Source organism: Shewanella schlegeliana (assembly GCF_016765635.1).
In the GTDB taxonomy this organism is placed as follows: domain Bacteria; phylum Pseudomonadota; class Gammaproteobacteria; order Enterobacterales; family Shewanellaceae; genus Shewanella; species Shewanella schlegeliana.
The window spans coordinates 519,045-576,715 of the sequence record NZ_JAESVD010000002.1 but is presented as its reverse complement, the minus strand read 5'-3'; the positions used below and the strand labels follow the sequence as shown (position 1 = coordinate 576,715).

Genomic DNA, 57,671 nt, shown 5'->3' with positions numbered 1-57,671 from the left:
CCGAAAACCCACTCCTCGATTTCACCAGGAAAGGCATCGGATACGGCGCGAAATAGTAGATCATCTCGGCGCTTTACAACAACCGCTGTATAGAAGTTGATGGCGGCAGGAAGCACGAAGCCATCGTTGTAGTCTGTATGCTCGCCAATAAGGTTGACGCGTCCTGGGGCACAATAAAGCTCATCGGCTTGGGTGCCAAAAGTTTGCACAAACAGCTTGTTTGCTCGTTGACTGGGGTTGGACATAATCTCAAATTTCCGAATGTTAATATTTGCGCTCAGTACAAAGACCTTGCTTAAACTGAGTGGTTATACTAATCAGTATAAGAAGTTGTTCTACTCAGAGTGTTTTTGGCAAACTAATTCAAGGCAATGAATGACATAGCGGTTGTTCCCTTATGAGTTCATTCAAAGCAGAAGTAGGCAGCCAAAAACACTCCTTCCAGGCGAGTTTTAGTGCCCCCGATGCTGCGTTAACAAGCTTAAACATAGAATAACTATGCTTTTCACTCGTTGCAAACCACATGGTCTTGTATGTTCCAGACATACATAAGACATTTCCTCCATCCATGGAGGTCAGATGTGGTGAATGTCATTCATGCAGGAGCATTTAATGACCTTGCCTCAAAAGCACTAAACTCTCGCTGAGCGATCAAATCTTTAAACTGATTAGTATTTGCTGCACTTTGATTCTGGCGACCAATTTCTTAACAGCGGTTTGCATTAAAATTTTTCAAAGATGTTGAACATCTTGATTGAGTGGCAGTCGCCCCCTAGTGGGAACTGCAGTCATTAGTGAACTGTATACTCAATATCCATCTATTGTTTTATATCACGACTCTACAATTTCTGTAACTGAGTTTTTTTATTGCAACCGCACTCTTGGGTAGACAAGAGTGCGGTTGTTGACTCAAAAGAAAATCGAAACGCTAACAAGGTGACTCGGCACTGTAACCTGCCGAGTCAGGTGCTGTTAGTGTTTAACCGCTAACCAGTTGACCGCTCAGGCTCTGGGGGCCAAAAACATATTTACTGAGTGCTAATGTCACTAAGATTGTCGCTGCAAGTGTGATTGCCATCATATGAATGAAGTGCAGAGGACTCCAGACGAAGGTAAATATCGCGTACATCAACACGCCAAACACTAGGCCAATTTTTATCGCTTTCGCATTCACATCCTTAAAGACGAGGGCGCAGATAAAGGCTGCCAGTACAGGCATAGAGTAGAGGCCGTTTAGCTGCTGTAACAGTGAGATGATGCTAGCCGACTGAGCAAACACTGGCACTAAGCATAATGAAATAAGGGTGAAGACAAGTGCAACGCGGGTGCCAATTTTGCGTACATCTGCGTTTGGATTAACATAGTTTTGGTGAATATCGCAGGTGTAAAGCGCCGCCGCGGAGTTGAGACAGGAGTTAAATGAGCTTAACACCGCACCCGCCATTACAGCCGCAAAGGCGCCAGACATCCAACTCGGTAAAATGTCTCCTACTAATTTGCCGTAGGCGACATCGCCCACATCACCATAAAGCTTATAGGCGACAAGCCCGGGGAGCACCACGATAATCGGAATAATCAGCTTCATGACTACCGCTGCATAGAGGCCCTTCTGTGCTTCTTTTACCGATTTTGCCGCCAAGGCTCTTTGGGTGATCACCATATTGGTGCCCCAGTAGAAGATCTGAATAAAGATCATACCGGTTAATAGGGTGTGCCAAGGAATATCTGACTGGCTATCACCGACAAGGGTTAAGCGTTCGATCGGAATACCAGATAGATCCCAGTGCACGGCGTTGAGTGCAAGATAGGAAACCACGATCCCCATAAGCAACAGACCAATACCGTTGAGACTGTCGGAGATAGCGATGGCCCTTAGACCACCGAAAATCGCATAGATAGCACCCACTACCGCAAAGATGGTGGCCAGAAGGGTAACGGAAATGGACAAGCCAAACATCGACTTCATGAATAGAGAGCCGGTATAAAGCACTACGGGTAGCAAGATAAAGGCATAGCCGAGCATGAACAGTACCGACACCATGGCGCGGATCCCTTTGTCTTGGTACTTACGCTCCAGCAGCTCTGTGGTCGTGGTGCAGTTATATTTGTAATAGATAGGAATAAGCCATTTAGCGAGGATGATTAATCCCACCGCCGCCGCTATTTCCCACCAAGCGACCAGCAAGGTTTGAGCACCGTTCATGCCAACAATTTGCTCGGCGCTGATGTTAGTCATCATCAATGAGCCTGCGACCACTACCCAGCTTAGGCCGCCGCCTGCAAGGAAATAGTCTTTGCTGTCGCTACAGTCGCGAGTTACCTTGCGACACTTCAGGTAGGTGATCAAACCTACCATGGCGGTTAAGCCAAAAAATATAACCAGTTGAATAGTCTGTTCCATGTTGATCCTTCACCATTATTTTTAGTTTTAATATCCGTGGTCGTACAAATTTTTTGTGACTATCGTTTAGCCCTAGCCTGCTGCTGAATATCGGCCTCAGCCGGAACAGGCTCTAGGCTGAAGCTAAAGCGCATCGGTTTCGCCTCGATACGATAGGGGGTATGCACAGGGCGTCCCCATGAGGTATCGCCGCCAACGCCCATCTGCTTGTAATCGATATTCCAGGTGACAAAGTCACGGATTGGAATTTCCGCGCCATGGTTGGCGGTCACTGGCACGAGACCTGAGGCTGAGCCCTCGGCATCACCGTCCCTAAAGTCTATATCAGCCTGATCAAATGGCCAAAGGCTGGTCTGCAACATCTCACCATCCATTGTGGATTGCGCCAGTAACCCCGCGCCTTTGCTATTGGTCACGGCCACATAGCGAACATCGGTGCGCTGGCCGGTTTCTTGTGGTCTTGAGTAGCGATGAAAGGTTTGCTCTATCGGCAATGCGTACCAAGCAACAGCATTACCGGTTTTTCTATCGGCATAGCTCTCTTCAGGGCCGCGGCCAAAGTAGTGCATAAAGCGGAACTCGAACGGCAGCTGAGTGGTAAAGCCAAATCTTGGCAGGTCGGCAAGCTCACCATCACCTGGGCTAAAGTCGCTACTCACCAGTAACTTTCCTTGCTCACTTAGCTGATAAGCCGTGGTGAGGCTAAAGCCAAGCTTTGGGTGCTGGTGGACAACTTTAAGTGCAGCATGCTTGCCTTTGTTGTGGCTGATGGATACAAGCTCCAGCTCGAGCGCGGCGTCTTGCCACATGCCTGCCCACTTGGGCATCTGATTACCTAGGTCATTATCGGTAGGGGCGCGCCAGAAGTTAGCCATCAAGGGGGCATCGAGCTGTGAGACTCCTTTGACCTTAATATCTGTTAGCCAGCCGCGAGTTTTGCTGATGAAATATTGGTTGTCGCTATTAGCCAGAATCCAGTTTTCGCTATTTTGCTCGATGGCATCAACCACTTTGCTGGAGGGCTTTTTTGCCGGCTGCAGCTGGAACTGCTCGAAAGCGATGAGGTGATCGCTTGGCAGCATAGGCTGCGGCGTATCGACTCTAACCTCAAGTAATAGCTGATACTCATATTGCGGACTTTGCTGCATCACCTTAAGCACTGAGTCTGGCAGAGCAAGCTGCACAGTCTTGCTGGCACCTGCGTTGATTTGCGGCATAGTGACTAACCCCTGTGTAAATGAGCGGCCATCTTGCTGCACCGTCCACATTAGGTTAAGGCCTTGAGTGCCGATAAAGTCATGTCGGTTGGATAGAGTAAACTCGGCGTTTTGCTGGGCTATATCGAAGTCAGTTAACTTGAATGGTTGGTAGACTTTCTTCACTTCAGACAGGTGCGGATGTGGGTTTCTATCGGGATCAACTAAACCATTATTAAGGAAGTTACCGTCGGTGGGCATATCGGGGTGATAGTCTTTGCCGTAGGCCCAATAACGTTGGCCATTTTCATTGGTGAAGGCGAGTGATTGATCGACCCAGTCCCAGATAAAGCCGCCTTGCAGCTGTGGGTATTGGTCGATGACATCCCAGTAATCTTGTAGGTTACCAACCGAGTTTCCCATGGCGTGGGCGTACTCGATCATGATTAGTGGCCTATCTTTATGTTCCTTAGCATACTTCTCGATACGTTCAATTGAGGGGTACATGGGGGCGACAATATCGGTATAGGCGTGTTGCCCCGCAGGTTCATACTGCACTGGGCGGCTCGGGTCGCGCTGTTTAATCCAATCATAGAGGGCCGCAAAGAGCTTACCTTCACCGGCTTCATTGCCCAGAGACCAGATGATGATAGAGGGATGATTCTTATCACGTTCAACCATGCGCTCGACTCGCGCCTTATGGGCGGGAAGCCAGCTCATCTCGTTACCTAGTTGGGTGTTCTTATCGATGGCCAGCGGGTGTGACTCGATATTGGCTTCGTCAATGACATACAGACCATATTTGTCGGTGAGGCTTAACCAGTAGGGATCGTTCGGGTAGTGGCTAGAGCGCACCGCATTGATATTGTTCTGCTTCATCAGGCGAATATCGGTTTCCATGCTGGCGCGGCTCACCACGTGGCCCGTGTCAGGATCGGTTTCGTGTCTGTCGACGCCGCGAATGGTGATCGCCTTATTATTGACTTGCAGCTGGCCGTTTTTGATCTCGACTCGACGAAAGCCCAGCTGCTGACTACTGGCTTGCAGCAATTTACCTTGGCTATCGCTCAGGCTAACGATAAGTTGATAAAGGTTTGGGGTTTCAGCGCTCCAAAGCTTAGGAGACGTGACGGAGAAGTCGAACTTATGACTTTGCTGTTTTTCAAGCTTAGTGACAGCTTGTTCTCCACTGCTGACCTCAACCCCTTGGGGTGACAGCAGTCGATAGCTGAGGCTGACATCTTTGGCCTTGGTGTGGTTTTCAAGTTTTAGCTTCAGTGCTACCTCGGCCTTATCAAGGTTTGCCGACATCTGGTAGCTGGCATCGATATCGCTCATGCGCTGCTTCTCTGTGGCGTAGAGATAGACATCACGCTCGATACCACTGACTCTGAGCATGTCTTGGCTCTCTAAATAGCTGGCATCGCTCCAGCGAATGATTTGCAAGGCCAGCAGGTTTTCCCCTTGGTTTAAATAGGAGGTGATATCAAATTCTGCTGGTGTCTTGGCGCCTTGGCTGTAACCGACTTCCGTACCATTCACGAAGGCGGTCAGCGCCGAACGTGCGGCGCCAATGTGTAGAAAAACCTGCTTATCTTGCCAAGCTTGCGGCAAGGTGATTTGACGGCGATAACTGCCAGTAGGATTGTGATCTTCAGGTGCATCGGGCCAAGTCGTGGTAAATGGGTAGCGCTCATCTAGGTAGATGGCGTGACCAAAACCTTGGGTCTCCCAGTTTCCTGGTACCTGAATGCTTTGCCAATCAGTTAGATCGGCATTGGCTTGAGCAAAATCCTGAGGCACGCTTGATGGGTTATTAGCGTAATGAAATTGCCAGCGGCCGTTAAGATCGAAAAAGTTACTGCTGACTCGATAATCGTCTTTGAGTGCTTTCTCTTGGCTCGAATAGCCAAAGAAGCTAGCGTGTGCTGGCTGCTTGTTCTGCTCGAAGATTTGGTGATTTTGCCATCTTTGCGGCGTATCAGCGGCATAACTTAACGGGCTGACAAAAAGGGCGAGTAATCCGGCGATAATACGACGAGTGTTTACTGTTTTGCTACTTGATTGTTGGCTATTCATAGGAGGTTAGCTCTTCACTAATTATTATTTTTTATTGTGTTTTATATTTTGGGGGATCAGTTTTTTGCCATTTATTTTCGTTGCCAAACGACAGCCAAGTGTTTGCTGTCAGGGCTAATGGCAATACGTGATGCGCTAAGATAATCAGCACTAGGTGGTGATATTGGACTAATCAATTGCCAGTTCGCATCACTTTTAGAGTCTGCGTGCCAGCCGACTAAAGCGCCGCCATCGATGTTGAATAACCAATTATCTTGGCTCCAGGTATAGTCTTCGCTGGCACTAGCGGGCAATGCAATCAATCTCTGATGACTATTGTCTAGCGGCGAAAAACGCTTAATCACGCGATCACCATCGAGCTGCTTATGTAGGTAGCTAAAGGCGTTATCATTGGGAATGGCGTGAATACTGCGCCCGACATTGGCCACCACAAAGTGGCGCTCATCGGCGGTTTCACCCAGAGGTTCAAAATAGAGGCTGTAGGCATATCTCGCCCAGATAAGCGTGCCTAGCTGCTCATCACTGGCAAAATAACCGGCAGGAATAAGGCTGTTGATCGCTCGCTGGCGTGGGCTATTAGCATTTTGCTGCCAAACGCTTTGGTGAGGCACGCCTTGCTCGACCACATACTTGATTTGTACGCCATCGCTGGCAGTTTTAAAGGCCTGGGGTGAATATTCACTCTGCTTGGGAGTAAAGGTCAGTTGGCTGAGGTTGCCGTCATCGAGTCGATATTGATAGATATCGTTTTGTGCATCGACTCTGTCGGAGGTAAACAGCAGGTTCTGGCTATCGGGGCTAAAGTTAGGTTGATTGTCATAGCCATCGCGATCGGTAATGGCTTTGGCATCACCCAAGTGCCACTGCTGACTAGCCTCGTTGTAATCGAGCGAATAGAGCCAGACATCGAATCCGGCAGCGTGAATGCTGCCGGGAAGTAGGCCTGTTAGGAGTGCATAACCCGCCAGAGTAGAGTTTTTATAATTGTTTGGCATTGTATGTTATTGGTCATTTTATACTCGTGAACAAATAACATACGCTATAATGGGGATAATGTATACAATTAGCCTTTGGGCTCACTCTCCAGTGTATCGACTTCATTTTTTCGATTGATAGCGTCGGGGTTATCCGGCGCCGCACCGCTTGGTGTCAGTAGCTCTTTGACCAAGTGCTCGACAAAACCCGTTCCTGCCGCTTCATAGAGATTATAAACACTGTGTACGCCAGACTCGCTTAGCGACTGGGCATCTTCTTTATATTTGACGATGGCACTTAGCTTGCCTTGATAATCTAAAAGCTGTAACTGCTCGACGGCAAACTGATTACCCACGTGGTGGGGCATGGTTAGCAGCACCAGCTCAAGGTGAGGGGCTCTATCGAGCTTTTCCCAGAAGTCGGTATCGGATGCATCGCCTTGCACGACATTTCGACCTTCAGACATATGGAAGTCGACCAGCTCCTGCTTATGTTCGACACCTAAGATCTCGCCATCATATCGGGCTCTTAGCTCATCATAAGCACCGGAGCCGATACGGCCCATACCTAAGATCAGAAAGCGCGGATTGCCCACTGGAATAGGTCTATCTTCCGGATGCAAAGGATGCTTTTCTAAACGCTTAAGTCTGCCTTGGTATTTTTGGTAAATACGGCTAGTGGCGATGTTAAGCGGCGCTGCAAATAGAAAGCTAAAGCTCAGCGCTACCGCGAGGATCACCATCCACTGTGGTGGTAGCCAGCCTTTTGAGGTGGCAACTGCCGCAACAATTAAGCCGAACTCACTGTAGTTACCTAGGCTAAATGAACTCATCAAGGCGGTACGAGAACGTAGCTTAAAGTGCGTCAGTAAGTACATAAACAGAATGACTTTAATCGGTACCACTAGGACTAAAATCGCGGCTAAACCGATATCGGAGAAGCTCGGTAAACCGTTGAGCCCTACAGTTAAGAAGAAAGCGACTAAGAAGAGCTCCTTGAAGTAAAACAGCGACTTTGCCAGCTCTGATGACTTTGGGTGACCCGCGAGCAAGATGCCAATAATCAATGCGCCAAGATCCGGTTTCAGGCCGACAAGTTCAAACAGCCCTGCGCCCATGACTAGCGCCATCACTAAGCCGAACAACACCAATAGTTCACCGTGACCGACTCTGTCGAACGCCTTGTAAATGAGTGGTTTTGCCAGTGGCAGTAGCAGTAGTGCTAAGGCCCAGTATGAGGGAATATCACCTTTGGATATAGTGAGAAAGGCCACCGCGAAGATATCTTGCATAATCAAGATACCAATAGCAACTCGACCGTAAAGTGACTGCATATCACCTTTATCTTCCAGTATTTTTACCGCAAAAATGGTACTGGAAAAACTCAGTGCGAAGGCGAGTAACGCCAGTTGATCTATTTCTAGGCCTGTGAGCTGCTCAAGCCCTAGCAGTCCCAGCAGTTTTAATAGTGGGATAAAAAACAGCATGGAGCCGAGTAAGTGCAAACTCGAACCCGCCCACACTTCGGCTTTGAACAGGCTGCGCAGATCCAGTTTAAGGCCGATGGCAAATAGCAGCAGGGTAACACCTAGGTTAGCCAACTGCTCTAACATGGGTAAACTGGACTCTTCGATACCAAATAGAAACAGCACAAATCCCGCAACAAGATAGCCAATTAAAGGGGGAAGTCCCACGCGGCTAACTAACATGCCGCAGGCTAAGGTGATAATGAGTATAGCGGGTTCCATGATGCTCCTTTTCTAATGATTTACATCCAAGTGCTTTGGGTATAACGATGCACCATTGTATAAGAAATTTATGAAGTTGAGCTGAAAAATGTGAAGAAATTTGATGTTTGTGAGGCCAGTTATGAGCTGGCTAGAGATAAAGAAAAGCCCCAGTTTATAGAAAATAAACTGGGGCTTGATTATCAGACTTAGTTAATGAATTTGTTATTTAACTCATTCGTTAATTAACTAGGTGGTCTAGATGCTCGGCAAAGGCCTTTGGTCGCATAAAACCAGTCACGCGTAGCTCATCTCGGATATCACCGTTTTCATCGAACATCAGCAGCGTAGGCAGCCCTAGTACGTTGTAATGTTCCAGTAGTTCAATATCGATATCATCGTTTTTAGTCACATCGGCTTGCAGCAATACCATCTTGTTCATGCGCTCTAGCACTTGTGGATCTTTAAAGGTGATGGCCTCGAACTCTTTACAGGCCACACACCAGTCGGCATAGAGATCTAGCATCACCGTCTTGCCTTGAGCACTTGCCGCTGCTATCTCGGTATTCAGGTCTTCTAATGACTTGATACGCTTGAAGCCATGGCCTTGAGCCTCACTCGAGGCATTAACCACTGCATGGTTGCTAAAGCCAAGCTTAGCCATTACCGCTTGCATACCGTAGGAGAAGCTACCTAGTAGCGCCAACATCAATAGTACCGAGCGGGTGGTTTGCTTCCAGTTAAACTCGGTGAGCTTGTTCTGGTGCATTAAGTAACCCACTAAAGCGATACCCCAAATTGACCAGAGTACGTCAGAGATAAAGCCTGGCCAGATGCGGCCTAACATCACAATCGATACGGCGATGAGTAGGAAACCGAAGATAGTCTTGATGACATCCATCCAGCTACCAGCCCTTGGTAAGATCTTACCGCCAGAGGTACCGATAATCAGTAGTGGTAGACCCATACCCATGCTCAGTACATAAAGTGCTAGGAAGCCCTGCATTAGGTCGCCTGTTTGAGCTACATAGATAAGCGCGCCAGAGAGCGGGGCCGTGGTACAAGGTGAGGCGACAAGGCCTGAGATAATCCCCATCACAAATACGCCAATAACATTGCCGCCTTTCTGATTGTTCGATAGCGAGTTCATCTTCTCCTGCCACTTTGAAGGCAGTTTAAGATCGTACAGACCAAACATCGACAAACTCAGCACGAAGAAGAGTATCGCCAGCACAATAAGCACAGCTGGGTGCTGTAACGCGGCTTGGTACTTCATGCCCGCAGAGGCAACAACCAGTCCTACTAGTGAGTAGGTAATCGCCATACCTTGAACATAAACCATAGACAGGCTGAAGGCTTTAGCGGTAGAGAGTTTCTTGCCTTGACCGACAATGATCCCTGACAGGATAGGGTACATAGGGAATACACAAGGGGTGAGCGCAAGGCCAACACCTAAGCCAAAGAAGATGACTAAGGTCCAGATAAGGCTGTCGCCCGAAAGCATCGCGCTTAGCGTGTCTTGTTGGGTGATAGGTGCGTTACTAGTATCGGCAGGCTTTGCAACCTCGCTAGCCGTTCCTAATGCCTTGTCTGCGTCAGCTAAAAGACCATCGTTGGCGGCGGTTTCAGTTAGTTCGGCCGTTTTCTTAGTTGGTGGGAAGCAAAGCTTGCCCTCGGCGCAGCCCATAAAGGTGACGTTGAGCTTACTACCTGCTGCAGCTTCTTTAATTGCTACCGGCATCTCGACGTAGGAGTAGTAAACCTCTTGTTCGCCGAAGTATTCATCGGTGTGAGGCTTGCCTTGCGGTAGTGAAATTTCACCTAGCACGGCACCGTCGGCTGCTTCAAATTTTAGTTTGTCGCGGTACATATAGTAACCGTCGGCGATGACCCAGCTAATTTTGACTTTGTCGCCTTGCTGTTTAAAGTCGAACACGAACGCCTGGTCGACAGGCATCAGCTCTGGTTCACCCTTTAAAAAGTCGAACTTATTACTACTGAAAATGCCCTCTGCATGTGCCAGCGGCGTCAGCAGCAGTAGTGAGGCTAAAAACAGGTTTATGATTCTTTTCATGGCTGTGTGGTTTCTTTTATCCAATCAAAATAGGCTGGCAATCCTTGGGTCACAGGGAGTGCGATTAGCTCGGGTACATCGTAGGGGTGTAGTTTAGAAAGTAGCTGTTCGATAGCAACGTAATTTTGTGCTAGACACTTTATATGTAAAGTAAACTCTTGCTCTTCACACACTTGCCCTTGCCACTCATACACAGAGGTTACGGCTTGTGAGATCTGTACACAAGCCGCCAGTTTGGCTTTAACCAGCTCATGGGCAAGGGTTTTAGCCTGCTCTTGACTCGGACTGGTGGTGATCACTAACAAAAATTCGTTTTGCATTACGTTATTTTATTATCCAACAGATTAAAATTGTATTAAGCCAACGATTGTATTATTCCGTTCAAGGTACAATGGCAATCAGTAAAGCGAACAGCTTTCAAAAAGCTAATCGGTACTTTACGTCTTTTAACTTAGGCTTGCATTAAGGTATGGCTAAAATAGTGATGCCAGTAGTTTTTGCTTACAATTAGTCACCTAATTGCTGCAACAGCTAGAATTTATACAGTTAAATTGCAGCCTCAAATCAGCAACGACTTGAAAGTAGACCGGGTTGCCCCAATTTAGTTTTCATCACCAGCAAAAAATGTGAGGTCAGTGTGTTTTTTATTTTGTTATTAATATTTGTGTTAGTTCCAGTGATGGAGCTATCTGTACTGATCCGCGTTGGTGAGGTGTTAGGCAGTTGGACGACCGTTGCGCTAGTGATATTTACCGCCGTTGTCGGTGTCTCTTTGGTACGTAGCCAAGGCATAAGCACCTTGATGCAGGTGCAGCAGAAGCTTGCTCGTGGTGAGGCTCCAGGGCAAGAGATTGTTGAAGGCATGATGTTAGCGATTGCTGGACTATTACTGCTGATCCCAGGCTTTGTCACCGATTTTATCGGCCTCGTATTACTGACCCCATTTACTCGCATTCCCGTGGCGAAGTACGTCTATAAGCGCATGCAGGTTAAAGTACAGGCAAACGGTGGTTTTCAATCTGGCTTCGGTCCAGGATTTGGCCCAGGAATGGGCCCTCATGGACAGAACCCATTCGAACAAAACGGTAATTCACCTTTCGATCAAGGAAATACCTTCGATGGTGATTTTGAGCGCAAGCCCGATCCAAGCGATAAGCGACCCGAGAGTCATCAGGTGAATGATTCTTCTAAGCCTGCTCAGGATGATAAAGAGCCAAAAACCTAACCCTGTTTAGGATTTCTGGGGTAGAAGTAGTCTGCCTTACGCTCGATATGGTTAAATTTGCGGGTGTTCTTATAGGGCAGTTTCATAAAGCCCGACACTCCCTTGCCTTGGATTTTATCCACATGGGCTAAGATCCTATCTAGGCTGGCCCTAAATGCTGCTTGCTTTCTTGGGTTGAGTAAACGCAAGTAGCTATGGATCTTCATATGGTTGGGCAGCACCTCAAAGATAATGCAGCCAGTATGGTGGATTTGGTTTATCCAACCAAGTTCGGTCATGATCTCCTTCGGTAGCTCTAGGTTCTCCTCCGGGTCGCGACCATCTTCAAAATAGGAGTGCAGTCGTGACTTATCTTCCAGAGAAGGCACATTGCCCACCTCAAATGGCAACTGTTGATCGTGAGCTGTGAAAAAAGGCTTTGAGCTGTCTTCACGTTCAATATGCAGGGTGTCACGAGCATTGAAGAAGCAGGCTTTAAATACCCCTATTCGGCGGATCCCTCGCGCTAGGGTTACCATATTATTAACTGCAACAGTGATCGCTTGTTTCTGCTCAGGCTTATAGATAGCAAGGTTTGAATCGATAAACACCCCGGTTTCACGCCAGTGAATAGCCAGTCCGCCGACAATGGCATATTGACTGAGGCGACCTACAGCAGCGATAAAGCCCTTCTCGGTATCACCCATGCCGGCCATAAAGTTGCGGTAATACTTTTCTAACTGTAGATCGTCCATTTTGGCTATGGGATCGTCACCATTGTGCTCTTTTAAGAACGCCTTACGCGAGCTGTAGCTCACGGTCTCTACTTCTTTATCTCTCGGTAAGATCCACACTGGAATCTCGGCATTTAGCGCTGCAGAGTTAATCTCTGGAAGGTGCATACGATGGCTGTGAGACATACTCTTTAAAAAGTAGTCGCCAGCTTGTTTACGCCGTATGGGATCGTCGCTCAGCATACCATCTAAGGTGCGAGCCAACTCGATAGGTAGGCCGATGCTGGTGGGGGGGATAACCTTACTACCAAAGCGACTCGCCTGGCCTGAGGCGAGGGCGTACAGCGTTGCAGCAACACCTTGCTCATCAAACCTAGGGCTAGATAGCGCACCATTGAGCTGCTCTTCACCAATAAAATAAACGTCGCCCATCCGCGCGTTAGTCTGTTGTTGATCGTTAGACATCAAGTCCATCACGTTGCCGTTAACCGGATTACCTTCGGTGTCTCGCTGGGCGAAAACTGCTGAGCCCCAGTCGATAAGGGACAGGTGTTGCGTCTTGACGTCATAAACAAGGTTTGAGGGTTTGATATCGCCATGAATGAGCGGTCGACCATTATGTAGGTACTGCAAAATGGCCGCTAGTTGGCGAGCGATATTCATCACCATAGCGACAGGTAATGCCCCGACTCTAAGGCAGAGTTGCTCAAGATCTTCTCCTGGAGCTCTGGCCATCACTAAGATCCCCTGTTTGCCCACATGCTCGAACTTAATCACTGGCGGCACATTAGGGTGGATGACTTGAGATAGCATAAAGGCTTCCTCTTCAAGCCTGTCTTGAATATGTTGCGGCAAGGTGAGGCGGGAGAACTTAAACACGTGAGCCTGACCTAACTTATTAATGCCCGCAAACACGAACCCATAGGCGCCTTTACCCACTAACTCCAACTCTTGGTATCCAAGCTTACCGAGTTGCTGCTTACACAAGCGGATCCAGGCTCTATGTTTACGAGCATCTTGAGCGCCCAGTAGATAGATGGATTGCTCTTCTGAGATATAAAAATGCTGAAGTTCAGGTGTTTGCAATTGAGGTCCCTCTGTTGTTAACCCATTAAATCAACAAGCTGTAATAAAGTCCAAGCTGATTCAATTTAAAGCAGGAGCAGCAGCTTGTAAAAAACCAGTCTAGGTCACACCTAACCAATATTTTCGGATTAGATATTGATGCATATCAAATCTAAGATAATAAGAGAAAGGTAATCTTTAATCAGTACGACTATAAATGATATAAGCCAGATAAAACGCTTTAATATCAACACCGAGGTAGCTATGTCAGGATTGGACAAATCACAGTTAATTGAACTACTTGAATACCCTAGGCGTCGAATCCTTCAGTCTATGGAACTGAATTATTGTCCCCATGCCGGTTTTTTTAATCATACCGATATGGAGTGCATTAATTGCCATCAAGGTATGGAATGTACTTGGATGAACCATAACGATGAAACAGTTGCGGTTGAGCAAAAGTCAGTCGAAGAGTTGAAACAGCAGCTTTTGGTGGCTGTCGATTTTATTGATTCGAGTCTAACGCCGCACCACCTGTCACGTCGTCAATGTGAATGCGAAAACTGTGTATGGCTAAAGCGAGTTCAGCAAGTGCTTAAGGCGTAAATGCCGCTATTTTGACTTGGTATTTCTAGCTAGATGACGCTTATTATTTTTGCTTCCGTTTCACACTCTCTATAGAGTAAAGGCCATAGCGGTATACCAAGTCTTGAATCATCACTATTCTTGTGAGATTTATTTCGCTCCTCCTCAGATATTCGAGTGCTCGGTCATACCTTGGTTTTCTTTGATATGGATCTTGAATATGCAGCCAAGTTTTTGGCATGAAAAATGGGATGCCCAGCAGATAGGCTTTCATTTGAATGCAGTTAACCCCCTCCTAGTGAAGTTCTGGCAACAACTAGCCCTTGATGGTAACGCACAGGTATTTGTTCCACTTTGTGGTAAATCGTTAGATATGTGCTTTTTGGCCGAGCAGGGGCATCACGTTGTGGGATGCGAGCTTAATGAATTGGCTGTACAGCAGTTTTATCGAGAAAACTCACTCCCTTTTGAAGTCAGTCGCATTGCCGAACATCAACGCTTCCATACCGAACAAGTCACCATTTATCAGGGCGATATTTTTACCCTTGATGCCCCTGAGCTAACTGCTACGACTGCTTTTTACGATCGCGCTGCGCTAATTGCCTGGCCTGAAGAGATGCGTTTATCTTATGCCCGTCAACTGGCTAAGTTAATTCCTGCTAACAGTGTTGGTCTATTAATTACCCTCGACTACCCTCAAGCTGAACTGAATGGTCCGCCTTTTGCTGTATCTGATGATTGGCTGCAGGCAAACTTAGCTGAAGATTTTGAGATAGAGCGTTTAGACAGTGAAGATGTGCTGAGTGACAACCCACGCTTCGTGAAAAAGCAGGTCTCTTGGTTAACCGAGTCGGTTTATAAGTTGACGCGAAAAAGCTGAAAAGCAGGTTCTAGGAACTAGGAAAGGCAAAGATGGTAAAGGCCGAAAAAGAAGGTTCTAGGAAGAGCAGGTTTTAGGTCCTAGGGAAAGCAGAACGGCCTGCGGCCTAGCGAACGCTTCGCTGACGGATAACGGAACGCTTCGCTTACGGAAAAGCGACAATCTTGACGAAGTCCGCTCTAACAGTGAGCATGCGAACGTCCTAGTAGCCCGAAGGGCGTCCTCGAATCTTCTCTCATCATTTAGCTAGATCAAAAAAGCGACCCTAAGGTCGCTTTTTTTATGACTTGAAATCGTTATAGAGTCTTATGACTCAATCGATTAGAAGTTGTAACGTAGACCAACAGTGAATACATTGTCATCTTTTAGGTCAATCTTGTTACCAGCAACTTTATGGTCGCCTTCGTACATAGCGTAGTGGCCATATACCATAGTTGATTTAGAGATCTTGTAGTCAGCACCAACAGTGATTGACTGAACGTTGATATCTGTACCAATTACTTTGCTGCCATCAACTTTTGGTACAGAGTTTTGGTAGTACTTACCGAAACCTGCTTCGTCCATGCCGTATTCAGCTTTTAGGTTTACGCCGTTTAGGTTGTAAGCCACGTTTACGAAGTAAGAGTTACCTTCTTGATCAGTTGTTTGGCTTTCAGTGTTCTGGAATAGACCACCCACTTTGAAGTCGCCTAACTTAACTTGAGCCACACCACGGTATGCATCGATACCTTTGATAGTGTTGTAAGCAGCAGCTACATAGTAGTTTTGTGCCTTAAGCTTCTTGTCACCGATAGTTGCACTTAGTGCATACTGTGCGTCATAAGAGGCAACTGCATCTTTATCATCAGCATCGATGTAGTTGTCTTCCATTAGGTAAGTCGCGTTCAAAGTCACTAGACCAGCGATCTTTGGTGAGTAGTACCAGATACCATCTGCAACACGATCTTGACCAGCTACTAGACGGTCGATATCGGCGTTAGTATTACCAAAGATATCAACGCCACCTTCTGATTGCTTGAATACGTGGTCGTTACGACCTACAAGTACAGTACCTGCTTGAGACTTAAGGCCTAGGAAAGTGTTACGTGCCTTGAAAGTTTCACCAGAATTAGTAGTGTTTTCTACTTGAAATTCCATCTGGTAGATAACGTCGATGTTGTTAGTTAGGCTTTCGCTGCCTTTAACACCTACGTGAGAGAAGTTGTTCTCGAAAACAGTACCAGATTTACCGTTTTGAGTGGTAGCACCTGTGTCAGAGTTTGTCACAGCTAAGTCTAAACGGCCGTAAAAGCTAGGACCATCGGCTAGCGCGCCGAAAGAAGCTAGGGTTAAAACTGATGCCACTGATGCCGAGATTAGCGTCTTTTTCATTTCATTTGCTCCCAGAACCTAAGTTCCTATTCGTTTCTTATGGTTTATTGCATAAACTTTTGTTTTTGTTATGCGCATCCTAGCCCATAACAATTGTGGGGCTAAATATTACAGTTTTATGGATTTGAAATTGTGGACTAGATCATGTTTTCAAGGGTCAAGCATATGATTGCTACTTTTTTGTGACGTTTGGGGAGGTTTGGTTGTTTATTTGGTAACTTCTATGGAAATAAATACTTAAATGTATCCCTATAGGAGTATTCATCAAGGCTGACTTTAAATTATTTGTAGCTTTTTTAGCGTTAATTGAAGTCAGAAAGCGCTGTTTTTTCGTAATATTTTGTGTTTGAAAATTAACCAGTGGTGGGGTTGAGGTAAAAAAACACTAGAAACGCTCAAATGTTATATTTATGTTATTGGAAGCCTTGTGGTTAAAGCTATTAAATTACAGATTGAAATAAAAGTCCTATAAATAGAAAAGGCAGCTTAAGCTGCCTTTTTAGGGATCTAAACTTCTCTCTTATTTGCCTCAGTTGACTAAGTCTGTCGAGTCAGTCTGTCGAGTAATTAAGAGGAGTAGGTTAGATTAGAAGTCGAAACGCATACCAAGAGTGAAGATATCATCACCTAGATCTTGTGTCGCACCAGCTAGTTTGATGTCACCGTCGTACTTAGTGTAGTGACCGTATACTAATGTGTTTTTGCTTAGACGGTAGTCAGCACCCACGCTGAACTGCTGTAGATCAACATCGCTTACAGTTTCTAGAGTGCCACTGTCAACGCTACCTACATAGCGGCTAACATACTTACCAAGACCTGAATCGTCGCTACCGTACATGGCTTTAAGCTTTAGGTTACCCATAACGTATGCAGCGTTTACGAAGTAAGTGTTACCTTCAAGGTTGGCGTACTTGCTGTCTACGTGCTCACTGTTCTGGTAGAAACCACCTAAGATAACTTGGCCTAGTTTAACTTGAGCCACACCACGGTAAGCTTTAACATTTTCGATACCATCGTTATAGGCTGCAGAAACATAGTAGTTCTGTGCTTTTAAGCCCTTGTCACCAACAGTTGCGCTTAGTGCATACATGTTGTCTGCTGCGCTAGCTTGATCGTAGTTATCATCCATTAAATAGGTTGCATTTAATGTCACTAGATCGGCGATCTTTGGCGAGTAGTAAGTGAAACCATCTGCGCTACGAGCTTGGCCTGCAGCTAATAGATCGATATCTGAGTTAGTGTTACCGAAAAGATCGAAACCACCTTCAGAAGCTTTAAATACAGTGTCGTTACGACCCACTAGGATAGTACCAGCAGTCGCAGACTTAAGACCTAGGAAGGTGTTACGTGCAGAGAAAGTGTTGCCTGAGTTGTCGAAGTTGCTAACACCAAACTCCATCTGATAAACAACTTCAAGATCGCTGTTGATCGCTTCAGTACCTTTCACACCCAACCAAGAGAAGTTGTTTTCAATGACTGTACCTGATTTTTGGTTTTGAGTAGCAATACCCAAGTCAGAGTTAGTGATGGCTAGATCAGCACGACCATAGAAATTTGGGCCATCAGCAAGAGCTGTAAAAGAGGTGGCGGCTAGTGCTGAAATGATGGTGGCGGACAGAACAGTTTTTTTCATTTTTATCTTCCTGTAGCGAATTGCTATTTTAGTTTGCAGGCTATCAATATTCGTCAGCCCTACGTTACGGACTAACAAGAGTGAAGCTGTATTTGTCGGCCGAGATTCTTGCACGGAATGGGAACTTTCGATTGTGACGCGTGTCACGTTTAGTGTAAATTCCGTGATAATGATCATGTGTATTTACTATTGCGAAACATTGATTCTGACTATGCTTAACAGCTGGTACAATTCAGGTGTCTAGTTATTGGTTTTATTGGTTTTTGTTTACAAATGTTACTGCGGTGGTGTTTATTTTTTTAGAGTTTTCTTCGCTTTTAAGATAAAATCTAGATTCGTTTTCGCTTTCTATATTTTTAGACTTTTTACATTGAGCATCATTTTGAATAATCACACCTTGTCAGACGCTTACTTGAATCGCTTCGCAGGTATAGGCCGTTTATATGGTCAACATGCTTTAAGCTTTTTTGCACAGGCCCATGTGGTCGTTGTAGGGATCGGTGGCGTTGGTACATGGGTTGCTGAGTCTTTGGCAAGAAGTGGTATCGGACAGATCACCCTTATCGATCTGGACGATATCTGTGTGACCAACACCAATAGACAGGCTCATGCGTTAAAAGACACCATAGGTGAGTCTAAGGTCGAGGTGATGGCAAAGCGACTTAGAATGATAAACCCTGAGTGTATTGTCAATGAGGTCGAAGACTTCATTACGCCAGAAAACTTATCTGAATATTTTCAGGGTAAAAAGCAGGGCGGAAACATAGATTATGTGGTCGACTGTATTGATGCAGTTAAGGCCAAGACGGCTTTAATTGCTTGGTGTAAGCGTCAAAAGCTGCCCATTGTTACCGTGGGCGGTGCAGGCGGTCAGATGGATCCGACTCAAGTACAGGTTGCGGACTTGGCTAAGACTTACCAAGATCCATTACTGGCTAAGGTGCGTAACCAGTTAAGACGGGAATATAACTTTTCTAAGAATGTAGCCCGCCGCTTCTCAATCGAGGCAGTATTCTCTACTGAGCAACTGGTTTACCCACAAGCCGATGGCACAGTATGCAGTACTAAGGCAACGGCTGAAGGCAGTATGAGAATGGATTGCGCTTCCGGATTTGGAGCTGTCACAGTGGTAACCGGCACCTTTGGTTTTGTTGCGACGAGTCGAGTATTGACCAAGCTTGCTGCTAAGGCGAATGCTAAATAAAGCCTTTAACAGACTTAAGTTGGAAATAATAACAACTGCTCAGTGCTGTAGAGGCGTCCATAGGACGCCTTTTTTATTATCTATTTATTTTATATCACCTTTAACTTAGTAAATTAACTAACTATTAGTGTAAATACTGGCACTATTATTGCTTTTAAATATACCAGGAACAGAATTCTGACACTGGGTACGGCTATGCAAAAAGTGGGTTTCAATACAGCTTCTTTTAAAATGATTTCTCCTAAAAAGTTGGTTTTTACAACCATGCTATGGCTTACGCTCGCATCGGCGGCACTGCTATTTGCTCCACAACCGCTGCTAGCTTCGTTGAGTCTGGCTGAATTGTCACAAAATCATGCTCACTTTATTGGCTTAGGCTTGATCATTGGTGCTGCTTATTTATTGACACTACTGCTGAACTATTTTCTCGATGAGGCGATTAGTTACTTCAGTGATAAACGTTCTGTTGAGGTGATCGAGGAGAAGGTTAAGTTGCTCGATCCAATGGAGCGCGCCTTGCTACGAGAGTTTTTCCTGCAGGGGCAAACAATATTGACACTGCCGGAGCAAGAGACGGCTGTGAAGAGTTTGCTGCAGGCAGGAATTTTAGAGCATTTAGGTAATCAGAAGCATTATGCGATTCAAGGTTCTACCGCAGACTTTAAGATTTCAATGCGTGCCCGAGTCCACCTAAATCGTCAGGTATTACGCTTTCCTGTTGGCGATCCTAGCCCTGAAGATATGAAAAACCTGATCAAGGCGCGTCCGCACTTTGTTAGTAATCTTGTCGCCCCGAGAAAACATGCCGCCTAATTTGGCGGCTGGCAAAGAAATTAGGCAAAAAAAGGGGGGCGAATAGCCCCCTGCATTAGAAAGATTGTCGAAAACTAATTTTCGGGATCCGCAGACTTGGTATAGAACATCCACATCAGATAGGAGATGATGCCAATTGTACTAAAGATAACGATCATCGAGAGCAATCCTATCGGGTTGCCAAACATCAAATCTAACCAGAATGCCATTTGCGAAATCCTCTTTCTTTTTCTTAGTTCCCGTTAACCATACGCCGCCCTCACAGTTTACTTTTTGATCTCAGTCAAAAATTCATCCTGTTATTAATAAAATGGGTGTTTGATGTTAATCAATATGCTGTAGATCATCTTTTACTAATTTTTGTTGGATGGAGTCGTACGGGCCCTTGCCTAGAGAGTGAGCGTATAAACAGTGTTGAGACTGAAAATTGCTCACTTGATAAAAACCTTGCCTCAAAGTACTTGCCATTCATCTGCTGGTAGGTATAATTCCGTTCACTCACTGAGGTCGAGAAGATTTCTTTGAGTATTATTGATAATGCCTGAGTGGTGGAATTGGTAGACACGTCGGATTCAAAATCCGATTTCGAAAGAAGTGACGGTTCAAGTCCGTCCTCAGGTACCATTATCAACAAAGCAACCTGCCATCGAGCAGGTTTTTTTATGCCTGAAATTTGCCTCCTATATTTGATATCTATATTTGATACCTTTCTTAAGCCTGATTATTGCGGTCAAAATTTCGTAAATAAAAGCATTCTCTTAAGCTAGGTTTTAAGTGATAAGAAAAAACCGACATAACGTCGGTTTTTTATTCGGAACTTGCTGGTTAGCTCTTTAGGATCTCTAACGGTAGCGCTAGCATTTCATCGCCACTGCCAGCAAAGTACCAGATGATACCGATAAGGGCGCCAACGGTTAAGAAGTACCAGACCGCAGAGAAAATCTGGCCATATCTATCCAGTGGTAGCAGGTGGCTCTGATGACGGGTTTTCCACTCAAACACAATCTCCGCACTGCCGATAAGCAGTAAGAAGCCAAGTAGGGCTAAACCGAGAGAGTAGCTGATGTAAACACCGACCGCAGCGCCAAGAATACAGGCGACTAATCCCATCATGCTGTTCATTGAAAAGCTGATGCTCTTAAGAATATGCCCGCCATCAAGCGGCAGGATTGGCAGCAGGTTAAATAGGTTAAGCAGCGCATTAAAGGTCGCTAAACCGGCAAAGAAAATATTGCCAGTGATCCAGTAGGCGACAAGTGAAACTAGCGACATTAATAGACCAAAAGTCGGTCCCATAATGGAGATCACCACATCTTGCCAGCGGGTATTTATCTTCTCATCACTTAAAGCGAGGCCGCCCATAAACGGAATTAGGTAGATGCCTTTGGTTTTCATTCCAAAGTATTTCATTGCACGAATATGGCCATACTCATGGAAGACAAGACAGGCAATCAGTGCCAATGCAAACTGGAATGAAAATAACCAAGAGTATGCAGCAACACTGGCGCCAGCGAGAAGCACCTTAATCACCTTGGCGCTTTTCAGTAACTTAAAGCCTAGTGATGCGAGACCGACGACACTAAACTGTCTTTTTTCCGGGATTGGCGTAGTCGGTGTTTGACGTTCAATATCTTTAGTCGTGCGCTGACCCGTTGTTACCACCTCATCGTCTTTTAGTAGGCGATAATCAATGATAAAGGGTTGCCACTGTAGGTCGGTTTCAAGGGTTATTTTGATTGTCTGCAACGGCACAGACTCGCCATCGGTGGCAAGCGCTGGATCTTGAGCCGACAATTCAAAATTATGGCTCTTAAGTCCTTCATTATCTGGGCTAGCTTGAATAACAGAGACTAGGCTATCGCCCCAAAATAGCTGCTGCCATCCCGCAAGGGAGCCCTCTAGGCGTAGCGGTTTTCCAAGGCAGTCGATCTTCAATAATTCCACATCATGTCTCAAAGGAGAAAAGTGGTCTAATTATGCCGTGGATTTACAGCTTAAGGAAAGTCGAAAGCGGCCGAACTTTCCTGAGTAGGTAATAATTAACCGCTAATGACTGTAATCGAAGCTTATTTCTTGGTTTTTGTTCCTAATATGGCAGGGACCATGTTCTCTTTGGGTGCGTTGAAACGCGGTTCCTATATGGATCTCAACATTAGAGAAGACGTGTTTGAGAGCATCGATGCAATAGTGTTTGTAGTAACCATCAATTTCTAGCTTTAATGCCTCGTACTCAAGCTCCTCTTGGGTTCTGACTGTGCTAGTGCGGCGTTTTTCGTCAAGCATGACTCTTACTTGTTCGACCATCATGGCGTCACCTTGCCACTGCTCTTTAGGGGGCAGCTTTCTAAGCTGAGCCTCGATATTTAGACCTGCAACAACCATAGATTTAATGCTGTGATCCAGTTGCTTGAGTTGTTGCTTTAACTCTGTAAGCTCCATGGCGCAGAACAGCTCTGTTTTGGTATCGGCGGTAGCGCCGATGGCAACGGCCTTAATTCCTTTGCAAGCCTCAGCCCTGCCGCCAACGAGATCGCCACGGCGGGCGCTAGCATCACTTACGAGCAATTGTTGTTGAGTTTGCGTATGACTGTGCAGAAGTTGCTTGGTGACTAAGATATTGCCTGTTGCTTTAAGCTCGGAATATTGCACGAATTGAGCGCTGATCTGACCTTGAGCGGTTAACTTAGTCGACAAACTTAAGTCTTTGAGTTGGCGGCCAATGACCCCTTTACTGACGGTGATATCGCCTTTGGCTTCTAAGGTCGCTGAATCGACAAAGCCCATCACGGTTATATCACCAAGGCTTTTAACCACCATACCTTCGCCCACATCGCCAGTGATCAACACACTACCTTTAAAATCGACATGGCCATAGCCTACATCGACGTTCTTTATCTGCAATACATCATCGACCTGCATTCCCGATGGCGTTTCAACGGGTTGACCTGCCACGGTAGCGATAAGTTGGTTAGGGTCATGTGGGCTAAACTCGGTACCGTTGCCAGCGGTGAACTTAACATCTTTACCTGGCTTGGCAATAAGCTTTTCGCCATAGACGTTGTAGCCATCAACACCTAAGGTTGCAGGGTGCTTTACAATGAGCAGGTTACCGGGCTTGACCATGATAACAGCTCCGAGATTACGCATATCGACGGTGCCATCACTATTTGCTTGAGGTTGTAATAAGCGCTCTCTGGCGAGGGAAACTTTTCGCTCTAGTTTTGCCGGTGCACCATTCACAGCGGCTCGACCATTAGCGATGACGCAGTGACACTTTGCACCGGGTGAAAGGGTAGCAAACTCGGCTAACAAGGCTTCAATTTTTGCCTTGCTAAGCCCCATACTAATGCGTTGTAGCTTTAGGTTTTGCAGCACATCTCTAAGGCCTAGGTCTTTACCTCCGAAGGCCGCAGTCAATGTCATGCTGGCCTGCATTTTATCGCTGGAGACATCGAAACTTATTTCGGCGTCACGCCTCTCGCCTATTTCAAAAAATAGCTCAGTTTTGCCTTCATCTTTTGGGTGCAACTGATTAACTTGAATGACAGCTTGGGTGATGACAGCATTTAATGGCCGCAGACAAGAGAAGTCTGGCAGCGCCAAAAGCTGTAGGAGAGCATCCTCTGTGATCGGCCCATTGAGATTGGGGACGATTCTTAATTCGGCTTTTTGGTTATCTTGACTAAACTCAATGAGCTCTGGGCGTAACATAATAAACCCCATCGTTTTTTTATTATTTTTATTTGCTCATCGAGTATAACCATATAAAAGCCTGGTTAAAAAGTGTCAGTGATAAAATGTGTGAATCTAGGGCGTGAGGTAAGAGCTCTATGGCATGATTGAGATCATGCCATAGAGCTAATTTTTACGGGAATTATTTTACGTTGGAATAAATCTTGTACTTATTGTTTTCTGCAGCGACAGTCACCGAACCGAAGTTGTCGGCAATGGTGTCGGAATAGGGCAGGTGACGATTAGCCACTATATGGAATATACCGCCCGATTTAAGATTCGCGGCGCTATCTTTGACGAAATTGGTGGCAATGTTAGTAGTGCTAGCAAGGCCATCATGAAACGGTGGGTTAGAGATAATACCGTCATAGCGTTGAGAGGTTTGTGCTAGACCATCTGATGCAAAAATATTGGCCTTAAACCCGTTTGCTTCTAAAGTTAACTCGCAAGAGGCTAGTGCCATGGCATTGATATCGACACAATCAAACTTTAGTTCCGGCTGAGCCTTAAGTAGAGCGGCTGTGATTACGCCAGCCCCACAGCCAAAGTCGAGTACATTGCCACGCATCTTGGGTAGGTTTGCCAGCAATAGCTCTGTGCCTTCATCGAGCTTTTTCTCACTAAACACACCCACTAAATTACAGATAGTCACCTGTCCCTGAGGGGTATCGAGCTGATAGCGATTTATCCAGTCAGTTAGTTTTAATATCGGAGCCGGAGCGTTGAGCTCGCTAGTAAATACGATGCAGTGACGAGCATTATCGACTTTAAATGCTTTATCAAAATAGCCAGGGAGCTGCTTAGGTAGGGATTTAATTCCGCCCTTATTTTCTCCTACAACGATAAGTTGACCTTGAGGTTTAAGGTGCTTAGCAGCGAGATTAAACAGATAAGGTGCTAGCGCTTTTGCTTTTGGAAAGTAGACGATGACACTATCAAAACACTCGTCAGTTGGCAGCTGATGACCAAAGTACAGAGTTAAATCAGCACAGGCATAGGGCTGCATCATCAAATGGTGATGATAGTCTAATGCTAATCCACAGACATTGCTGGCGGTATCTAACAACGCTTTTGGCAGGTGATCACTTTCATAATTGAGTACCAATACCGATTGGTCTTTGACTAAATCAGAGTTTCTAAGGAGGACTTGCGAAGCGTTGGTTAGCATGTGTATTCAAGGTCGGCTTTTAATTGACTGCAATTATACCGTAACCGCTTGGGAATGCGAGTTTGATGCTAGTTATCTATGACGACTATGTTTGATGCTCGTTATGTACGCCAAGTCGGCATAAAAAAGGCCGCGCTGAACTTTTCATGGCGGCCTTTATGTCGGGGCGTTAGACTAATTCGCCCTAGGTAGTAGGCTTATCATCTTCTCTGCGATATCGGTATTGTCTTGGTTACCTTTAAACAGATCCGCCGCTGGACCTGCGGCAAAAACTTGTACATCACCACCTGTGTGGCCACTGGTGGTCCAGCCAGTAAAGCTGCGGTTATCGATAAGTTGTTTCAGTCCTGTTTCCAAAGCTGTTTTCCCCTGCATGCGTGCATTGCTAAGACGCTGCAATTCATCAGCTTTTGGCTCGAAACCTAGTTGTTGAATAAGAAGTGGCTGCCAATCATCAACAGCGATAGCTTGCTCGGCGATACTCGCTGGGCTTGCTTGGATCCCCTTGAGCAGGGCCGTATCCCAAGCGTATTCACCATTGGCTCCAATAGATAAGCCGCCAGTATTATGGTCCGCGGTCACCACCATTAAGGTGTCAGGGTTGGCGCGCACGTATTGCTCTACCACTTCGATGGCATTGGCAAAGCCGTGCATCTCTGCCATGGCTGTGGCGACATCGTTATTGTGACCAGCCCAATCGATAAGGCTGCCCTCAACCAATAACACAAAACCATTTGGATTTTGTGACAGGAGCTCTAGGGCTTTTTGAGTTAACAGGCTTAATTGAGTCGAGTCTTGTAGATCGATAACCCAAGGCAATTGCACCTCGGCGAACAGACCTAAGGCTTTACCTTGAGTCAAGCTATCAAGCTGCTCTAGCTGATTAATATGCTGGTAGCCTTTGGCTGTAAACTGCTTAAGCAGACCCTCTGGAAAGTACTTCTGCCCACCGCCAAGGATCACGTCGGCACCAGAGCTTAAATAGCTCTGAGCTATCTCATCGTAGTTGCGACGGCTTTCGTTATGAGCCAAGAAAGCGGCTGGAGTGGCATGATTGACTTGAGCGGTGACTGCTACGCCTGTCGCCATGCCACGCTCTTGAGCTATCTGCATGATGGTGGGCAGTGGACGCTTGTCCACATCGACCGAGATGGCACCGTTATAACTTTTGACACCCGTTGCTAGCGCCGTTGCTGATGCAGCTGAGTCGGTCACATAGCCACTCTGCCTAGCTGGATAAGTTGATGCCATGCCGACTAGCAGACGGTCAAATACCGTTTGTTCAATCTCTTCGGTATCGGGGTTATCTTGGTAGTAACGATAAGCACTGGTGTAAGCTGGGCCCATACCGTCACCGATCATGATAATTATATTCTTAGGGCGCGAGGGCGCGTCATGAATATCGACATTGGCCAATACCGTTTGGGGTAACAACACAAGGGCACAAAGTGCCCAAGTTAATGTTCTCTTTAAGTTCATGCCGGATCCTTTGGCTAAGCTGACTTGTTGATACGCTTTTCGATGGCATCCATGAGCATGCCCGTGATATCCACGTCGAAGGCTGCTTCAATCTCTTTGATACAGGTTGGGCTGGTAACGTTAATCTCAGTAAGTTTGTCACCAATCACATCTAGGCCGACAAAGATAAGTCCGCGCTTTTTAAGCTCTGGGCCAATAGTGCGAGCGATGTGCCAATCTGACTCAGATAACGGCTGTGCCACACCTCTCCCTCCGGCGGCGAGGTTACCACGGGTTTCGCCCTTTTGTGGAATACGCGCCAAAGAGTAGGGCACAGGTTCACCGTCGACCACTAAGATGCGCTTGTCACCGGCGGTGATATCGGGAATAAAGGCTTGTGCCATCGCATAGCGTTGTCCGTACTCGGTTAAGGTTTCGATAATCACGCCTGTATTGGGATCGCCAGCCTTCATTCTGAAAATCAGTGTGCCGCCCATACCATCGAGTGGCTTAAGAATGATATCGCCCTTAGCTTGATGAAAGGCTCGAATGCGTTGCTCATCGCGGGTGACGATGGTTTCAGGGGTAAATTCAGCGAACCAAGCGGTGAACAGCTTTTCGTTAGCATCGCGCAGGCTCTGAGGTTTGTTGACGATAAGCACGCCTTGCTCTTCTGCACGCTCAAGCATATAGGTCGCGTAGATAAACTCAGTATCGAACGGCGGATCCTTGCGCATTAAGATCACGTCCAAGTCGGCAAGAGGAGTATCGATAGCTTCTTCAAGTTGATACCACTGCTGTGGGTCGTTCTTTACCGTTAGGGCGCGCATGGTCGCCATCGCTTGGCCGTTGACCAAGGCTAGATCGCTCATCTCCATGTAGAAAAGCTGGTAACCACGGGACTGAGCAGCCATTAACATAGCAAAGCTAGAATCTTTCTTGATGTTGATGCCGCTGATGGGGTCCATCACGATGCCGAGTTTAATCATGGAGCGTTTTCCTTGTCTTAATATTCGTTTCTAGGGTAAACATGGGGGCGAGTAGGGCCGATTTCTAGTTTATAAGAGATAAACCTTAACTCGGCCTTATTCTTAAATGTTTATCCACATTTAACCAATGTCGCCAAACTTGAGTTGCAGTGCGCTGATGGTCGTGAGTGCGGCAGTTTCTGTGCGCAGCACTCGTGGTCCAAGTAGCACGTCGGTAAATTGGTGTTCTTCTGTCATGGCGATTTCAGGTGCAGATAATCCGCCTTCTGGGCCGATCACTAATCTTACTCTGTTATTAGGCAGGGTTAGGCCATTGACGCCATGAGAAGCTCTTGGGTGCAGGTTGAGTTTAACTGCATCAGATGCTTCGGCGCACCAATCGGCGAGCTGCATCGCTGGGCGGACAACGGGTACCACGCTACGGCCAGATTGTTCGCAGGCGCTGATAACAATCTTCTGCCATTGCTGAATCTTCTTCTCTAAACGCTCACCGCTTAGCTTAACGCCGCAGCGCTCAGAAAACAGCGGTGTAATGGTATTGACCCCAAGTTCGACCGATTTTTGAATGGTAAAATCCATTCTATCGCCGCGAGAGATCACCTGACCTAGGTGTAAGTTCAGCGGTGACTCGCTATTATTGGCCTCGCAAGTCAGCACTTTAACTTCGACATTCTTCTTGCTGGCGCTCACTATCTCGGCTAAGTAATCATTACCATCGCCATTGAACAGGCTCACCTGTTCGCCGACAGACATTCTAAGGACACGTCCAACATGGCCTGCAGCTTCATCATCTAAAGCAACGGATTGGCCGATAGTTAGTGATGATTCTTGATAAATTCTTGGCACTCTCATGATGTTACAAGCCTTATTCTGCGTATGTTTTCGAGTCATTCAAGCGCTCACACTGAGCAAGTACAAACTCATTATGGTTGCCTTGAACTTTGGCAATCTCTCGATCGCGTCGACACTCAATAGTATCAACTGGGTACATTTTATCCCATGCCTTAAATAACTTTAATTGGCCCTTGGCTATTTTCAATCCATAGGTCTTCTGCATATAAAAATAGGTGCGAGCAATTTGGCCACGGGTATGGGCTGGAGGCTGAACCTTGCGACCCTTAAAGTCGACGCTCACTTGGCATTGACCGTATTGCGTGGGTTTGGCGTTCCACTGGCTAAAGCGATAGTTGCTGCGATCGCCATTAACCTCACCAATTGCAGGCACTAAGTTGTGAAGATCAGATTCCATTTTCTTAAATGTGCGGTCTTTACGGCCACAATTTTTGCGTCCACCTTCTTGCCAACATAATAGCTGGTGGCCAAACTCCCATGCTGGTACCACATGTTCCCACTCTATCCGCGATGCGCGTACTTTTTGCTTACGTATTTCATAGCCGCAGGTATCAAGTTCTGGGATCCACTTTTTACCTTTAACTGTGATATCACAGCCACAGTAAAAGCTGGTTTGAGGAAGGTGGCTGAGATAGATCTTACGGACATTTTTTTTCGCTTGGTTAAAGCTTTTTGCATGGCCTGTTGAAGCATAAGTTATTTGGGGTAATAGCCACAAAAGGCCGAGCGCTACAGTGAGCACTTTTATAAATGACATCTAGAAAATCCCTAAAAAATATCGAAGTAACGAAAGATTTTTTTATTTGGGCGCGATTGTAAGTGAGCCGCTGTTTTGTCGCAATGCAAGATTTACCGCAATGCTAGCGATGACAAGCTGTAGAGTAGAAAAGCACTTCAACAGCCGTGGCACTACCTAGGTGGGATGCGAGGCTCAGCGCGGAGTTGTTGCCCACATCTGCGACAACGGTATTGGGTTTCACCTCGTATCACCTTGTTATGACGGCGGATGCTGAGCTTAATCGGCCCACATTGACAGCGATATTCGAAGGTCTTTCCCTCGACAGCGCGGGTGTCGAAACTATGAGTCGTACGTGGCACTCGCCCATACAGAGATTGCATTAACGATTGCCACTCTCGGCCATGGGGTTTTACTCGGCCATAGAGTTGAAAGGCCAGTAGATGACAGATCTCATGGGGGATAACATCGTCTAAGAAGGCTTGCTGGTTATCATTTAGCAGTTTGGGATTAAAGCGCAGTTTATTTAATTGCAGATGTGCTGTGCCTGCGCTTTTGCCCCGCAGCATAAAGCCTATCTCCGGCCTCGGAAAGCATCTGCCGAGTTTCGATTCTGCAATTTGGTAGCAATGTTCGACCTGCAGCGCCATTTGCTGATGCAATGGGTCTTGGAAGGTGACAACTGGGTGAGCCTTTAGCATCGATTGTGGTGACGGTGCATTTTGTAAGGCTCTGAAAGGATTAAGCGATTTGAACATTGACTCTCACTACTCACTCGCACTACGGGGATTGAAATCATCGGGCTCAACAGTATTGAGCGCTGCCATTTTAACCGAGAGCGCCGATACAGGCCAGTGTTACGCTTATTCAGCACAACATCTGACATCTTGTAGTGTGAGTGTTATAACTCGAGTTCTAGTGCCCGTTAATGCTACTCACTCGCTTAGATAACAATGACGCTAAGCGGGTGAGATCAGCCTTGTCACGATTAAAGTGTGCCTGCGGCCGCGACCACCATGTCTCGCACTTGAGTAACGATTTTACTCTCTGTTTTGGCATCATAGGCGGCGATACGCGGAGTGTGGATATGCCCTACAGGAATGCTGCTATTAAATTGCTGCTGTAGCAAGATGGCGCGATAGGAGATCTCGTTCGACAGGTAACCGCCGCCGGAGCCCTCTACCGATGTAGCGCTCTGTAGTTGTGCCAGCGAGCTGGCTTGAAACTCACCGCGCTCTAGCGTCGAAACTGTGTGGTTATCATTAACTTTCCACGGACCCGTTACCGTTTGCATTGCCGTTATTGGTAGCGAGAACTCAACAAATTCAGGGCCATTTAAATTGCCGCCATTGAATTTAGGCGCAATCGGTGTCTGTTTGCTTGCGCCCGTTAGTACATTGAGGTTATCGGGAGCGGCGGCGCTGCGGTTACGGCTTGGAAAGCGTTCGATGTCAAAATCATCACGGCCCATACTGACGGTAAAGATCATGTCTACGCCATTGTCACGATAGATTGGTGTGAGTAGAGATTCAATCATGCCCTCATCAAAATCAGCAAAGCGCACCGGGATCATTACGGTTTCAATCTGTGCTTGTTTACCATCGACCTTAAAACGGTAGCCATCAAGCGCCAGTGCTGCCAGCCCCGATGGATTACTCTGATCGATATTGCGGTCGAGAAAGAAAGGGTCGAAACCAGTGAGTAGGATTTTTATCTGAGCGTCATTTTTAAAGTCGAGGTCGCTAAAACCTCGTGATGACTTCTCAACGGCTTTAATCAAGATATCTTGCTGCCAAGAAGCGATATTGAAGTCTGGTTTCTGGATCTTGAGCAATGCTCGCATCGCCAAGCGGTTCCAATACAGAGAGCGATCATCCAAATGACCCGACTGCACATCTCTCACCGCCTGTTGCCATAATCTAAGCCCTTGATGAGCCACCATCTGGGTGACCTTTAACTCGTCTGAGTGCTGGTTATATTTTTCGCCTAAGCTACTTACAAAGGCTTGATAGCGCGAGACCACTTGCGGCATGGCTTGAGTTGCCGTTGCTAAGCGAGCTTCCTCTACGTCGAGTGTTGCGAAGGCACTCAAGGGCAGGGTGAGCGCAGCTAAGGCGCCAAGAAGTCGTGCTGAGCGGTGTTTATTCATTGCCAGTTCCTTTCTTATTATTGTTACAGCGCAAGCTTGTCCGTTTGTGGCTTTACTCTTGAGTCGTTAGTGCGATTAGGCTGCTATTTTATCTTGCTGCTCAAGGTATGCGCGCCCCAGTATGCACCACAATAAATATCATTAAAAGATATGCGAGCGGGACTCTGCTGACTTACAGGGGCGACATCTCTAGATGCTTGAATTATGTGGCTGTAGCTTGGCTAAGCTATATCTAGGCCAGCCATAATACTGAATTGGTATTATGGCTGTAATCGAGTCGATAGCGGCTGTGGCAGAGATGCGTGTCTAATTAAAGGTGAAAGGGCGTCATAGCTTAGAGGTCAAAGCTTACCTATTAGAGTCCGCTTAGATGGAGACTCTGATAATGGGTTACATCATCAATGACTGTAGCGACTCTTGGTTAGTGAAACGCTTGTGGAAGAAGTCCAAGAAGGCGCTGATATTGGTGGCAAGCTGCCTGCGGCTTGAGTACACCCCATATACCTTAAAGGCTTCCATTGGCCACTCCTGTAAGATAGGGACCAGTGAGCCGCTAGCCAGCTCATTCTTACAGACTGAGTTTGACAACATAGCAATACCAAAATCATCCATAGCGAGCTGCTTGACCATCACGGCACTATTAACTCGTACCTTACGCTGAAAGTTAACCATGGTTTTTCTGGTGCCTTTCCCTAAGGGCCAAATAGGCGCCGAGCGCGAGGTACCTAACAAGATGCCACTGTGATCGGCCAAGTCTTGCGGTGTGGCAGGTGTTCCGTGAATTTTTAAGTAACCAGGGCTGGCGACTAAAATCGGCTGGCGCTCAAACAGTAACCTAGCGACCAAATCAGACGATTGCAGGGGACCGTACTTAATGGCGATATCGTAACCTTCACCAACAAGGCCAACATCGCTATCGGTAAATTGCACGTCCAGTTCAACATTGGGGTAGAGGCGTAGAAAGCCGCTACATAGTGTCGCGATTAACTCTTGGCTGAAAGAGACGGGAATAGCGATACGCAGCTGGCCTGAAACGTCATTATGGGTATTTTCCACCGTGGCTTTGGCAGCCTCGATTTCATCGCTTATACTGGAGCAGTGTTGAAAAAATAGCGCGCCTACCTGAGTCAGGCTCAGATTACGGGTATCTCGCTGCAATAGTCGCACGCCAAGCTGTTCTTCTAGCTGGGCAACCTTGCGGCTAATCGTTGATTTTGGCATGCCTATTTCACGGGCAGCTTGAGAGAAACCTTTGGCTCTAACTACCGCCGCAAAGAGCATCATACCGTTTAAATCAGGCATGTTATCTCCACTGTCTCAAATATGGAACAAAGCGTCTAATGCAGTTTAATAGCAATTGACGGTATAACAAAGTTATATTTACGGGCTAAAAATTTCAGAGGCTAAAAGCAGAGGATCTTTCGATGACCAGCAAAAATCAGCCCGCTAACATGACTCAAGTGCAAACTGCCGATCCGCTTTTTCTAAAAGCAGAGCAGTTAGCCAAAGACTTTTCATTGTTTCCTGAGCACAGTAAGCAAACGCTTTCAGAAGAGATTAAAGGTCTTTTAGACGATGATGCGATTCAAGCTAATCTTAAAGACTTGGCGCAGTTAGACGTTGATGGTTATGTCACTAAGGTGATTCAACCGACCCAAGATAAAAATCGTCCAGGTGCGAAGCGCATCATTGCCGATCTTAAAGGCAAGCTTATTACCGAAACCCATATCGGCCCTTTTTATAGTGCAGAGATCGAACTGAATTTTGGATCACGTACTCGCCGTATCGGTTTTGTAGCGCAAGAGCGCACAACGGCAAATGGCGCGTGGATGCCTGAGCATCACATTGCTTGCTGTAAAGCGATTCGCCACTTCGCTGAACTGTCTATGCCGATTGTTTACCTTATCGACACCCCAGGTGCCGATGCGGGTGAAATCGCCAACAGCCAGAACCAAGCACACTCAATTTCAAAAGCGATTGCCGAGAGCGCGAACGTTGACGTACCAACTGTTGGTATCGTTATCGGTGCGGGCTATTCAGGCGGCGCGATTCCACTTGCTGCTGCAAACATCCTGTTGTCGCTACGTGATGGTATTTTTAACACCATTCAGCCACAGGGTTTACAGAGCATTGCGCGTAAGTACAACTTGTCTTGGCAAGAATGTGCGAAATCTGTAGGTGTATCGCCAGAAGAGCTTTATACCTCTGGTTGCATCGACGGTATCATCGATTTCTCTCCATCGGACAGAGATGAGCGTCAACATAACCTGCGCCGTGCAATCATCAGCAGCATCGAAGCAGTAGAGAAAGCAGCGGTCAACTTTGTTAGTGAGTCAGAAGACTTACGTGAGCATTACGATCGCAGTCTAGCGCGTTTCCTAAACCCATCTAAGAGTCTAGAAGCGTTAGAGCTTAATGCAGAATTGGCGGTTGCTAACAACCCAACCATGCATTTAAATCTATTTGGTAGTGCTTACCGCTATTTGCGTTACTTAACGCTGCGTAGTCGTATTCACTCTATCTCATTAGAACAGTATGGTCGCCTATCTAAGGTGAGCGTACCAGAAGGTGACTTACTCGCACGTATTCAGCAAGAGCAAGACCGTGTATTCCAATCTTGGTTATCAAGCCCTGATAAACTGGTTTATGACGAAGAGCTGAACAAGCTTTGGGGTAACTTCATTGCTAAGCGTGATGATGTATCTACTGAGCGCAACATGCTAACACGTTTGATTTTGGGTGAACCAAAAGAGAACTACAAGAAGGCCCGTAAGGCGCTGATCTTCAACATTAGTTGGTCGCTATACCATCGCTGGAAAGGCAACGCAGAGAACAACTTCAAAGGCCTTATCCATTACCTTGAGACACTGCCATCTGAAGTGACTCAGGCTGATTGGCCTGAGCTGAATAAGCTAACTGTGTTAGATGTGATTGTTCATGATGAACTTCGTGAAGACTTCATCTGGCAATGCCATAACATCTTGGTATTCAACGCTCTTTACGACAACGTAGTGGGTAATCTTGCATCAATCGCTAAAGAAGCCATGATGTCTAAGAGCTTGTCACGCAACTCAGTCGACAACTTGCTACATGATTCGATTGACCGTGCGCTGTCGACACAAAACGTTGCCAATGATAAGAACAAGTTCTACAAGTGGCTTAAGTACTTTATGTCACAGTCAAATCGCGCCGAGCTACTGACTCGTACTGAGCAGTGGAAGAGTGTTGGTTTCCCACAGTTGAACGACAGTTTATTCGTTATCTTGACCTACTTCTTCGAACGTTTGCTACCTGAGTATTTCGATAGCGAAGAAGAGAGCGGTGAATACACAGGTGCAATTAACCCTGTGCGTATCGGTCGTCGTAAAGACTTCTGGAACCGTTTGACCATGGGCTATCAAGACTTGCTGATCCAGAAAGTGCTTCGCGATGAAAAGCGTGCAGGCAAAATGGGTTGGGAAGCGATTATCGCTAAGTTCTTCACCGATTTTGAAGAGATTGATGGTGACAAGATTTCGGCTAACTTGCTGAACTTCCCTGGCTTCCGTTTATCTATCGAAGATGCATTGGACAAGGGCATTCGCCCATGTGGTTTAATCACAGGTCTTGCAGATTTTGAGCAAAACGGCCAGCCAATGCGCGTGGGTGTTGCGGTATCAAATACGGCATTCCAAGCCGGTGCATTCGATATGGCGGCTGCTGAGAAATTCAGTGCGCTATTGATTGAGTGTGCTAAGCGTAAGCTACCGGTGATCTGTTTTATCAGCTCTGGTGGTATGCAGACTAAAGAAGGTGCCGCGGCGCTATTCTCAATGGCTGTGGTAAACGACCGTATTACTCGCTTTATTCGTGATAACGAACTGCCAGTATTGATGTTCGGTTACGGCGACTGTACCGGTGGTGCACAGGCAAGTTTTGTGACTCACCCACTTGTGCAAACTTATTACCTATCAGGTACTAATATGCCGTTTGCGGGTCAGATGGTTGTTCCTGCATACCTGCCATCGACTTCGACTCTGTCTAACTATCTATCGAAAGTACCAGGTGCGATGAACGCCTTGGTTACCAACCCATTTAGTGAGACGATTGACGATCAACTACAGAGCATCGATCCATTGATGCCAAAGCCAACGGCTAAGATTGTTGATGTGATTTCGAGTGCGGTATCGACACTGGTACCAGAGCGTTTAATCGCTGAAGAAGAGATTGTTCAAGACGACCCGCGTCAGTTGATGAAACCAATTGAGAAGGTACTGGTTCACGCTCGTGGTTGTACTGCGGTTAAGCTTATCCGTAAGGCTCATGACAATAATATCAAGGTGGTATTGGTTGCATCAGACCCAGATATGACCTCTGTACCTGCAGATATGCTAAAAGACAACGACAAGCTAGTTTGTATCGGTGGTAACACTTCAGATGAAAGTTACCTAAATGCCTACTCGGTACTAAAAGTTGCTGAGTACGAAAATGTCGACGCATTGCACCCTGGTATCGGTTTCCTATCGGAAAGCCCACAGTTTGCGGCACTTTGTGTCAACAACGGCGTTAACTTCGTCGGCCCAAGTGTACACAGCATGACGACCATGGGTAACAAGTCGAACGCGATTAAGACGTCACAATCTCAAAACGTTCCAGTTGTACCAGGTAGTCACGGTATTTTGACCAACGCAGAGCAAGCGGTAAATGTTGCTAGCGAAATCGGCTACCCAGTGCTGCTTAAAGCGGTACAAGGTGGTGGCGGTAAAGGTATTCAGGTTGTAGAGCGTCCTGGCGACATGATCTCCTTGTTCCAGAAGACCTCTACTGAAGCGGCTGCAGCATTTGGTAACGGTGACCTATACCTAGAGAAGTATGTGACTTCACTACGTCATATCGAAGTTCAGTTACTTCGTGACCAGTTTGGTAACACTAAGGTTCTGGGTCTTCGTGACTGTTCTGTACAGCGTAACAACCAGAAAGTGGTTGAGGAATCTGGCTCAACCATGCTGCCAGATGAGCTTAAGCAGAAGGTGATGGAATACACCCGTGCATTGGGTGATGCCACAGATTATATGGGCGCGGGTACCGTTGAATTTATCTATAACTTAGACGCTAACGAAGTCTACTTTATGGAGATGAACACCCGTCTACAGGTTGAGCATCCAGTAACAGAAGCCACTTCAGGCATCGATATCGTAAGCGCAGGTTTTGATATCGCAGCGGGTCGTTCAATTGCAGAGCTTGAGCCGCAAGAGATTGGTTATGCGATGGAAGTGCGTGTGACGGCAGAGAAAGCTGCACTTGATAGCAACGGTGTTCTACAGTTGCTACCGCATCCAGGTTTAATCACTGAATACCAGATGCCTGAGCGTGATGATATCGAGATCATCTCAATTGCAGGTGAAGGTAAAGAGGTTTCTCCTTACTATGATAGCTTGATTGCACAGATTATCTGTCGTGGTGAGAGCCGTGAAGATGTGATCACTAAGCTACATGACTACCTAGCAAATCAAGTCGTGATTAAGGGCATCGCGACTAACATTCCATTGTTAACGCGTATCCTTAAAGATGGCACCTTCAACGAAGGCGTATACGACACCAACTATCTGCCACGCTTTATGGCAGAGTTAGATGTGCCAGAGCTGATTGCTGAGATGGAAGCTGCGGCTGAAACCGTAGGTGTCGATACTGCATCACTTCGTGTTGGTGAGAGTAACGAGCTTAAGGTTATGGCACAGGGTGCTGGTATCTTCTATACCTCTCCAGCTCCTGGTGAAGCAGACTTCGTTAAGGAAGGTGACATTGTTACTGTAGATCAGACTTTGGCGCTTACCGAAGCGATGAAGATGTTCTCACAGGTAACACTAGCTGGCTTTAACCGTAAGAATGCAGTGCTCTACCCTGAAGATCAGCAGTATCGTATCGAGCGTATTCTTAACGGTAATGGACAGCAGGTTTCTCAAGGTGAATTACTCTTCGTTGTATCACCCGTTGCCTAATGGCTTAGACGCTCCGTTATCGGCTTACTCTTAACGATAGCGAGAGTTTACAGGCCTAAAATACCCACCTTGTGTGGGTATTTTTTTGTACATGGAGGTACTTATCCCTGAACGCAGGGGTTGCGTAGGAAGGGGGTTGTCTGGAATTCACTGTTTATCCACCCCGTGATAGCGAATTAAAAAGGCCAATAACAGTGGCGTTATAATGCTGGTGGCTATTGCCATGATCACAATCGCGGAAAAGAGTCCTGAAATAATAGGTGGTGTGGGATCGGGATGATTAAACAGTCCGGCTTGTAAGGCGACACCGGCCAATACGATCTCCACTGCTCCTCGCCCACTCATAGCGACTCCGATCCGCAAGGATTCTTGACTGCTGTGGCCCGTAGCGCGTGCGCACAGTCCGGCGCCAATTAGCTTGCTGAGCAGAGCGACAGTGATGAGTAGCGCGACAAACCCGGGTATTGAGACGAGCGCGGTTAAGTTTAGATGGAAGCCTATGGACACGAAAAAGATCGGTGCAAGAAAGCCGGAGCTGATACCGGAGGTCTGCCGCTCTACTCGGTCATATATTTTTTGTTCCACCACGGCGGGGTGGAAAAACATGCCTGCGACGAAGGCGCCGATAATGAAATGTAGTCCCAATAACTCAGCCAGCACCGCGTATGCCAAAGAAGCGATCAACAGCATACTAAAATCGATATCGGGAATCTTGACGAACTTAAGGTAGCGGCCAACTAGAGGAAACAGGTAGTAGCCGACAGGGATGGTAATGGCGAAAAATAGTAGCACCTTGGCTAATAGCGGGCCCCATAAGTCTAAGCTAAGGGAGAGGGTGCCGCCATTGGAGATGGTCGCTAACAACAGGGCGAGAATGAATAAACTTAACAGGTCATCCCAAAGCGCCGCGGCGACTATGGTTTTGCCCTCTTCGGTATCTAAGCGGTTAAACTCCATCAACATTCGAATCGTTACTGGCACGGCAGTGACCGCAAGAGCGGTGCCTAAGAACCAACTCTGGACTGTCTTGAAGGGGGACTCTGGGAATAACAACAGTCCTATCGCTGTGCCCGCTATAATGGGCACTAACATCCCGCCGACCGCCACCGCGGGGGCAGAGCTTGATGTCTTCTTAAAATCCAGCGGGCTCATGCGAACCCCTGCCAATAGCATCAGGAAAAACATCCCAAGATCCGCCAACGCCTCAAACGCTTCACCTTGAGTGACTTCCCATAGTAGGGGGAATGAACCTTGAAAACGGTGGAGAAACAGCCCTAATGCAATACCTGACACCAGCTCACCCACGATTGGCGGTAAATTTAACCGTTTGGCTAGCACCGCAAATATTCGGGTAACTGTTAGCAATACAAGAACTAAATATAGAAAGCGCATCAGTATTTCCAACCCTCTGGTTGACTAATATGAGAATAGTTGTGAGCTCGTCTTAAGTCTAATATTTGACCTGAACAAGGCGACTCCGCCACACAAGCCGTGACTATTCTCGCGGATGTTCAGCTATCGCGACTACAGACTTGGGATGATGCTTAGTGTGCCAATACTTTTTATGTGCTTCGTCGACAATGAAGAGCACTGACGCTGTGGCGAGCAGGACAAGCCACTGATTCAGGCTAATAGGGCTGAGTTGCAGTGCATCACTAAGCCCGGGGGTATACATGGCACCAATATGGATCCCTTGGGCCACAAAAATACCGATAAGCAATATTGGGTTACTAAACAGAGGCATCCTTAATAAAGATCTGTGTTCAGAGCGACTATTGAGTGCGTGAACATTTTCAAATAAAACCATCAACATTAATGTTAGATTTCGTGCTTCAACTTCATCAATGCCCATATGTAGTGAACTTGCAAATAGGGCAAATGCCACCAGGCCCATGGTGAGGGCACTGCTGCAGACTCGCTCAAGCATTAATCGATCGAAAATAGGTTCCTTGGGTGAGCGCGGCGCTTGAGACAACTCCTTGCCTTCAGCTGGCTCGAAGGCAAGCGCAACATCTTGTACGCCATTAGTAACGATATTGAGCCAGAGGATCTGTAGCGGGAAGAGCGGAATTGGCAGTGCAAACAATACGCTAAGGATAAACAGAAAGATCTCTGCGGCTCCAGTGCTGATAAGCAGGTAGATCACCTTACGGATATTGTTATAGACGATGCGCCCCTCGATGATCCCCTTTACTATCGAGCTAAATTTATCATCGGTGAGTACCAAGGATGCACTTTCTCTGGCGACATCGGTCCCCCTAAGCCCCATGGCTATGCCAACGTGGGCGTGCTTTAGCGCTGGGGCATCATTGACGCCGTCACCAGTCATGGCGACGAACTCGCCTTGTCTGATAAGCGACTCAGTGATCTCCATCTTCTGTTTGGGCTTTACTCTCGCAAACACTCTATGATTGGCAACTAGGCGATCAAAAGTATTGATATCCCCAAGCCTTGCTTGTTCCAGTTGCTGACCCGTTATTGCGCTATCGGTTTCATCGGCAATTTTGAGTTGTTGTGATAAGGCGAGTGCGGTCGCGGGATGGTCGCCCGTGATCATCGCCACCTTGATTTTGGCTTGGCGGCAGGCTGCCACCGCATCGATAGCATCGGGTCTTAAGGGATCGCTCATGGCGACCAAGCCAAGAAACGTTAGTCCGCTGAAGTGATCATCGAGTGGTGTGCCTAAGCCATGAGCCAAGGCGAGGACGCGATAACCACGTTTAGCCATGGCGTGGGTTTGGCTAAGAATGGTTTGCCGCATCTCTTTGCTCACAGAGCACATGGGGAGGATCTTCTCTACCGCCCCTTTTACCGATAGCTGGGGCCCCATTTCAGTTGTATCGACACTGGCACCGAAGCCCTTTTCCGACTCATAGGGGAACAGAGTCAGTCGTTTACACTTAGGCTCTGAAAGAGTTTTAAGCTTGTACCCTAAGGTGAGAAATGCCAGATCGACCCCATCACCATCGGCATGAACCTTATCCTCCTCAAAAGCCAAGTGCGCCTCATTGGCAAGGACTCCAGTGGTGACTAACTGTTTTAGTGCAGTTTCATGTTGTAAATCGACCGGGTTATCGTGTCCGTGACGATATACCATGCCCGTAGGGCTCAGTCCTTCTCCCGTCACATCATATAGCCGATCGTTTGCTAGCCAGATTTGACCTATGGTCATCTCGTTGACCGTCAAGGTGCCGGTCTTATCCGAGGCGATAAAGGTACAAGATCCAAGCGCCTCAACGGCAACCAGTTTACGCACGATGACGTTAGCCTTTGCCATGCGTTTCATACCGATGGCAAGCGCTACGGTAATCGCTGCGGGGAGACCTTCAGGAATGGCCGATACGGCTAATGCGACGCCGAGTAGAAATACTTCTGAGAGTGCGGCACCACGTAGAAGAGTGAGGCCAAATATGAAGGCAATGATGATGAGAATCGCGATTGCGATCCGCAAGGTAAACTGATCGATTCTCTGCATCAGTGGCGGTTTGGTAGGCTCACCTTGATGGACAAGTTTGGCTATCTGACCAATTTGAGTCTTACTCCCTGTTGCCATGACTTCGCCTTCGGCTCGGCCATGGGTGACTAAGGTTCCTGCAAATGCTTGTTGCTTATTGCTGACTGAAATTGACTCTCCGGTTAGGGCTGACTCATCGACCTGAAATTGGGCGGATTGTTTAAGTGCTATGTCGGCACCGATACGATCGCCGCTATTAAGCATGACCCAATCTCCGGGAACTAACTCCTCACTGGGAAGGTGTATCGGGTGGCCATCGCGCAAGACCCGGCTCAGTTGTGGCACCATATGAGCCAATGAATCGGCGGCCTGCTGCGCTGAGTACTCTTGAATGGTACCAATAAGGGCATTGATCAGTAATACCGCTGAGATAAAGAAGGCATTGATAAGCTGTCCCAGCAGTAAACAGACAATAACGGCCACCAGTAGTACATAGATAAATGCGCTACGAAACTGGAGCATAAATAACATTAAGAAGTTATTTCTTGAGGGTTTTGGCAAACAGTTCTTACCGTACTGTTGCAACCGCTCCTGTGCCTGAACGGTCGTCAATCCTTGCGTCGCCCTAGCCACATCATCCCCCCGCTAGTCAGATCCATTTATTCCTTGTTCTATAGTCAATAATTATAGGTAAAGAATTAAAATCTGGTACTAAATTGACCCTAAACAAGGCTTGGTGGTAACGAGGACTAAAGGGGCTAAGGAGTCAAAATTATCTACATAGAAGGGCTATCAGGGCTTAGCTCGCGGCTTAAGTTGATGAAGCCTTCTGCTGCGGGCGTTAGTGGTAAGTTTTTACGCCAAATCAGCGCCAGATCCCATGTTAAGTTCGGCGACAATGGGCGATAGACTAGCTTGTCTGAGTTCACCTTGTCGCAGATAGGTTTTGGCAAGATGGCGACTCCCATCTGGGCCTCTACCATAGCGGCAATAAAATCCCATTGGCCGCTTTGGGCCGCAATATTGAGTTCTACATTGGCCTTGTGGCTCAATCTATGGATAAGTTTTGTAAGAGAGAAATCATCGTTATAGAGAATAAAGGGGTGAGGCTCAATAGCGGCCCATGTAATAGCCTCTGACTTTTCAAGTTTATGGCCGTTGGGTATGCATGCTAATAGAGGGTAACCCTTAAGGTTATGGCTATAAAACTCCTGCGAGTGCGTAGTAGGAAGCGCGGTAAAGGTGAGATCTAAGGTGTCATTGAGTAGTGCTTGCTCTGCACCGAAGCCGCCTAATTCGACGATGCTGACCTCAATTTTTGGGAAGCGTTTTCGGTATTCAGAGAGTAGGTCAATAATCATCTCACCCATCATGGGGCAGACACCCAATCGTAACTGTCCTGTTTGCAGGCCATTCAAGCTATTTAACTCTTCTTGTAATCGATGCCACTGCCCAACTATTTGTTGAGCGCTATTGGCAAGCATTCGTCCGGCTTCAGTTGCAATGACTTTCTGGTTATTACGGATCAGCAGTGGTTGCTCCAAGTTATCTTCTAAACGCTGGATCATCTTACTCAAGGTTGGCTGAGTAAGATGTAACTTTTCAGCTGCTCTGGTGTAGTTACCGACCTCAAGCAGAGTGACAAAACAGTATAAACTTTTAATCTGAACGTTCATGCTTAAATGGAATCTATTGGATGGATATTATTCATTTTACTAATAATAGGATAAGGATTACCTTGACCACAACCACATAATTTCGACTATTTTTATAGCAACTAACAGGAAAGAAGATGAAGTCATATCAAGGTTTATTTGCTCAAGCACTGTATTTGGCCGCTAAACCATTGGATAAAGCCGAAAAGCAAAAGCTAGAGAATGCCTCTCGCCAGCAGCAATCTTTAGCCCAAGGGCAGACAAAGCCAAGTAAGCTGGCTTCATAATATTGTTGCTTAGTGTTTTAGCTTGATAAAGGTTTGCGTTAAACCTTGCATCTTTAGTTGCACTTGCTCGCGTCGAAATCCCTTAAACTTGGCGTGAGTATTTTGCTTAATATAAAAGATGACTTTGTCATATTCCCTGCATCAGGCCTTACCTAATAGGCTTAAGCCACTACTTTTTTGAGGGAAGACCTCGATGAGTAATACCTGCCACTTAGCGTAGCAGGTGGATTAATAGTAACAAGTAATGATCAGTTAAGCAGTTCATGCTCTGGTGGCAGTTGGCGACTGATCCACAACACCAATTTATGCTTCATATTGGGGCCATCTTCTTTATCTTTTGATAGCGCTTGAATAAGGTTATCTTGCACCAGTAACCGGTAGATACATTCGACCTTATCTTTGGGAGAGATCCCTTGACCAAAGTCGGCAAAGCCTCTCTTCTTGGCGTAGCCTACACCAATTTCCATCGCGAGCTTGAGTAGTTGTGCATCGTGCTTGCCTGGCTTCATAGTAACGCTCTTCTTTCTATTGATGTTGCTCTAACGTTACCTGAAAATTGGACTATAGCAAGTGACATTGCGCTGATAAAAGTAGTTTAATCTATTGAAATCTTGAGTTTGTTATCATTTGGCAAAGATTATTTTGAGCCGTTTCGCTGCCGATATTGTAGCGGTGATACACCATACCAACGTTTAAATGCTCGGGTAAAGTTACTGGGATCTTTAAAGCCTAATCGAAACGAGATCTCTAGCATTGAGAGTTGCGGACACGACAGGTACTTCTGTGCCAAATCTTTTCTGAACAGTTCGACTTGCTCGCTAAAGGATGTGCCTTCCTCCCGCAGCTTACGTTGTAAGTTACGGCTACTCATATGAAATGTTTTGGCGATGGTATCTCGGTCTGGATTACCTAATGTCATAGCAATGGCAATCTCTTCGGAAACTTTCTTGCTAAACGCAGGTTGAGATAAAGTCTGGAAGTAGCTTTGAATTGCTTCATCGTTTTTTAGGGCAAGCTCTTTATTAGCCGATGGGAAAGGCAGCTGTAAATCTTGGTTGGAATAATAGATTTTGTTGCCATTGGCTGCGTAGTTGATTGGACAGTTAAATAGCTGCTCAAAAGGTTTAGGGTTAAAAGGTTGTCGGCGCTCTAGCACTAATCTCGTAGGCTTAATCTGACCATTACTAACCTGTAGTGGCATTAAATAGCTCGTCGCCATAAAGGCATCTATGGCTTCATCTGCATAGTGTTTCCCTGGGAGTTTATTAAAGCATAATGCAGACTCTTGTGGCCCGTGTTCAACATCCATCTCGAGTACGTTACTAATAATGCTGTGATAACGCTTTACCCGACTCCAGGCATCGGCCAAAGATTCGCTGACAAGCAGTGAAAAGCTTAAGGCGTTGAAGCTGGTGGGCTGTACAAAGTTAGCCACTTTTAAGCCGATGGCTTCGTCTGCGGTAATCGTTACCGCACGCCGCCATAGCTGCGTCATTTGCTGTGTGGGTAATCTAGCATTCGGATCCTGCAATATAGATTTGTCTATACCGATCTCATCGAGTATTTTTTGGCTATCGATGCCAGCCGCATCGATTGTGCGGCATACGGCTAAAGCCCAAGAGGCAATCGTCGTAGTCTCATCGGTTAACTTGTTACTGTCCGTTAAAGTCATAAAGCTGTCTCTCGCCGACCATTAATCCGCCACATCTTGGTTTAGGTTACAAATAACGCCCAATAAGCTCAATCTTTATCCTACATAGAAAATGAGTCTTCGTAATCATGTGAATAGGGTTGAGGATATAAGGCATTTTGTCGGGTATATAAGAAAAGGAATAATAATGAATTATTACTCGTTGACCTCTCGAAGCGATTTTGAAAAATCCCTGCTTACGTTGGCATCTTGCTTGTCGATAACAGCTCTTATGGGGTGTAACTCCGATTCAGTGCAAGAGCCTTTGGGTAAGCAAATTGAGCCCAGCGCCTGTTTCTGGGTCGGTCCCTATAACATTGACCACCCTGAACGTAACTTTGCCTACCCCGATACGGGCGCTAATTACTGGCACGCGGGTTATATCCTGCCAGAAGGTGCCAGTTTAACCCTGCATGGCGAATACCCTTATGCGCGCTATATATCACTCAATAGCTACCGAGCAGACACCTCACCAGCAACGGCGATAACTGATAAAGATATTGTTGCAGATGACGGGTCGTTTAATCCCTATATTCAAGGTGCGGAGCGCCAGAAGCTGCTAAGAGAGTTTACTCTTGCAGTTGCTCAAGGGCAGCCAGCAGGCGAACTGCCAAGTAACACCTTGTTTGATTACGCCGAGCAGGGCAACAAGGCGGTACTGATTTATCGAATTTACGTTAACGATGAAGGCCAAGATGAGCAAGGCGGTGTTGAACTGCCAGCAGTAGAGCTGACTCTATCATCTGGTGAGCAACTGTATGGCCAGCAAGCTTGTGATGCTCTGCAAGTTGATAGTGATAACCTCGCTATTCCACTCGTCCCCAAAGAAACCTACGGCAAGATCCGTCTAAACCCTGCATTCGACCCAGCTAAAAATCCAGCGGTTTGGCGGGCTGCTTATAATGGCGCATTCGGTATTCAGTGTAACTTCTTAGGTAATTGTGATGGCGAGCCTGAGCGGAAGGTGAATTACTATGCCAATGCCGATAATCAATATGTGAGTACCTTCTTAAACAGTGACTTTGGCGAAGTGGCTGTCACCCGAGGTAAGTTGCCTAAAGTGCCTAAAACACTGGCAGGCGAGGGGGTGTTTGATGAGTCAGAATCTCAACTGCGCTACTGGTCTATTTGCCAGAATGAGTATTACTCACAACGGGTGACGGCATGTTTATTTGATGAGGAGCTTGTTGTCGATGAGGATGGTTACTACACGGTTGTGACCAGCCCTGATGTAACTAAGCCGAGTAATGCCAATGCCGAGTGTGGCTATAACTACTTACCGTGGACCGAGCAGGGAGATGGTTTCGGTCGAGTTGAGGGTGGGGAGAATAAACTTAATGAAGCATTGCTCATTGTGCGTAATATGCTTCCGAAAGCGGACTTTGCCGAGGCGATTCAAAACACTTCGGTACCTGGAGATGAATATGCCATCATGGGCGAGTATTTGCCCACTACTGAGTATATGAGTCAGGCTGACTTTGAGGCGTTAGGTTGTGAGATTTAATTTAGTCTAATGATTACACTCGTAAAAAAGCCATCGTTTGATGGCTTTTTTGTTATCTATACAGTCTTGATCCGGATCATTAATCCTGTCGGTTTAACTGCACTTAAGGCCAAACTTGTCTAAGCTAGGATTAGGGTATAGTAAGCGGAGACCGTGATGGACAAAGTATTCATTATTTCCCAGAGAGAAGAGGCCCATGTCGATGCAATATCGGCAGGGGTGGAGCTTGCCAGAATGTTAGGTAAGCGCGCCGAAGTATTTGCTTATAGTTTTGAATACTTTGGTAATGCCGAATATTACAACCCCAAGTTTGTTGCTGTTGCGCAAAAGCATGTCATGAAGCAACGCATGGCTAAGATTGAACGAGAGTTAGAGAGTATTGATGCCGCCGATACACCAATCCACAGTGTATGGAGCAAAGATCTTTATGAGCATGCTTGTCATCATTCAGGTCGCCATGGCTTCGATCTTATTGTGAAAGCAGTGCATCATGCCGACCATTACCTACCTGTAGACTGGAACCTAATCCGTCATACCCGAGTACCATTAATGCTGCTAACCGATCATCCGGTAAAGAAGAATAATGCTGTAATGATGGCATTAGATCTTGATAGTACTAAAACTATAAAGCAGCAATTAAATCATGCCGTTATTCGCCAAGCTGTTGCATTGGCTGATGCAGCGGGATGCGAGCTACACCTTGCATTTGTTATCCGATTGCCTCAGGTGATCCATGATATGGAGATCGTCGATACCCACGCCATGGTGAGAGAGGCGAGAGCCAAGCATCAAGCCTTGTTTGATAAACTTAATATCGACCCTAAGTGTATTCATATTACTGTAGGCGAACCCGATCTGTGTATCTATCAATTAGCTTGTAAGCATAGGGTGCGCTACTTAGTGCTGGGTGCTGTGCAGCGTCAAGGAGTCTACGCTTTTGTGGTCGGCAATATGGCAGAATCGATACTCAGCCGTATTCGCAGTAATGTATTAGTAGTGCCTGCACGCGAGGGGGTATTGCAGCCTCTAGGAGATAGTTGATAGGAGATAGTTTACACCTATGCAATGGTTAGAAAGTCTCGGGAAAAGTATCAAGCGCTGTCTGATGAGCTCAATATCGATCCTAAGTACCTGCACGTGAAGGGCTGTTAGAGCCTTTGGAATAATTATCTCTGAGTGAATAAAATAAAAACCACCTCAATAGAGGTGGTTTTTAATGATTTAAAGCTAGCTAAAGCTTACTGAACAGAGAAGTCGTTTTCGACTAACTGCTGCTTGTTTTCCGCTTGTGGCGTATGGCACTGAGTACAGTTGTAGTACTCGTTGTTTAGCTTGCCATTGGCTAACATATGAGAAGGATCAATTGCAGTCGCTTTCATACGCTTAGCTTTAGCAGGGCTATGACAGCTAATACAGCCGTTTTTCTTTAGCGTGATTGGATACTCCGCTTTGTGCGGGATCATCGGTGGCTGGTGTACGAAGGTACGCTCGATAGACTTACCGCGCTTTGGATAAAGCGGTGCAGGATCGGCTGCACGAATATCGGTGATCTCAGACTTACCGAGTGAACTGATGTTTACTGGTTCGGCTTGAGTGTTTGCTTGCTGACCAGAGCAAGCACTAAGCGCCATCACTAGCGCAGCTAAGGTGAGTACTTTTTTCATTGGTTGTTCTCCGCCTTTAGGGCAATTCGATTTTGATACTGGAAAACGCGTTGGGCGCAAACGTCGATACAACGGCCGCATTGAGTACAGTCACTGTCGGTTATCATAGGTTGCTTGCCTTTGAGTGCAGGTTTTAATACCTGTCTTTCAGGGCAAACCACAAAACAATCCATACAGTTGTCGCAATCTTTTGCGTTTACGGCTGATACTTTTACTGGACTCACTTTGCCGATAAGGCCAAAGAGTGCACCCGTTGGGCACAGGTGTCCGCACCATGCTCTCTCACTGATAAACAAGTCAAGTAAGAAGATAGCGGCCAAGATCCATAAACCACTGCCAGCGCCAAACAGTACGGCACGGTACAATATAGGAACGGGGTTAAGCCATTCCCAGACTGTCATGCCTGTTAGCACAGGGAGTATGAGCACAAGTGCTAGTAGGTAGTAACGTAAGTTCCTTGGCATCTCGGCAGTGCGAGGCAAGTTCATTTTACGTCGTAACCAGCTAGCAAGATCTGTCACCATATTCACGGGACAGACCCAACTGCAAAATACTCGGCCGCCAAGTACTGCATATAGCAGCACAATAATAACGGCGCCGAGAATCAAGCTCAGCTCGGGTAGATGGCCTGTCATCAACACTTGCAAGGTCGCAAGTGGATCTGACAATGGCACAACGCCGAAGAGTTCACTGGCAGAGAGGTTGCCTTTAAGCAGCCAGACGCCAGCCCAGCTTGCGATGAAAGGGCTAATGGCAAACAATGCAAAGACACAGACTTGGCTTAGGCGACGAAGAAATAGGAATTTGTGGGCACGCCACCATCCAAGCTCTTTAATTGCCGCTTTAGCAAAGCCATGTGTTGTCGGTTTTTGCTTTAGTGTCTGGCTCATAACTCAAGCCCCTTGTTTAACATCTCAAGCGTGGTCTCTTCGGTGTTGATATAGGTATCGTGTGAAGCCGTTTTACCTAAAGCAATATGAGTTGGTAACACCTTGATCGCAGGCTCTTCTAATACACACACGTGTTCACATTTCCCGCAGCCAGTGCAGCTGTCGCTGTTAACTGTCGGCAGGAACATCGCGTGGTGACCGCTACGTTCATTGTGCTGCATCTCTAGGGTGATAGCATCGTCGATTAGCGGGCAGACCCGGTAACAAACATCACATCTCAACCCTTTAAAGTTGAGGCAGTTTTTCTCATCGATCAGTACCGCAATACCCATTTTAGAGTCTTCAATATCCGTTAATTCATGATCCAGCGAACCCGATGGGCAGGCTTTTACACAGGGGATATCTTCACACATCTCGCAAGGTATTTTGCGTGCGGTAAAGTAGGGCGTGCCCGTTGGCGCCCCGTCAAACCAGCGAGCCAGTTTAAGGGTGTCGTATGGGCAGGCTTCTACGCATAAACCGCAGCGTACACAGGCCGAGAGAAAATCTGCTTCACTTAACGCACCTGGCGGTCTTATCGCGAGCGGGTCTAACTGACTAGATTGCTTAGCAACCGCAGTTAATCCCATCCCTAGCAAGCCCATTGCACAGCCCGCTTTAGCCGATGTGGCTAAAAACTGACGGCGATTAACGCCTTTGGCTGCGAACTTACTTTGATTGACCGTACTCATTTGCTTTAGTTTTCTCCGCTTTTGCTTAAGCGATTAAAGTTAAGTTTGTTAGTGAAAAGCTTATGCTTTCATCACTTTAACTGGACACTTCTTAAAGTCTGTCTCTTTTGACAGAGGATCTGTCGCATCAAGTATTAACTTGTTGACCAGTTGGCGCGCATCGAAGAATGGCATAAATGCCACGCCTCTTGGCGGTTTGTTCCGGCCTTTAGTTTCGACACGGGTCTTCACTTCACCGCGAGGTGAGGCAACGATCACTTCATCGCCACGCTTAAGACCACGGGCTTTAGCGTCTTCTGGATGCATAAAGATCTGTGCATCTGGATAGGCGCGATATAGCTCAGGAACGCGAGCTGTCATCGAACCTGTATGCCAATGCTCAAGTACACGGCCAGTTGATAACCATAGATCGTATTCTTCGTTTGGCTCTTCTGCTGCTGGCTCAAATGGCAGGGCAAAAATTACTGCCTTACCGTCTGGCTTACCGTAGAAATCAAACTCTTTATCGCCCTTCACATAAGGGTCACCCTTAGAGAAACGACGTAGGGTTTCTTTACCATCAACTACAGGCCAGCGAAGGCCGCGGGTCTCATGGTAAGTATCGAAGTCCGCTAAATCGTGGGCATGGCCGCGACCAAACTGAGCGTACTCTTCGAATAGTCCCTTTTGAACGTAGAAACCAAATGCATCGGCTTCATCGTTGTATTGGCCTTTACACTCAGACGCAGGGAACTTGTCGACAACACCGTTAGCATAAAGCACGTCAAACAATGTCTTATCAGCAAGTTCAGGTTGCTTAGCAATAAGCTCGGCAGGCCATACTTCTGAAACTTTAAAGCGCTTAGAGAACTCCATTAGCTGCCACAAGTCAGACTTAGCGCCTTCTGGTGCTTTAACTTGCTGGTGCCACATGTGAGTACGACGCTCAGCGTTACCATAAGCACCTTCTTTTTCTACCCACATCGCCGTTGGTAGAATCAAGTCAGCAGCCATAGCCGTTACTGTTGGGTATGGATCCGATACCACGATGAAGTTTTCTGGGTTACGGAAACCTGGATACATTTCATCGTTGATGTTTGGACCGGCTTGCATGTTATTGGTACACATAGTCCAGTAACAGTTCAGCTTGCCATCTTTAAGCATGCGGCTCTGCAGTACCGCGTGGAAACCAGGCTTTGGCGGAATCGTGCCTGCAGGAACTTGCCATAGCTTCTCGGTGATCTCACGGTGCTTAGGATTCGCAACAACCATGTCAGCAGGTAGACGGTGTGCGAACGTACCGACTTCACGTGCCGTACCACAAGCTGATGGCTGACCCGTTAGTGAGAACGGGCTGTTGCCTGGAGTCGCAATTTTGCCGGTTAACAAGTGAATGTTGTAAAGCATGTTGTTGGCCCAAACACCACGAGTGTGCTGGTTGATGCCCATGGTCCACAAGCTCATCATCTTCACGTTTGGATCGGCATAGGCTTTAGCCATAAGCTCTAGCTTTTCTGGTTCAACGCCACTCATCTCAGCGGCATATTCTAGCGTGTAAGAGCTAACGAACTTAGCGTACTCGTCGAAGCTGATTGGCTTAGACTTACCGTTGCCAGGGTTCTTCGCTTTAATCTCTAGTGGATGATCTGGACGTAGACCGTAACCGATATCGGTAGTACCCAGTGCAAACTTAGTGTGCTTGTTAACAAAGTCTTTGTTCACTGCATCGTTTTGAATGATGTAGTTAGCAATGTAGTTAAGAATAACTAGGTCAGACTGTGGACGGAATACCATCGCGTTGTCGGCTAAGTCGAAGCTACGGTTTTCAAAGGTCGACAGTACGTGTACGCGACTCGTTGGGCTGCTTAGGCGGCGATCTGATAGACGAGCCCAAAGAATTGGGTGCATCTCTGCCATGTTGGCGCCCCAAAGTACGAACTGGTCGGCAGCCTCTAAGTCATCGTAACAACCCATTGGTTCATCGATACCGAAGGTACGCATAAAGCCTGCAACAGCCGATGCCATGCAGTGACGTGCGTTAGGATCGATGTTGTTAGTTAGGAAGCCTGCCTTGTGTAGTTTAGATGCGGCGTAGCCTTCCCAAACTGTCCACTGGCCTGAACCAAACATACCAACCGCAGTTGGGCCTTTAGTCTTAAGAGTGTCTTTCCACTTGTCAGCCATGATATCGAATGCGCTATCCCAGCTGATTGGGGTAAATTCGCCTTCTTTATCATATTGGCCATCTTTCATACGCAAAAGCGGCGTAGTTAGACGATCCTTACCGTACATGATTTTAGAAAGGAAGTAGCCTTTAATACAGTTAAGGCCTTTGTTCACAGGGCTTTCTGGGTCACCTTTAGTGGCGACAACTTTGCCATTATCTGTGCCCACGAGAACACTACAACCTACGCCACAAAAACGGCAAGGTGCTTTGTCCCACTTGATGTTATCTTTTTGCTCTGCAGCTTCAACTATCTTAACTGGCAGAGTCGCACCTACGGCTGTTGCAGCTGCAACGGCGGCGTTGGCTTTTAGAAACTCGCGACGGCTAATGCTCATGGTGTTCCTCACTCTTTTCTTCTACTGGATCGACTTGATGATAAATTAGACTGCTATTTAATACGCCTTCTAAGGCGTTAATCGCTTCTACGCTATTGAGAATGGCACCCTGTGTGTCACCTTCGATGGTGACGACAAATTTGCCTTCATCGGTAACGGCATGGATTTCTGTGCCTTCAAGAGCTGATATTTTATTCTTAATTTCAGTCACAGCACCCGGTGCGGCATGCACGACTAGGCTGGTAATATGAAATTCTTGGCTCATCTTTCTACCTTTTAATGATTTGGCTAACTCACCTAAATGGGTTATGCCGATGTTCTCTACCAAGGTTTATCTCGAGTCTAGACCTCACAGAAACTGTGGGTATACCTCGCAAGGGGTATTGGTAGTTTTTGTAGAGCAAGATCAACTTTTTCACGGTGATCTGATTCACATATTTATCAATAAACAGTGGGGGTGTTGTTTGAATTTCACCCATTCGAAATGTTAGCTTGCGCTACATTAAAAAGGTTGGATATTCAGGAGTTTAGTTATTGATAATAATTTTTATTTGCACTTGTTTTGCAGGTGTAACAAGTTTGAGAATATAACAATAAATTGGTGAATGCATTATTAAGTTTTGTTTAATAACCAGTGAGTTCCATATAACCTAAACCATTATGACTACCATTAATTTTAATAGGTCCCTCCCAATAGGGGATAGACAGCGGCATGCTTGAATCAACATTGAGAGCCTGAGTCGTGAGTTGGATGTTTTCGGAGGGGATGGCAATCTGCCAGCTTACCGGGTAGCGTCCCGATGGGGTCTGCTGCCAGGCCGTGGGGGTCATAGAGATCTCTTTACTTGCAATATTATATCCGCGACCATCACGGTACATGCGTCTGCCGCTATAGAAATGTTGCTTATTACTCTGGTTCTGTCTTAGCTGAAAAAGCATCAGTGTCGAACCGTCATCGAGTCTTAAGGCGAACCAATCCCAGCCCTGCTGAGTTTTGGCCAGAAACTGCGAACTCCACTCTCTATCAAGCCAACCCTCACCGCTGACTCTAATACTCTTTCCATCGAGCTCGATTGTGCCGTTGACCTTGATAAAAGGCTGACTGTAGTAATAACTGGCCACAGTACCGCTGGCATTTTTCTGGCTATAGCCGTTATCTCCCTGTAGTTGAAAGGGCGCCTGACTATCGAGTTTGAGCTGGTAGCTAAAACTGTTGCTGGTAACGAATAGAGTCGCAGGAAATAGTTGGTTATCATCACTACGCCACTGCCAGCTATCTTGCTTAATGGTGAGTGGGCTTATTTGAGTACCGGCAAAGTGGGGATGGCCTCGGGACCACTTCTCCGTGGCAAGGTGCTGATTCTTAGTGGTGACAGCCGTATGGGACATATAAAGCTGCTCAGTTTTCCAAGCCGACTCTTGAGCATTATCTGGGTCTAATTCCAGTTCTAGTTCCAGCGCTGATTTTTGCTCTGTAGCTGTTGTCGGCGGAGCCAGTGCGATACGAAACTGGGTCCACTGCAGGCCGAGTTGCTCTCCTGTTTCAGTTTCTAGATTGGCTGTGAGATACCACCACTCCTGCCGAAAGTCGTCGTGGGCTTGGTGGTCTGCAGGAAATGACAGTTGTTTTCCGGGGACGACCGCTGCGTACCCCTGAGTATTGCCATCGAGCAGTTGCCCCATTCCTTGCTTTGTGTCCGAACTGGAGTCATCAAAAAAGCAGCCTCCGAGCGAAAGGGTCAAAACGAGCCCCCAGATTAACGGCCTCATAGGACCTCCTTCTGCAAACTGCTGATTAAAGGGCGGCGTGTCTGCCACAGCAGTGGCAAGATCACCGCTACGGCGCTGACAAGCATCGCGACCATCAGTACTCTGAAATAAGCCTGCCAGTCCCAAACCATAGCGATACTCCAGCCAAAGGCTTGCAAGGTAACCTTATTTATCAGTAGATAACCCAGTAAGGCGCCAGTAGGTAGGGCAAGTAGGCAGGTAAAGAGAACTATCAACAGCATCTGTCCCGAAACTAGAGCTCGTAGTTGGCTGCGACTCACTCCTAGTGCATAGAGTCTGGCAAGAGGAGCTTGCCTTGCTTGGGTGAGCATCAAACAGCCGCTAAACAAGCCTATTGCGGCAACCAGTAAGGTTAAGCTATTGAGCACCAAAGTGATGGAGAAGGTGCGTTTGAAGATCTGCATCGCACGTTGTTTGATTTTACTTTGGTTATACAACTGTGCCGCAGACAGTGAGACTTGTGTCTGCAATATCGATTCGAGTTCGCTTATCTCACCAATGTAATCTGCCGCAATGCTGGTAGGTTGTATGGGTAAATTTAGCTGTTCCCATGTTTTTTGGCTGACGATGATCTGTCCGGTAGGATTACCGTAATCATAGAAAATCGCCCCAATAGTCATAGGTGGCAGAGAGACTTTTTCAAATTCGGCAAGAGTGAGGCTATCGCCAACATTGAGTTGGTACTTGATCGCCATCGGCTCACTGATCATCAACACCTCCCCATTGAAGAGCGCTTGCCAGTGGTTGTCTGATTGTGCCTTTATCTGGTTGCTGTTACGTAGGGAGTGATCATCACGGGTCATTAAACTCACGGTCGCGTTTTGATAATGGCTCGTGTGTAGCCACTGACCATAAATAGCACTGACATTGGGCAAGCTTGCCAGTAAGAGTTGAGTCTCGAGCATTTTGTCATTGGGGGGACGGATATACAGATCGGCATAGAGTCTGTCATCGAGCCACTGCTTTAAGGTAATTTCAAAACTACCGACGAGGGTATTCATTGATATGTTGGCTGTCAGAGCCAATAGCATAGCCATCATGGCAAGAGAAAGCGGGGCAATAAGCTCTTTGCTCTCGGCGACACCATATCGCCATAAGCCTGGCGGAGTCACTCTCTCAACGAGTGATAAACCCGTTTGTAACACTAAGGGCAGTAGTAAAGGGATGGCGAGGGTGACTAGGCTTAACAGGGCTAAGCTGTGTTGATAATCTTGTGTCAGGGGAAACAGTACTGCCGCAAAAGCGAGCAGTATTAGCGCGATGATAAAGAGTTTTCGTTGCTGTTTTCGTCCATGGCTCTGCTGTTCGAATCGACTGGCACTACGTGCTAAAGCTTGTTTGGCGAGATGATTAAATAATGGATAACAGGCGAGTAGGGCTGCCAAAAAAGTGAGGCCAATGGCCTGATATAGCCAGCTCCATTGCCAGAGCCCTGGCATAAGTCTCGCGCCGTACAGTTGCTCTAAGGTGAGTGCAATCATAGGCTGTAGCCAATGACTCAGCTGTAACCCGAGAATAAAGCCGAGTAGGGAGCCGATAAGCACTAGAGTAAATAGCTCTAATAGTAGTGCTAGCAGCAGTGCTTGCTGTGGGACTCCCTGCTGCTGAAGCTGTACTAACAGCTTTTGGCGTTTGAGTAGACTGTAACGCACGCCGTTATAAGCGATAAATAGCCCAACAACAAATGCCAGTAGACTCATGGCGCTAAGGTTTAGGTGAAAGCTGCGAGTGAGGCTTGTCAGGCCTTCACCATCATCTTGAGGGGTAAAATTAAAATACTGAGTGCTTTGCTCATTAAAGGCCTGATTAACCGCTTTAGTTAGCGTCTCTGCTTGACCAAATAATGCGATATAGCTGAGCTCTCCCGTGCGGTTTAACAAGCGTTGTCCGAGTGAAATATCCATTAAGATGGCATTACCTAGCCCAAGCTCATCCTCTAAGCTAATAACATCTAACTGAGTGCCATTAAGCGTCATAGTGCCTTGAGGGGCGACTTGTGCACTAAAGCTTTCACTCATCAATATAAAGGGGGCCCCCGATAGTAACTTTGCGAGGGGGATGTTGGCCGACAGTAGCGACAACTTCTCTTGCTCTACGCTGCCCTGACCTTGACTTTGGTGTTGGCTCTGTATCGACAGCGCTGCTACCAGATCGCTAGCTTGAATGTCCCAGCGTTGACCTGTGTCATCGGTGACAGTGTCCGTTAACACCGCTAAGGCCCGATCGATTCCAGCCTGCCTTAGGGTAAAATAAACCGATTCATCGAGGGACTTACTGCCGCTTAGTGGAGTGAGTAGTAACTGTGCTCTTTGGCTTAGTAGCTCGGTTGCTTCGGAGTAACTGCGCACGGCGTTTTCATTGGTGGCTCTCACGCCGATTAATAGGGTGACCGCGAGTATGATGCCAACGAGAATCCCACCTGCTTGCAGAGGTGACTTCAAATAGTGACGTGCAAAAACGCTCAGGCTTAAGCGCATCGTAAGCCACAGCTGCTGTACCGCTAGGCTACTCAAGGATCTTACCATGCTCAAGGTGCCAGCGCCTTTTCATAAAGTCGGCGCAGTCACTGCTGTGGGTAACCATTAGAATGGCCGTGTTAGATTCTTTAGCGAGCAGACTAAGCAGAGTCATCACCTGTTGCCCCGACTTTTCATCTAAGTTGCCAGTGGGTTCATCGGCCAATAATAGCCTCGGCTTATGCGCAAGGGCACGGGCGATAGCCACGCGTTGCTGCTGACCGCCAGAGAGGGTTTCAACGCTTCTATTTTTTACTTCAGCTAGGCCAAGCTGCTCAATCAGGTAGTCACACCAAGGACTCCATTTTTGTTGGTTTAAGCGTAGAGAAAAGGCGATGTTGTCTTTTACATTGAGGGGAGTTAACAGGTTGAATTGCTGAAACACCATGCCTAAATGCTGGCGTCTAAATAGGCTCCACTGTTTATCTTGCCAGTTCGAGGTGCTCTGCGAGTTAATAAATAGCTGACCCTGTTTGATAAACTCGAAGCCAGCAATGATATTGAGGAGAGTACTTTTTCCACAGCCGCTAGGGCCGGTTAATGCAATGGTGTCGGCTGTATCCAGACGAAGGCTAATATCATCTAAAACCTGATGATATTTGTCACCATCGTTAAAGCCTTTCGAGACTCGACTCAGCCTGACAATCTCACTCGCCATTATCACTCCTGTCGCTGCATTATTATCCTTTAATTCAAATAGTAATCTAACATGCTTTACTGATGTTGTAGCTTATTAAATAAACGTTTTTATATTGAATACTGCTGTTTAAGGTGATTTAATAAACATGTTATTTCAACTTCATCATAGAGTTAGCACTTTTAAAAGTGAATGGATCACTTTTAAAAGTGTTTAATCACAGTTTACTGTCTTTAATTGGTAAAGGCTGTGACAGGCTTTTTTATGTTCGATAATAAAGCCAGCTCCTTGCTGTAACGCTATTAAACCTAAGCACTTCAACCAAAGCACTGTGGATTATGGATATGAGCAGACTTCGTACCTTTCGTAGCCGAATTTTGTCGCAAATGGCCCTGCCTCTGATTGCCATTATGGCGGTCGTTTTCGGTGTGAATGCGTGGATTAATTATCAAGACGAAGAGCAGGATATATATCAGTATCTCGGTCAAAAAGCCGAGAGTGCAGCGCTGCGATTACAGCACTTTCTCATCACCGCCGAAACCGATACTCGCTCATTTTCCGAACTCTTGACCGAGATGGGGAGTCGTGAAGAGCTCGCCAATGAAGTCATGCTTCAACAGCTGTTAAGCCACCGCCTTGAGCGCCATAGCGACTTCTATGGCAGTGCTATCGCGTTTCAAAAACAGTTTATCGAGGGGCGCGAGCTGTATGCTCCTTATGCCTATCGAGATCAAACCAAGGTTAGTCTGATGGATATCGGCGCCGATGGTTATGATTACACTAATGGTGATTGGGATTGGTGGAGCAAAGCTATCGATAATACCGATGGCTACTGGTCCCCTCCTTACCTCGACGAAGGAGCGGGTAACACCTTAATGGTGAGCTTCTCTCAGCCATTTGGTGATAAGCGACCTTTTTCGGGGGTGGTCACTGTCGATCTGGCGCTGAATTCTATCCCGAAGATGGTGGGAGTGTCGTCGAAACACATAGTAGTTATCGATGATAAAGACCAGCTTGTTTATCATCCGAATAACCTCCTACTCCTTGAGAGTGGTGCCGATAAATGGCTATCAAAATCTATTGAGAATCAGGCGTTTATCGACTTGGTTAATCGTGGGGAACCCGGTTACTCCTATATTGAAGATAGCTCTGGAAGCAAGTACCTTGCCAGTGTCGGCGTGGTTCCCGCCCTTAATTGGCGAGTGGTGATCATGACTTCTGAGCGCTTGCTGCATGGCGAGTTCCTCCGTGACTTTTCCTCCTTGAGCCTTAATCTTTTTTTACTTTCTATCCTGCTTTTACTGACTGG

44 protein-coding genes and 1 tRNA gene (2 of these 45 cut by a window edge) are annotated in these 57,671 nt (G+C 46.8%); 11 read left to right on the top strand and 34 right to left on the bottom strand.

Translation table 11 applies throughout. From position 1 onward, the window contains the following. From galK to cutA, 7 genes are all read right to left on the bottom strand, one after another. Positions 1-245, bottom strand: the beginning of a protein-coding gene (galK, locus tag JMA39_RS05440) for a galactokinase (RefSeq protein ID WP_202720797.1). The gene continues 910 nt to the left of window position 1, outside the view; 245 of the gene's 1,155 nt are visible here — the first part of the coding sequence; the start codon lies at positions 243-245; its stop codon lies beyond the left edge, outside the window. A 734-nt stretch (positions 246-979) separates the two neighbouring features. Continuing rightward, entirely contained in the window at positions 980-2,401 is a 1,422-nt protein-coding gene (locus tag JMA39_RS05435; RefSeq protein WP_202720796.1) for a solute:sodium symporter family transporter, read from the bottom strand. Between the two features lie 59 nt (positions 2,402-2,460). Continuing rightward, positions 2,461-5,676, bottom strand: coding sequence for a glycoside hydrolase family 2 TIM barrel-domain containing protein (locus JMA39_RS05430; RefSeq protein WP_237732618.1), 3,216 nt, complete (start codon positions 5,674-5,676; stop codon positions 2,461-2,463). Between the two features lie 71 nt (positions 5,677-5,747). Then, a complete protein-coding gene (locus tag JMA39_RS05425) occupies positions 5,748-6,671 on the bottom strand; it encodes a TolB family protein (protein WP_202720795.1) in 924 nt (307 codons plus the stop codon). A 68-nt stretch (positions 6,672-6,739) separates the two neighbouring features. Next, positions 6,740-8,398 (bottom strand): cation:proton antiporter family protein, encoded by a 1,659-nt coding sequence (locus JMA39_RS05420; RefSeq protein ID WP_202720794.1) that lies wholly within the window; start codon positions 8,396-8,398, stop codon positions 6,740-6,742. Positions 8,399-8,618: 220 nt separating this feature from the next. Beyond that, complete coding sequence (locus tag JMA39_RS05415) at positions 8,619-10,451, bottom strand: protein-disulfide reductase DsbD (protein WP_202720793.1); 1,833 nt, start codon at positions 10,449-10,451, stop codon at positions 8,619-8,621. Further along, complete coding sequence (cutA, locus tag JMA39_RS05410; RefSeq protein WP_202720792.1) at positions 10,448-10,771, bottom strand: divalent-cation tolerance protein CutA; 324 nt, start codon at positions 10,769-10,771, stop codon at positions 10,448-10,450. The genes JMA39_RS05415 and cutA overlap by 4 nt, the downstream gene beginning before the upstream one ends. A 317-nt stretch (positions 10,772-11,088) precedes the next feature. On the opposite strand from cutA, the gene JMA39_RS05405 reads away from it, so the two are divergent. Then, positions 11,089-11,676, top strand: a complete 588-nt coding sequence (locus JMA39_RS05405) for an FxsA family protein (RefSeq protein WP_202720791.1) — start codon at positions 11,089-11,091, stop codon at positions 11,674-11,676. On the opposite strand, the gene JMA39_RS05400 is transcribed toward JMA39_RS05405, so the two are convergent. Next, entirely contained in the window at positions 11,673-13,475 is a 1,803-nt protein-coding gene (locus JMA39_RS05400) for a serine/threonine protein kinase (protein ID WP_202720790.1), read from the bottom strand. The genes JMA39_RS05405 and JMA39_RS05400 overlap by 4 nt on opposite strands. A 243-nt stretch (positions 13,476-13,718) precedes the next feature. Here JMA39_RS05400 and JMA39_RS05395 point away from each other — a divergent pair, with 243 nt between their 5' ends. After that, positions 13,719-14,060 (top strand): hypothetical protein, encoded by a 342-nt coding sequence (locus JMA39_RS05395; RefSeq protein ID WP_202720789.1) that lies wholly within the window; start codon positions 13,719-13,721, stop codon positions 14,058-14,060. Positions 14,061-14,259: 199 nt separating this feature from the next. After that, on the top strand, positions 14,260-14,919 hold the full coding sequence (locus JMA39_RS05390) for a thiopurine S-methyltransferase (RefSeq protein ID WP_202720788.1): 660 nt from the start codon (positions 14,260-14,262) through the stop codon (positions 14,917-14,919). A 321-nt stretch (positions 14,920-15,240) separates the two neighbouring features. Here the strand turns inward: JMA39_RS05390 and JMA39_RS05385 are convergent, their stop codons facing one another. Together JMA39_RS05385 and JMA39_RS05380 are read right to left on the bottom strand one after the other, a co-directional pair. Further along, positions 15,241-16,290 (bottom strand): porin, encoded by a 1,050-nt coding sequence (locus tag JMA39_RS05385; RefSeq protein WP_202720787.1) that lies wholly within the window; start codon positions 16,288-16,290, stop codon positions 15,241-15,243. Between the two features lie 586 nt (positions 16,291-16,876). Continuing rightward, on the bottom strand, positions 16,877-17,923 hold the full coding sequence (locus JMA39_RS05380; RefSeq protein WP_202720786.1) for a porin: 1,047 nt from the start codon (positions 17,921-17,923) through the stop codon (positions 16,877-16,879). A gap of 382 nt (positions 17,924-18,305) precedes the next feature. Between JMA39_RS05380 and tcdA the strand changes: the two genes are divergently transcribed. Together tcdA and JMA39_RS05370 are read left to right on the top strand one after the other, a co-directional pair. Continuing rightward, positions 18,306-19,127, top strand: a complete 822-nt coding sequence (tcdA, locus tag JMA39_RS05375) for a tRNA cyclic N6-threonylcarbamoyladenosine(37) synthase TcdA (protein ID WP_237732616.1) — start codon at positions 18,306-18,308, stop codon at positions 19,125-19,127. A gap of 195 nt (positions 19,128-19,322) precedes the next feature. Continuing rightward, complete coding sequence (locus tag JMA39_RS05370; RefSeq protein ID WP_202720785.1) at positions 19,323-19,940, top strand: superinfection exclusion B family protein; 618 nt, start codon at positions 19,323-19,325, stop codon at positions 19,938-19,940. A gap of 74 nt (positions 19,941-20,014) precedes the next feature. On the opposite strand, the gene JMA39_RS05365 is transcribed toward JMA39_RS05370, so the two are convergent. Continuing rightward, positions 20,015-20,149 carry a DUF3149 domain-containing protein gene (locus tag JMA39_RS05365; RefSeq protein WP_012153859.1) on the bottom strand — a complete coding sequence of 45 codons (135 nt, stop codon included), beginning with the start codon at positions 20,147-20,149 and terminating at the stop codon, positions 20,015-20,017. 330 nt (positions 20,150-20,479) lie between these two features. Here JMA39_RS05365 and JMA39_RS05360 point away from each other — a divergent pair. Next, a tRNA-Leu gene (locus tag JMA39_RS05360) sits at positions 20,480-20,564 on the top strand. 201 nt (positions 20,565-20,765) lie between these two features. Here the strand turns inward: JMA39_RS05360 and JMA39_RS05355 are convergent. From JMA39_RS05355 to JMA39_RS05310, 10 genes are all read right to left on the bottom strand, one after another. Continuing rightward, the gene (locus tag JMA39_RS05355) at positions 20,766-21,884 is read right to left on the bottom strand and encodes a site-2 protease family protein (RefSeq protein WP_373316311.1); all 1,119 of its coding nucleotides are present in this window, start codon (positions 21,882-21,884) and stop codon (positions 20,766-20,768) included. Positions 21,885-21,986: 102 nt separating this feature from the next. After that, positions 21,987-23,651 (bottom strand): DUF342 domain-containing protein, encoded by a 1,665-nt coding sequence (locus JMA39_RS05350; protein WP_202720783.1) that lies wholly within the window; start codon positions 23,649-23,651, stop codon positions 21,987-21,989. 163 nt (positions 23,652-23,814) lie between these two features. After that, positions 23,815-24,840, bottom strand: coding sequence for a class I SAM-dependent methyltransferase (locus JMA39_RS05345; protein WP_202720782.1), 1,026 nt, complete (start codon positions 24,838-24,840; stop codon positions 23,815-23,817). A gap of 174 nt (positions 24,841-25,014) precedes the next feature. Continuing rightward, a complete protein-coding gene (locus JMA39_RS05340; RefSeq protein WP_202720781.1) occupies positions 25,015-26,319 on the bottom strand; it encodes an alkaline phosphatase in 1,305 nt (434 codons plus the stop codon). A 14-nt stretch (positions 26,320-26,333) separates the two neighbouring features. Continuing rightward, complete coding sequence (gene gshB / locus JMA39_RS05335; RefSeq protein WP_202720780.1) at positions 26,334-27,287, bottom strand: glutathione synthase; 954 nt, start codon at positions 27,285-27,287, stop codon at positions 26,334-26,336. A gap of 120 nt (positions 27,288-27,407) precedes the next feature. After that, entirely contained in the window at positions 27,408-28,139 is a 732-nt protein-coding gene (gene rsmE / locus JMA39_RS05330; RefSeq protein ID WP_202720779.1) for a 16S rRNA (uracil(1498)-N(3))-methyltransferase, read from the bottom strand. Positions 28,140-28,152: 13 nt separating this feature from the next. Continuing rightward, positions 28,153-28,896, bottom strand: coding sequence for an endonuclease (locus JMA39_RS05325; protein ID WP_202720778.1), 744 nt, complete (start codon positions 28,894-28,896; stop codon positions 28,153-28,155). Positions 28,897-29,048: 152 nt separating this feature from the next. Next, the gene (locus JMA39_RS05320) at positions 29,049-29,633 is read right to left on the bottom strand and encodes a SprT family zinc-dependent metalloprotease (protein ID WP_202720777.1); all 585 of its coding nucleotides are present in this window, start codon (positions 29,631-29,633) and stop codon (positions 29,049-29,051) included. 230 nt (positions 29,634-29,863) lie between these two features. Then, positions 29,864-31,024 (bottom strand): C15 family peptidase, encoded by a 1,161-nt coding sequence (locus tag JMA39_RS05315; RefSeq protein WP_202720776.1) that lies wholly within the window; start codon positions 31,022-31,024, stop codon positions 29,864-29,866. Between the two features lie 390 nt (positions 31,025-31,414). Further along, positions 31,415-32,326, bottom strand: a complete 912-nt coding sequence (locus JMA39_RS05310; protein ID WP_202720775.1) for a LysR family transcriptional regulator — start codon at positions 32,324-32,326, stop codon at positions 31,415-31,417. Positions 32,327-32,448: 122 nt separating this feature from the next. Here JMA39_RS05310 and JMA39_RS05305 point away from each other — a divergent pair, with 122 nt between their 5' ends. Next, complete coding sequence (locus tag JMA39_RS05305) at positions 32,449-37,002, top strand: ATP-binding protein (RefSeq protein WP_202720774.1); 4,554 nt, start codon at positions 32,449-32,451, stop codon at positions 37,000-37,002. A gap of 147 nt (positions 37,003-37,149) precedes the next feature. On the opposite strand, the gene JMA39_RS05300 is transcribed toward JMA39_RS05305, so the two are convergent. The 3 genes from JMA39_RS05300 to JMA39_RS05290 form a co-directional block, all read right to left on the bottom strand. Next, positions 37,150-38,394 (bottom strand): cation:proton antiporter, encoded by a 1,245-nt coding sequence (locus JMA39_RS05300; RefSeq protein WP_202720773.1) that lies wholly within the window; start codon positions 38,392-38,394, stop codon positions 37,150-37,152. Positions 38,395-38,497: 103 nt separating this feature from the next. Continuing rightward, complete coding sequence (locus JMA39_RS05295) at positions 38,498-41,089, bottom strand: cation-translocating P-type ATPase (protein WP_202720772.1); 2,592 nt, start codon at positions 41,087-41,089, stop codon at positions 38,498-38,500. Positions 41,090-41,232: 143 nt separating this feature from the next. Further along, positions 41,233-42,132 (bottom strand): LysR family transcriptional regulator, encoded by a 900-nt coding sequence (locus tag JMA39_RS05290; RefSeq protein WP_202720771.1) that lies wholly within the window; start codon positions 42,130-42,132, stop codon positions 41,233-41,235. Positions 42,133-42,248: 116 nt separating this feature from the next. Between JMA39_RS05290 and JMA39_RS05285 the strand changes: the two genes are divergently transcribed. Then, positions 42,249-42,398, top strand: coding sequence for a hypothetical protein (locus tag JMA39_RS05285; protein WP_202720770.1), 150 nt, complete (start codon positions 42,249-42,251; stop codon positions 42,396-42,398). Positions 42,399-42,646: 248 nt separating this feature from the next. Here JMA39_RS05285 and JMA39_RS05280 read toward each other — a convergent pair whose 3' ends face one another. Next, complete coding sequence (locus JMA39_RS05280; RefSeq protein WP_202720769.1) at positions 42,647-42,907, bottom strand: DUF5062 family protein; 261 nt, start codon at positions 42,905-42,907, stop codon at positions 42,647-42,649. A gap of 128 nt (positions 42,908-43,035) precedes the next feature. Beyond that, a complete protein-coding gene (locus tag JMA39_RS05275) occupies positions 43,036-44,070 on the bottom strand; it encodes an AraC family transcriptional regulator (protein WP_202720768.1) in 1,035 nt (344 codons plus the stop codon). A gap of 166 nt (positions 44,071-44,236) precedes the next feature. Here JMA39_RS05275 and JMA39_RS05270 point away from each other — a divergent pair, with 166 nt between their 5' ends. Together JMA39_RS05270 and JMA39_RS05265 are read left to right on the top strand one after the other, a co-directional pair. After that, positions 44,237-45,592 (top strand): hypothetical protein, encoded by a 1,356-nt coding sequence (locus JMA39_RS05270; protein ID WP_202720767.1) that lies wholly within the window; start codon positions 44,237-44,239, stop codon positions 45,590-45,592. 156 nt (positions 45,593-45,748) lie between these two features. Further along, positions 45,749-46,633, top strand: coding sequence for a universal stress protein (locus JMA39_RS05265; RefSeq protein ID WP_202720766.1), 885 nt, complete (start codon positions 45,749-45,751; stop codon positions 46,631-46,633). A gap of 197 nt (positions 46,634-46,830) precedes the next feature. On the opposite strand, the gene JMA39_RS05260 is transcribed toward JMA39_RS05265, so the two are convergent. The 8 genes from JMA39_RS05260 to JMA39_RS05225 all read right to left on the bottom strand — a co-directional run bounded on the left by JMA39_RS05260 (position 46,831) and on the right by JMA39_RS05225 (position 56,383). Continuing rightward, a complete protein-coding gene (locus JMA39_RS05260; RefSeq protein ID WP_202720765.1) occupies positions 46,831-47,256 on the bottom strand; it encodes a nitrate reductase cytochrome c-type subunit in 426 nt (141 codons plus the stop codon). Continuing rightward, positions 47,253-48,146, bottom strand: coding sequence for a quinol dehydrogenase ferredoxin subunit NapH (gene napH, locus JMA39_RS05255; RefSeq protein WP_202720764.1), 894 nt, complete (start codon positions 48,144-48,146; stop codon positions 47,253-47,255). The genes JMA39_RS05260 and napH overlap by 4 nt, the downstream gene beginning before the upstream one ends. Further along, complete coding sequence (gene napG / locus JMA39_RS05250; RefSeq protein ID WP_202720763.1) at positions 48,143-48,877, bottom strand: ferredoxin-type protein NapG; 735 nt, start codon at positions 48,875-48,877, stop codon at positions 48,143-48,145. The genes napH and napG overlap by 4 nt, the downstream gene beginning before the upstream one ends. Before the next feature lie 60 nt (positions 48,878-48,937). Beyond that, positions 48,938-51,418 carry a nitrate reductase catalytic subunit NapA gene (gene napA / locus JMA39_RS05245; protein WP_202720762.1) on the bottom strand — a complete coding sequence of 827 codons (2,481 nt, stop codon included), beginning with the start codon at positions 51,416-51,418 and terminating at the stop codon, positions 48,938-48,940. After that, complete coding sequence (locus JMA39_RS05240; protein ID WP_202720761.1) at positions 51,408-51,683, bottom strand: chaperone NapD; 276 nt, start codon at positions 51,681-51,683, stop codon at positions 51,408-51,410. Before JMA39_RS05240 ends, napA begins: the two co-directional genes overlap by 11 nt. A 359-nt stretch (positions 51,684-52,042) precedes the next feature. Beyond that, positions 52,043-53,188 (bottom strand): lipocalin-like domain-containing protein, encoded by a 1,146-nt coding sequence (locus JMA39_RS05235; protein WP_202720760.1) that lies wholly within the window; start codon positions 53,186-53,188, stop codon positions 52,043-52,045. Then, positions 53,185-55,734: an FtsX-like permease family protein gene (locus tag JMA39_RS05230; protein ID WP_237732657.1), complete on the bottom strand. Its 2,550-nt coding sequence runs from the start codon at positions 55,732-55,734 to the stop codon at positions 53,185-53,187. Before JMA39_RS05230 ends, JMA39_RS05235 begins: the two co-directional genes overlap by 4 nt. Then, entirely contained in the window at positions 55,715-56,383 is a 669-nt protein-coding gene (locus tag JMA39_RS05225; RefSeq protein WP_202720759.1) for an ABC transporter ATP-binding protein, read from the bottom strand. The genes JMA39_RS05230 and JMA39_RS05225 overlap by 20 nt, the downstream gene beginning before the upstream one ends. Positions 56,384-56,700: 317 nt before the next feature. Between JMA39_RS05225 and JMA39_RS05220 the strand changes: the two genes are divergently transcribed. After that, positions 56,701-57,671 carry the start of a PAS domain S-box protein gene (locus JMA39_RS05220; protein WP_202720758.1) on the top strand. 4,321 nt of this gene lie beyond the right edge of the window, so the window shows 971 of its 5,292 coding nt (coding positions 1-971); it begins with the start codon at positions 56,701-56,703; its stop codon lies off the right edge, out of view.

Excerpts from the sequence above, each read along its gene's own strand:
- JMA39_RS05315 (WP_202720776.1), bottom strand. The coding sequence starts at position 31,024 with ATGAATAAACACCGCTCAGCACGACTTCTTGGCGCCTTAGCTGCGCTC.
- JMA39_RS05325 (WP_202720778.1), bottom strand. The coding sequence starts at position 28,896 with ATGTCATTTATAAAAGTGCTCACTGTAGCGCTCGGCCTTTTGTGGCTA.
- napG (WP_202720763.1), bottom strand. The coding sequence starts at position 48,877 with ATGAGTACGGTCAATCAAAGTAAGTTCGCAGCCAAAGGCGTTAATCGC.
- JMA39_RS05300 (WP_202720773.1), bottom strand. The coding sequence starts at position 38,394 with ATGCGCTTTCTATATTTAGTTCTTGTATTGCTAACAGTTACCCGAATA.
- cutA (WP_202720792.1), bottom strand. The coding sequence starts at position 10,771 with ATGCAAAACGAATTTTTGTTAGTGATCACCACCAGTCCGAGTCAAGAG.
- JMA39_RS05235 (WP_202720760.1), bottom strand. The coding sequence starts at position 53,188 with ATGAGGCCGTTAATCTGGGGGCTCGTTTTGACCCTTTCGCTCGGAGGC.
- JMA39_RS05390 (WP_202720788.1), top strand. The coding sequence starts at position 14,260 with ATGCAGCCAAGTTTTTGGCATGAAAAATGGGATGCCCAGCAGATAGGC.
- JMA39_RS05275 (WP_202720768.1), bottom strand. The coding sequence starts at position 44,070 with ATGACTTTAACGGACAGTAACAAGTTAACCGATGAGACTACGACGATT.
- JMA39_RS05310 (WP_202720775.1), bottom strand. The coding sequence starts at position 32,326 with ATGCCTGATTTAAACGGTATGATGCTCTTTGCGGCGGTAGTTAGAGCC.
- JMA39_RS05435 (WP_202720796.1), bottom strand. The coding sequence starts at position 2,401 with ATGGAACAGACTATTCAACTGGTTATATTTTTTGGCTTAACCGCCATG.
- napA (WP_202720762.1), bottom strand. The coding sequence starts at position 51,418 with ATGAGCATTAGCCGTCGCGAGTTTCTAAAAGCCAACGCCGCCGTTGCA.
- JMA39_RS05415 (WP_202720793.1), bottom strand. The coding sequence starts at position 10,451 with ATGAAAAGAATCATAAACCTGTTTTTAGCCTCACTACTGCTGCTGACG.
- JMA39_RS05350 (WP_202720783.1), bottom strand. The coding sequence starts at position 23,651 with ATGTTACGCCCAGAGCTCATTGAGTTTAGTCAAGATAACCAAAAAGCC.
- napH (WP_202720764.1), bottom strand. The coding sequence starts at position 48,146 with ATGAGCCAGACACTAAAGCAAAAACCGACAACACATGGCTTTGCTAAA.
- gshB (WP_202720780.1), bottom strand. The coding sequence starts at position 27,287 with ATGATTAAACTCGGCATCGTGATGGACCCCATCAGCGGCATCAACATC.
- JMA39_RS05225 (WP_202720759.1), bottom strand. The coding sequence starts at position 56,383 with ATGGCGAGTGAGATTGTCAGGCTGAGTCGAGTCTCGAAAGGCTTTAAC.
- JMA39_RS05420 (WP_202720794.1), bottom strand. The coding sequence starts at position 8,398 with ATGGAACCCGCTATACTCATTATCACCTTAGCCTGCGGCATGTTAGTT.
- JMA39_RS05290 (WP_202720771.1), bottom strand. The coding sequence starts at position 42,132 with ATGAACGTTCAGATTAAAAGTTTATACTGTTTTGTCACTCTGCTTGAG.
- JMA39_RS05320 (WP_202720777.1), bottom strand. The coding sequence starts at position 29,633 with ATGTTCAAATCGCTTAATCCTTTCAGAGCCTTACAAAATGCACCGTCA.
- JMA39_RS05425 (WP_202720795.1), bottom strand. The coding sequence starts at position 6,671 with ATGCCAAACAATTATAAAAACTCTACTCTGGCGGGTTATGCACTCCTA.
- JMA39_RS05265 (WP_202720766.1), top strand. The coding sequence starts at position 45,749 with ATGGACAAAGTATTCATTATTTCCCAGAGAGAAGAGGCCCATGTCGAT.
- JMA39_RS05270 (WP_202720767.1), top strand. The coding sequence starts at position 44,237 with ATGAATTATTACTCGTTGACCTCTCGAAGCGATTTTGAAAAATCCCTG.
- JMA39_RS05280 (WP_202720769.1), bottom strand. The coding sequence starts at position 42,907 with ATGAAGCCAGGCAAGCACGATGCACAACTACTCAAGCTCGCGATGGAA.
- JMA39_RS05340 (WP_202720781.1), bottom strand. The coding sequence starts at position 26,319 with ATGAACTTAAAGAGAACATTAACTTGGGCACTTTGTGCCCTTGTGTTG.
- rsmE (WP_202720779.1), bottom strand. The coding sequence starts at position 28,139 with ATGAGAGTGCCAAGAATTTATCAAGAATCATCACTAACTATCGGCCAA.
- JMA39_RS05285 (WP_202720770.1), top strand. The coding sequence starts at position 42,249 with ATGAAGTCATATCAAGGTTTATTTGCTCAAGCACTGTATTTGGCCGCT.
- JMA39_RS05230 (WP_237732657.1), bottom strand. The coding sequence starts at position 55,734 with ATGGTAAGATCCTTGAGTAGCCTAGCGGTACAGCAGCTGTGGCTTACG.
- JMA39_RS05370 (WP_202720785.1), top strand. The coding sequence starts at position 19,323 with ATGCAAAAAGTGGGTTTCAATACAGCTTCTTTTAAAATGATTTCTCCT.
- JMA39_RS05365 (WP_012153859.1), bottom strand. The coding sequence starts at position 20,149 with ATGGCATTCTGGTTAGATTTGATGTTTGGCAACCCGATAGGATTGCTC.
- JMA39_RS05430 (WP_237732618.1), bottom strand. The coding sequence starts at position 5,676 with ATGAATAGCCAACAATCAAGTAGCAAAACAGTAAACACTCGTCGTATT.
- JMA39_RS05240 (WP_202720761.1), bottom strand. The coding sequence starts at position 51,683 with ATGAGCCAAGAATTTCATATTACCAGCCTAGTCGTGCATGCCGCACCG.
- JMA39_RS05380 (WP_202720786.1), bottom strand. The coding sequence starts at position 17,923 with ATGAAAAAAACTGTTCTGTCCGCCACCATCATTTCAGCACTAGCCGCC.
- JMA39_RS05395 (WP_202720789.1), top strand. The coding sequence starts at position 13,719 with ATGTCAGGATTGGACAAATCACAGTTAATTGAACTACTTGAATACCCT.
- JMA39_RS05305 (WP_202720774.1), top strand. The coding sequence starts at position 32,449 with ATGACCAGCAAAAATCAGCCCGCTAACATGACTCAAGTGCAAACTGCC.
- JMA39_RS05260 (WP_202720765.1), bottom strand. The coding sequence starts at position 47,256 with ATGAAAAAAGTACTCACCTTAGCTGCGCTAGTGATGGCGCTTAGTGCT.
- JMA39_RS05345 (WP_202720782.1), bottom strand. The coding sequence starts at position 24,840 with ATGCTAACCAACGCTTCGCAAGTCCTCCTTAGAAACTCTGATTTAGTC.
- JMA39_RS05385 (WP_202720787.1), bottom strand. The coding sequence starts at position 16,290 with ATGAAAAAGACGCTAATCTCGGCATCAGTGGCATCAGTTTTAACCCTA.